This window comes from Commensalibacter melissae (genome assembly GCF_003691365.1).
Taxonomy (GTDB): Bacteria; Pseudomonadota; Alphaproteobacteria; order Acetobacterales; family Acetobacteraceae; genus Commensalibacter; species Commensalibacter melissae.
Genome location: NZ_CP033087.1, coordinates 839,216 through 896,886 on the forward strand (window position 1 = coordinate 839,216; position 57,671 = coordinate 896,886).

A 57,671-nucleotide genomic window follows, 5' to 3' on the forward strand; every position below is an offset into this window, starting at 1 on the left:
GCTGACTATAAAAGTTAATTTTCTATTAATCAATGAAAGAATAAAAATTTTTATAGTTATTTGAATGACTTATTTGGCTTTGTTATCAAGTTTGAGATATGGGATCATTTAGGATAAACGGATTAATTATTTAATAGTAAGAATGAATTTTAAAGTCCGAAAAATTACAATCTAGATATTGGGTAATTATGACCGATATAAATCGTTAAAGTTAATGAATATATTTATTTATACCATGAATTATATATATAAATCAGATGGTTATCTTTTGAGATTGGAGTGTATTCAGTAATTGATTTTAGTTTTTATTAGGTTAAATTATGAAATTTAGATTTATACAGACAATTTTTATGAGTATATAATTATAATCTTGTTATATCGCTTAATATATGTTGCGGGTTCTTAAATGAAACTTATCATCGATATGACGAAATCATTATTAAAAAACGAATGATAACATATCGTTAGCTGTATCTTAATTGAAAATCAATGACCAATATTAAGCTTCAGATGGATCAATTGTAAATTGTCCATTAATCAGGTTTGTTCCAGATAGACAATCTATGTTTACATCGGGACAGCAAATATTACAATTTGGTGGTGATATGGAAAAATTCCCATTGGTGCGAATATACATGATGTTAATGGATATTATGGGAAATTAGTAATTTTGCTTGATTAAATTACGACACCAAAAATTATGGAACATCAAATAATTAGGTCATTTTTCCGCTTCTTATTCTTTCACTGTACCATGTATGTTAGGTGAATTTAAAAGGTGATATAAATTATCATTATGTTTGTGTAGTGGCCAATCACTGGAAAAATTTATATTATCATATTTTTAACTAAAAGTAATAATGTTGAAACAAATGGTAATAAAGATGGTAAATAATCCTAATATTAGTAAATTGAAAATGAAGAAATTTTTTCTTTGAAGATGCGGTAAAACATTACTAAACATAATGTTTAGAATTATAGCCACCCTACGGGGTGGTTTTTTTATAATGTATTTATATATTCAAAAATCAATTATTTATTTTATTATATATATATTTAATGAATTAGTTTAAATATTAAAATAATATTTTTAAATGCAAAAAAATTATTAATTTTTAAAATTGAAAACCAATATGTAATGATATATAATAAATACATTTAAAAAGCCGAAAAATAGAATGAGAACAAAAGGTGCTTAAACAAGTTTTCAATTCTATTTTCCGGAAGCGAAATATATTATACGGAATGATATGAAGATATTCAATACTTAATTATTAAAAAATTAACTGTTTTTTTATATTTTAATTATAAAATTATTAAAAAGCATTGAAATTAAAATAAAAATTGAACTAATAAATTTTTGTTGATTTGTATAAAAATCAAAATGATTTTGATTTTGTTTTCAGCTACAGTTTTTTGGCAAATTGTTGCAATAGTTCATGATGCAATAGGGCAACTTGAACTGAACTTGCCAATTGTCGGGCTGAAACAGTATAAGAAGCATTGGAAACAACGGCGGCATAATCAGCGTGATAAAATTCTTTTGCCGATAAAACTTCTTGCACTGCTTTGTTGCCAACCGGTTTGGTATACAATTTGCATTGTAAAATTAATGTCTTGTTGTTTTTATAGGCAATGACATCGGCTCCCTGATCGCCACTAGCGTTTGTTACCTTAGCATCCCACCCAATCTGTTGCAGTAAATTTGCACAAAAGGCTTCATATTCCAGAGGTTTTAGATAATTGACGTTATTAACATTTTGTTTTTTTTCTAAATTTGTTTGTTCAACAATTGTATGAATATGTTTGACCAGTTGTTTTTTGATTGATGGTAACAAATCAACAAGATTTTTTTTTGTCAGACGCGGACGAATTCTAATCTTAATAAATCGTTGTATTTCTTTGAACCATCTATCTTCGATAATGGAGCCATAATCATCTTTATAACAAAGTTGTTCTTTTTTAAGTGTTAATATTTTCCGATGACGTTTTATTTCATTGATTGCCAATTTCATAGCTCTTTTTTTACGGTAAAAGCTTGTAAATTTCAGGAATGAATTTCTAAGTGTAAATTTCTTGTGGATAGTAAATATAGTTATAAAAACAATAATAGATATGCAAATACAATGATATGGATATGTAGATATTAATTTTTTAAAATTATTTAAAATAAAAAAAGTTGTATTATTTGTATAAGAATTTTTTTCCTCGGAAATAATTTTCAAAGCCGTATTGAATATCGATGTTGTTCCTTGTAAGGAAAGTTCAATAGTTTGATTTGGAAATGTAATGTATGCGTTTTTTTTTGTAATAATTTCTTTTGCAAATATATTGCTTTGATCCTTATTCAATGAGGTTTCATATATGAATGGATGTGTATTTTGCTTTTTTTTTAAATAGTAAGAGTGATGATCGGTTTTGAAAACAATTGAGGGTTGCTTATTAAATTGATTATCGAATTGAATAAGGGCTAGCTTGATCAATATGGGTTGATTGATCTTTAAATTGATAAAAAAATTAAATTTTTTTTCTTTTTTTTTAATAATTATTTGATTGTTGGTTACAGATTCTATTTGCCAATTATTGGTTGCAGCTTGTGATGCAAAAGGATAAAAAAGATAAAAACTGAAAAATAATAAGTTAAAAGCAAATTTAGGTAGCATAAACAAATGAATAGGGGTTTCGTGAGATATTTTTTTAATAATTTATGAGAAAATTGACAAAGATTTATATTATTTTATACAATTCAGTAGTGCCAAATATCATTTTACATGATTAGTTTATCATTTTTATGGTGCCCAAAAGAAGACTCGAACTTCCACAGCCTTGCGGCTACAGGTACCTGAAACCTGCGCGTCTACCAATTCCGCCATTTGGGCTCTTAAATATATTGATACTTCTTACTGATGTTCTTATAGTTGGTCAATGGAATTTTTGATTTTTTTAATTTTTCAAATGAGAATAAACACTATTCGATAAATTTGATTATGAAGCTGGGAAAGTTTAATGCGTAAAATAGCAACGATTATTGGTGGTAATGGATTAATTGAAAATTACCTTGTTGAGCGGTTGGTTAAGCAGGGATACGTGATAAGATTGGCAGTACCTTTTCCTGCACATACGAGAGAACAGAAAATATTTGGTAATGTTGGACAGGTTACCCCATTGTTTTGTTCATTTGATCAAGAAAATACTATTGTTCGATCCATTGAAGGTGCAAGTGTCGTTATTAATCTTGCAGAAGCTTTTGTTGGAAAAAGCAAGAGTAATCTTGAAAAAATAAATGTAAAAATCGCTGAAAAAATAGCAAAAATCGCAAGTGCAGCAGGTGTCAAAAATTTATTGCATTTTTCTGCTTTGGGTGCTGATTCCACAAGTCCTTCCTCTTATCTGGTCAGCAAGAAAAAGGGGGAGGAAACCGTATTGAAAACATATCCTTCTTCAACGATTGTAAGGATTGGAATCAGTTTTGGTCCAGAAGATCAGTTTTTGAATAAGTTAGGATTTTTATCAACTTTTTCCCCTATTATGCCAGTTTATAATGTTAATACACGTTTACAACCTGTCTATGCAGGGGACATTGCTGATGCTGTTATTAAGATTGTTGAAAGTGAAGAAAATCATGGGGAAATTTACGAGTTGGCGGGTCCAGAAATACTTACTAATCGTGAGTTGATTTCCAAGGTTTTAAAAATAGTTCATCGAAAAAATGATGTAAGCGGGTTATGTCCAGATTTTATAAAATTAATGGCTTATTTCCTGGAATATATGCCAGGTTCCTTAATGACCGCACGATTGGTTAATTTAATGAAATATGATTCTGTTGCTGGTCACAATGGTAAAAATTTTGAATCTCTAGGTATTGTTCCATCTTCAATTGAAATGATCGCTCCCGCTTATCTATATTGTTACAGGCCTGCTTGCGACTTTGAAGAATTAAAAAAATTACAAAAAGAAGCCTATATTTGAAAAAAAGTTATAAAAGGTCAGTAGTACTGTCTTTTTATTAAAAACGGAATAGGATAGAAAGTTTAGGTGTAATCTGCCTTAAATATTAAGGAATTTAATTATGCCTAACCTAATGCTTAAATTTGTTAATTTAGATCAGCAGCAGCCTGAAAAACGTAATGCTGTTGAACGCAAACATGATTTTAACGAGATTTACCGACGCTTTTCAGAGGAACAAGCCAGAATTCAGGCCAGTCGCTGTTCACAATGTGGTATTCCATTTTGTACAACGAAATGTCCATTATCAAATTATATTCCTGATTGGTTGAAACTTACGGCTGAAAATCGTTTGGCAGAAGCTTATGCACTTTCAACTGCAACCAACAGTTTTCCTGAAATTTGTGGGCGCATTTGTCCACAAGATCGTTTGTGTGAAGGCAGTTGCGTAATTGAGGCGGATTACAAAAGTGTTACAATTGGAGCGGTAGAAGCTTTTATAACCGATCATGCATTTGATCAGAATTGGGTCACACCTATTATGCCTTTGGAAGAACTATCGCAATCTGTGGGAATTATTGGTGCCGGACCTTGCGGTTTGGCTGCAGCGGTCGTTTTACGAAAAAAAGGATATCAAGTCCATGTATATGATCGCTATGATCGGGCTGGTGGTTTAATGGCTTATGGTATACCTACCTTTAAACTTGAAAAAAATATTGTAACTCGTCGTCAGGAATGGTTAGAGAAATCAAATGTGATTTTCCATTTCAATACAAGTGTCTCAGATAAAACAGCTGAGCATTCCATCGCTTTTGAGGATCTAAGAAATAAACATGATGCGGTATTGATTTCAACGGGAGTTTATAAAAAGAAAGAAGTAAGCCTTTTTGGTTCAAATCTTAATGGAATTGTGCAGGCACTGGATTATCTGATTGATTCTCAAACGCAAAATAACGATAAAAATGAAATGAATGCAAAGGGTAAAAGAGTTATCGTTATTGGCGGTGGTGATACTGCCATGGATTGCCTAAGAACTGCAATTCGTCAGGGGGCGACTTCAGTTCAATGTTTGTATCGTCGAGATAGGGCAAATATGCCTGGCTCCATGCGAGAGGTAAAAAATGCAGAAGAAGAAGGTGTGGAATTCATTTGGCAGGCAGCTCCAGACGCTTTTGTAGGTGAAGAAAAAGTGGAGGCAATTCGCGCATTAAGAACCGAATTGGGTTTGCCAGATGCTGGTGGTAGACAAAAAATCAGAATTATACCTAACAGTCATTTCACTCTGCAAGCGGATATGGTTATCAAAGCACTTGGATTTGATCCTGAACCATTGACCACCCTGTGGGATAACGACCAATTGGATACAAATGAATCTGGTACCATAAAATTGAATCATCATAGTCGTATGACTTCTTTACCTGGCGTTTTTGCAGGCGGCGATATTGTACGCGGGGCAAGTCTTGTTGTATGGGCTGTCAAGGATGGGCAGGATGTGGCGGAAAAAATTGCCCATTGGCTTGAACAACAAAATAATAAACAGAATGTTTCTGCTGCTTGAAAACAGATATCCAGAATTGAATGGATTCATTACGGTAGGTTAAGAAAATGAATAATTATTCCTTTGTTGAACAAAGAAAAAAGAATGAAGCGATCCTAAAAGATGTTTATTCCACCGAACAAGAACATGATGCTTGTGGTGTAGGATTTGTTGTGGCTCTTGATGGTCAAAAACGCCGAGATGTGGTTGAGGCCGGTTTGGCAGCTTTAAAAGCCTTATGGCATCGTGGCGCTGTTGATGCTGATGGGAAAACAGGAGATGGTGCCGGTATTCATGTTGAAATACCACAGGATTTTTTCTTGCAATCCATTCGTAGTGGTCATCATGCGGTAAAACAGGGGCGGCTGGCTGTAGGAATGATCTTTCTTCCTAAAAATGATTTGGCAAGTCAGGAGCGCTGTCGACAAATTATCGAAACCGAAATTATGGGGTTTGGCTATTCAATTTATGGTTGGCGTCAGGTGCCAATTGATACGAACTGTATCGGTGAAAAAGCGAATGCCACACGTCCTGATATTGAACAGATTCTTGTCATCAATACACATCACCATTCAGAGGATGTTTTTGAACGCAATCTTTATATTATTCGACGGAAAATAGAGAAAAAGGCTGTTGAAAGTCATGTTGATCTTTATATTTGTTCAATGTCCTGCCGTTCGATAATTTATAAGGGCATGTTTTTGGCGGAAAATCTGTCCGATTTTTATCCGGATCTGTTGGATGAACGATTTGTCAGCCGTTTTGTGATTTACCATCAACGTTATTCAACCAATACTTTTCCGACATGGAAACTTGCGCAGCCGTTTAGACGCATTGCCCACAATGGTGAGATAAATACATTATCAGGTAATATAAACTGGATGAAAAGTCACGAAACAAGACTTTCCCATCCGGATTTGGATGCTTATATGACAGATTTGAAACCGGTCATTCAATTCAATGGATCTGATACCGCGGCGTTGGACAATGTATTTGAGCTATTAACGTTTGCGGGTAGGGATGCCCCTACGGTAAAGGCCTTGATGATTCCACCGGCCCTGGGATTGCTGCAGGATATTACCCAAGATGTGAAAGATATGTACAGCTATTCCAACGCGGTAATGGAACCTTGGGATGGACCTGCCGCTTTATGTGGAACCGATGGTAAATGGATTATTGCCGGATTGGATAGAAACGGGTTACGTCCTTTACGTTATACGATAACAGCTAATGATTTGATGATTTTGGGATCAGAAACAGGAATGGTGCATATTCCTGAAGACCAAATTCTTGAAAAAGGCAGATTGGGACCAGGAGAAACAATAGGTTTTGATATGGATAATTGTCTTTTTTATCGCCCTGAAGATATAACACAGCTTCTAGTTAAACGTCATAATTACAGTGATTGGATTACGAATACGCAGCAGATTACTTCCATAGTAAAAGATCAGGATAATGAGCCTGTCTTATTCGCAGAGGATGAATTACGTAAAAGACAGCTTGCTGTTGGAATGAGTATTGAAGACCTTGAAACAGTATTGCAGCCTATGGTTGAAAATTCTGCGGAAGCGATTGGTTCAATGGGCGATGATACTCCCTTGGCGGTACTTAGTGAGCATTATAGAGGTTTATCGCATTATTTCCGTCAACGTTTCAGCCAGGTTACCAATCCACCGATTGATAGTCTACGAGAAACCCAAGTTATGACGTTGAGCACTCGTTTGGGAAATTTGGGTAATATCTTGGATCAGTCTTCCGAACAGTGTCAGTTATTACGTCTAAGCAGTCCGGTTTTGACGAGCAGTGAATTTATAGCATTGAAACAATATTGCGGTAAAACCGGGTGCAGTATTGATTGTAACTATAAGGTCAATGATGGTGAAAAAGGGCTTCGTCAAGCATTGGCAAGAATTTGCAGTGAAGCTGAAGAAGCTGTTCGATGTGGGTGTACACATATATTCCTTAGTGATGACAAGCAAGATAGGGATTATGCCAATATTCCAATGATTTTGGCAACGGCTGCCGTACATACTCATCTTGTTCGTCAATCCCTGAGAACCTTCACTTCTGTTAACGTGCAGGCGGCAGATTGTCTTGATGTGCACTCTATTGCGGTTTTAATCGGGGTTGGAGCTACGACAGTCAATGCTTGTCTTGCTCAGGAATGTATAGCGGATCGTCATAAAAAAGGGCTTTTTGGAAATATTACATTAAGACAGGCTGTTCAAAACTATTGTAAAGCCGTAGATAAAGGCTTGTTGAAAATTATGTCCAAGATGGGAATTTCTGTGGTTTCTTCTTATCGAGGTGGATATAATTTTGAAGCGATTGGCCTGTCCCGGGCATTGGTTGCTGAATTTTTTCCGGGAATGTCTTCCAGAATTTCAGGGATAGGTTTATCAGGAATTGCACAAAATATAAAAAAGTCCCATCAATTGGCTTGGGATCCCAATGTGAAATTGTTGCCGATCGGTGGGTTTTACAAATGGCGTCAACAAGGTGAGAAACATGCTTTAAGCAGTTCTGTCATTAAACTGATTCAGCAGGCTGTGGAAAAAGACAGTTGGCCATTGTACCAACAATATGTCCATGAAATTCACAGACAACCTCCAATGGCTCTAAGGGATTTATTCGATTTTCAATCGACAAATAAACCGGTCCCTGTTGAATCGGTTGAGAATATTACAAAATTGAGAAAAAGATTGATTTCCCCCGGAATTTCTCTCGGTGCGTTAAGTCCCGAAGCACATGAAACTCTTGCGATTGCCATGAACCGGATTGGAGCCCGTTCAGATTCCGGGGAGGGAGGAGAAGACGCGGTTCGGTACAAACCCCGTGAAAATGGGGATAATGCATCGTCGGCAATTAAACAGGTTGCATCTGGAAGATTTGGGGTAACCGCTGAGTATTTGAATAATTGTCGTGAAATTGAAATCAAGATTGCCCAAGGTGCAAAACCGGGTGAGGGTGGACAATTACCAGGATTTAAGGTTACGGAATTAATTGGTCGTCTTAGACATGCCGTCCCAGGAGTTACTTTAATTTCTCCGCCTCCTCATCATGATATATATTCGATCGAAGATTTGGCGCAACTTATTTATGACCTCAAACAAATTAATCCAGAGGCAACTGTGGGTGTTAAGCTGGTTGCGGCTTCAGGAATTGGAACAATTGCTGCCGGTGTAGCTAAAGCCAAGGCTGATACAATATTGATTTCAGGTCATAATGGCGGAACGGGCGCCTCTCCATTGACTTCCATTAAATATGGTGGAATTCCTTGGGAAATGGGGTTGGCGGAAGCGCATCAGGTGTTGATGTTAAATGGTTTGCGTGACCGGGTGGTTTTACGTGTTGATGGTGGTATCAAGACTGGTCGGGATGTTGTTATTGCTGCCATGCTAGGAGCGGAGGAATTCGGTATTGGTACACTCAGTCTTATAGCAATGGGTTGTATCATGGTTCGTCAATGTCATTCCAATACCTGCCCCGTTGGGGTTTGTACCCAGGATGAAAAATTGCGTGCAAACTTTGTTCAGGATGGGGCTGAACGTGTGATCAATCTGTTTTCTTTCATTGCTGAAGATGTAAGAAATATTCTCGCCACACTTGGATTTACATCTTTGACAGACATAATCGGGCGAACAGATCTGTTACGTCAGGTTTTACGTGGTGCATCTTATCTGGATGATTTGGATCTGAATCCATTATTGGCACGAGTGGATCCGGGGATGCATGCTGGTTATTGTGTTCGTGAAGGGCGTAATGAGGTGCCTGAAACATTGGATGCACAAATGATTGTTGATGCTCAGCCATTATTCGAACATGGTGAAAAAATGCAATTGCGATATAATGTTTATAATACATATCGAGCAATTGGAACAAAAATTTCATCAATGATAACCCGTCGGTTTGGTATGAAAGGATTGGCGCCGGATCATCTGACTGTTCGTCTTAATGGATCAGCAGGCCAATCGTTGGGTGCGTTTGCAGTTCAGGGCTTGAAGCTTGAGGTTTTTGGGGATTCCAATGATTATGTCGGGAAAGGGTTGTCAGGAGCCACCATTATTGTGCGTCCTGTACCAGAAACAAAACTTGTTTCAAATCATAATGTGATTGTTGGTAATACAGTCTTATATGGTGCAACAGCCGGATATCTGTTTGCGGCCGGAAAGGCAGGTGAGCGTTTTGCGGTTCGCAATTCGGGTGCCACGGCTGTGGTTGAGGGATGCGGTGCCAACGGATGTGAATATATGACTGGGGGAACAGTGATCATTCTGGGTGAAATAGGTCCTAATTTCGGGGCCGGTTTCACAGGTGGAATGGCCTTTGTCTACGATCCCCACCAACAGTTTGAACGTCGTGTCAATGCGTCAACTTTGCGATGGCAGCGTGTGATTGATAAAAAATGGGAAGACAGGGTCAAAAACCTTATTGAAAAGCATATTGAAGAAACAAAAAGCCGATATGCTGCGCATCTTTTACATGAATGGCAGAATACAATAAAACATTTCTGGCATATTGTTCCCACAGAATATGCTCGAGTTATAAATTTTGAATTTAATGAAGATATTTTAAAAGAAACTGCATAATTTAGAACGATATTACATCAAATTATGGATAGGCAATAGGATCAATTTCATAAAAATTTATCCTATTTTCAAAGATTTTATCATTTTATTTTAATGAAAATATGTTAATTATAATGCAGTAAAGCTTTCATAACGGTCTAAGATGAATTCTATATTTTTTTACGAGGAATTTTTTTAGTTATATTGACTTAAGTTGATATCCCATCCGTATTAGGCTTGATATATAAAATAATTCTAATTTTGTTTATAGCGGAGAGACATCAATATGCCAGTTACAGGCCTGGCCACTGTTTTATTAGCGACAGCTATATTATTGGTCATTGTAAGCGCCGTTCAGCCATTGGCAAAACGGCTGGAATTATCTGAAACTGTAATACTGGCTATTGTTGGGGTTGTTCTTGGTGGAACAGCTGATTTGATTTTACACAGCTCCCACATACATGTTTTTGATACAGCCGCTGAAATATTACTTGATTTTCCAATAAACAGCGAAGGTTTTTTGTTAATATTCCTGCCCATATTGGTTTTTCAGGCGGCATTGGCTATTGATGTGCGTCGTTTGGCCCATGAAATCGGCACGGTTCTTTTATTGGCCATTGTTGCGGTCATTGTCTCTACTGCCACTATAGGTCTGGCCTTATATCCCTTTTCGGGAATGCCTCTGACGGTTTGTCTGCTGGTTGGAGCGATCGTTGCAACGACGGATCCCTCTGCTGTTGCTGGCATATTCAGAGAAATTGGGGCGGCAACTCGTCTTACCCGTTTGGTTGAAGGCGAAGCTTTATTGAATGATGCTGCAGCAATTTCCATTTTTTCGACTTTGGTTGCCGCTATTATTGCGCATAAAGAGGTACATTTATTTAGTTCAGCTCTAGCAATTTTTCTTTCTTTTGTCGGGGCATTGATTGCAGGATTTTTCTTTGCACGTTGCGCTTTGTGGATGATTGTAAGTTTGGGTTCAAATACAGGTCGATCTGCGGAAATTACTTTAACGGTTGCCTTACCATATATTTCCTATATTGTCTGTGATGACTTGTTGCACTGTTCCGGTGTTGTGGCAGCGGCAGCGGCAGGATTGACCTTATCCGCTTATGGTCCCTCGACATTTAGGCCTCAAACATGGCGATTTTTGAATGAGTTATGGCAACAAATAATATTTTGGGCAGGATCGCTATTATTTGTGTTGGCTTCTATGCTTGTCCCCCGTTTATTGATTGGTATGACAAAATGGGATTTTATTCTTATTTTATTGGCGACAATTGCCGGGTTGCTGGCACGTGCAATGGTTATTTTTGGGATGTTGCCTTTACTTGCAGCTACAAAACTTTCGCCTCCAGTGCCGACGCCATTTAAAGCGACAATGGTATGGGGTGGATTAAGAGGTGCCATTACACTGGCCCTTGCATTGGCGGTAACGGAAAATGAATTGATACCAACACCGATTTCCCAGTTTGTAGGTATTGTTGCAACGGGCTTTGTATTGTTTACCTTATTGGTTAACGGAACAACATTAAGAGCGGTGGTAATTTATTTCCGGCTAAATGAACTTGCACCCATTGACCAGGCTGTGCGCCACCAGATTCTAGGAATTGGATTGGGTAATGTTAAGGACAAGGCTCGTCGCGTGGCAAATGAATTTGGATTTTCAAATGTCATTACCAATTATACGCTTGAAGAGATTGACCGTCGTATTAATGAGGAAAGAGAAGCAAATAGTTTTGATACAATGTTGACTGATCGTCAACGTATTTCACTGGCTTTGATTACAATAGCTGCACAAGAGCGGTCAATTTTACTGGATCTTTTCCGTATGCAGGGTTTGCCACGAAGAGTGATGGAAACTCTTTTGCGTTCAGCGGAAGCTACGTTGGATGGTGCATGGACCGAGGGAAGGTATGGATACGTAAAAGCGATGCAGAAAAGATTGCATCCTCCTTTTCGATTTCGTGTTGCGCAATATATACATCGAAAATTGCATATCGATCGTCCCTTGATGTACTGCATGATGGAACGGTTTGAAATATTGCTGGTATCCCGATTTGTATCGATTTCCTTAACACGTTTTATGAAAAGGCGTATAGAGCCGACATTGGGTGTGCGAATTGCCGAAATTGTTTCAGAAGTTCTGGATAGGCAAAATCGTATGTTGGATGATGCGCTGGAAATTATGCGCATTCATTACCAGGGATATATTGAAGCTCTTGAATCAAGGTTTTTGAAATTGGTCACTCTCAGATTAGAAAGTGATGAATATAACAGTCTTTGGGCTGAGTCTTTGGTTAGTGATGAGCTTTATTCCGAATTGGAAAAAAATGTTGAAAAGCGTTTTGAACGTTATAATCGCCGCCTAAAATTCAATCTCAAAAGTGGATTGGAAGAGCGCGTGAAGGAATTGCCATGTTTACGCGGTGTGCCACAGGCTGTTTTATATGATATAAGTATGTCTATGTCGGTCTATTTTGTATTTCCGAGTGAAAAAATCCTTCATCGTAAACAAAAGGTTAAAAATGTCTATTTTGTCAGTAGCGGATTATTTGAAACACATTCTGCAAGTAAAAGTCTAACATATGGGATTGGTGATATTCTTGGTGCATCAGAACTTGTTGCGGGTAAAAGAATTTATGCAAATTATCGTGCATTGAGGTTTGGATATTTATTGGTGATGCCAGCCGATGTATTTAAACGATTAATTCAAGATTATCCGATTGTGGCCTATAATCTTTCAAAAATTGACGAGGCAAAAGATCGCCCCAATTCCCAGGATGACGATTTCATGATGTTGGGATATACACGACGTATAGCCAATAAGGAAAAACAGTTGATGTTGGGGTATGAGTCCAAGGAAATCAATAATTTAAAAAATGAGGGTAACATTGAAAATAATAATAAACAAAATAAAAACTGATAATTTATTCTTTTTGATTTAAAAATAGAACAGCAATCAGAACCAGATATGATTTCCATCACAGTTAATAAAAAGAAAATAGAACTGGATGTTCCATTAGATATGCCATTAATTTGGGTTTTGCGGGATATTGTTGGATTAACGGGTACGAAATATGGATGTGGTATTGGTTTATGCGGATCATGCACCGTTCATCTAGATGGTAAAGCTGTAAGATCTTGCTCCATTCCTGTTGGTGATATCGGGAATAGGGAGATAGTTACTATCGAGGGGGTTGGGGAAGACTCAATATTTCAAAAATTATTGGCGGCCTGGAAAGAGACGGAACCAACGCAGTGTGGTTATTGTCAACCTGGTCAGATCATGACGGCTTTAGCCTTGTTAAAAGAAAATGATAAACCTGATAAAAACGAGATTATAGAAGCTATGACAGGTCATATCTGTCGATGTGGAACATATCAACGTATTTATAAAGCTATTCAAATTGCTGCAGGTATAATGGATGAAGCATAAAAAAATTTCCCGTCGTGTTTTTTTGGGAAAAACGGGTGCTTTGCTTTTTGGGTTCATGTTACCTGTAGGGGGCAAAGCACAAAATGATCAGTTAGAGAAAGATTCAGATTTTTCCGAGCGAAAAAACAAAAAACAACAATATTTAAATGCTTTCATAAAAATAAAAGCAAATAATGAAATCACTTTTTTCATACCCGATATTGAAATAGGGCAAGGGATTTTAACGGCTGCCTCAATGATTTTGGCCGAGGAATTGGATGTTGATTTAAAATCGGTTTCAATTGAAACCAAAATGATTGAAAATGAACAAATAAAAAATATGAAACCAAATGAGGATTTAAATCTGACCTATGGTTCAGGTTCTGTTGCAAAAGATTGGTTCCCTCTCAGACAGGGTGCGGCCGAATTACGAATGATGCTTTTACAAACAGCAGCTGCGGAATTGAATACAGATAAAAGACGATGTCATACTGAAAATGGATATGTTATTTGCCCTGATAATCAAACATTCTCGTACGGAATGTTAATTTCAAAAATTATGACACTTGATATTCCAGAATCTGTTCAATTTAAAAATAGATTAGATTATAAAATTATTGGCAAACCACAACCAAGGATTGATACGGATAAAAAAATTAAAGGTCAATCTGTTTATGGTATGGATATTAAACTTTCCGGGATGAAAACGGGTTATATTATCAGCTCCCCGATCGAAGGGGATCAAATCCATCAAATTGATGATAGACAGGCCAAAAATGTTCCTGGAATTCAGGATATTTTAAAAAATGAAAAGTCAATATGTATTATTGCTGATAATTGTTGGCGTGCCCTGAAAGCGGCTGAATGTCTCGTGGTAAAATGGCAGGGTGATGAAAATATTCAACTGAATACATCAATGATTTATGAGAATTTAAAAAAGGGTATATCAAAACCTTCCACTATGCTTTTTCATAATAAAAATGCTTCAGTATCAGTTGAAATGGAAAATGAAAAAAAACTGTTTCAATGGGATTTTTTTCAGCCTATGCTTTTGCATGCGGCATTGGAACCTATAAATTGCACAATATATTTTCATGACATTCAATGTGAGTTATGGATAGGTTCTCAAGCTCCATCAATGTTAAAGGAGCATATTGCTGAAAAATTTCATCTTTGTAAAGAAAATGTAATTCTTCATTATAATGAAATTGGCGGTAGTTTTGGTCGTAGATTGGACCAAAAATACATTCTTGATGCAGCTGAATTCGCACGACAGGTTTCATATCCGGTAAATTTTATATGGTCAAGGGAAGCCGACTTTCAAAATGATGCGTTACGTCCCCCATATTATGACCAGTTAAAGATAGGCGTAAATAACAAATTGGCGATTACCTCTGTTCATCATAAAATGATGACTTTTATTGACGATACAGACAAGAGGAATCCATCCAGTCCGAATTACCTTTTGGGGTTGGATACAATGCCTTATCATATTCATGACTATAAGTTTGAATATTCTGTATGTGACGCCCCGAAATTGAATTTCGGATCTGGACAGGGTAGAGAGGCAACTCGTAATGTTTTTGTATTGGAAAACATGATTAACAATCTGGCATTATATACACGTATGGATCCGATCGAATACCGTAAAACTTTGGGTCTTGATGATCGTGCAAAAGCAGTTGTTGATTTGTTATTGCAAAATGTCGAATGGAATAAATCTCAATCTGGAGACATTCGGCAAGGTTTCGCCATGGCACATGTATTTGGCAGTTATATCGCTCTAATTATAGAAGCTGAAATTACAACCAGTTCAGTCATTCTTATACATCGTGCTGATGTGGCGGTTGATTGTGGTTTGATTGTAAATCCAGAACAAGTTTGTGCGCAAATTGAGGGTTCAGTTGTTTTTGGATTAAGTGACGCCTTGTATGGTGAAGTGCAAATAGAAAACGGACAAATTAAACAGCGGAATTATAATCAATATCGAGTATTGAGAATGAATGATATGCCTAATATCAAGGTTCATATGGTTAACAGTAATGAATCGCCGTCAGGGGTAGGTGAATTGGGAACAATAGTGGCAGCACCAGCACTGAGCCATGCCTTGGGATTGATTCAGGGTAAATTTTTTCATTCATTGCCTTTGGCGAAGCAGGTATTTCAGCATAAATAAGAATTTTCATGATTAAATTCATCAATTCCTTAATTTTTTTTAAGAAAAATTATCGTTTATTCATAATTTTATGTATCAATTTTTCCAGCTCATCATTTGGCATATTGATCGGTCAGGCAACTGATGTGAAGAAGGACCAAATGGATAAAGGAGAGTATCTTTTTCACGCATCAGGTTGTGAAAGTTGTCATACAGCTGATCATGGACCAAGACTGGCAGGGGGAAAACCTTTTTATATATCCAAACAGGGAACTGTTTATTCTTCAAATATTACCTCAGATGTGAAAACAGGAATTCAGCGTTATACAGATGATGAATTTATAAGTGCATTACAAAAAGGAATTGGTCATAAAGGAAAATATTTGTATCCCATAATGCCCTATACTGCCTATCGTGCCATGAGTCGTGATGAAATATTGGCAATCAGACGTTATCTTGAAAAACAACCTGCAATTGAAAATAAAGTTCCTGATAAAGAAATGGCTTTTCCCTACAATATGCGGTGGGCCATTCGTTTTTGGCAGATCATAAATTATACAGGCAAGCATTTCGAGTATAACAATCAGAAATCACAATCATGGAACCGGGGAAAATATTTGACTGAAGGACCAGGTCATTGTTCATATTGTCATACTCCTGAAAATTGGTCCAATGGTCGCTTTGTTGTAAAAGATTATGCAGGGGGCGGTCATAAGGGATGGACAGCATATAATATCACCGCTGATGAGGATACGGGAATTGGTTCATGGAGTGACACTGATTTGGAAAAATATTTATCCCGGGGATATGTTTCAGGTCATGGAGCTGCATCCGGTCCCATGGCAGATGTTATAAATACGCAACTATCTTATTTAACACCCCAAGACATTCATGTAATTGTAATTTATCTACGTTCTTTACGTCCCATGGAAAAGCAACAAGGGGCAGCCAAGATATCTGTTGAAGAATTGGAGGTTACTGAACAAAGTCATAGTCATGGAAGCCATCTTTATTCTTCTGTTTGTTCAAATTGCCATCTGGAAAATGGTCAAGGAAGACAAGGGGAATATGAAAGCCTTTGGGGTTCGAGAACAGCAACGATAACGGGTGGAAATAATCTTGTTAAGGTTATTTTAGAAGGATCCACCCTCAAAGATCCTAAGCTGGGTAATTATATGATGCCTTCTTTCAAGGATGTTTTCAATGATCAGGATATTGCAGATATTGCCAATTATGTTATTTCCCATTTCGGGGGAAGAAACGGGCATGTAACCGCTGAACAGGTTAGAAAAGAAAGGGCACTGTTAAATAAAGAATAAATAGTGTAAATTAAAATATTATTCATTTTTATTCATTAATTCTAATATCTCTTTAGCTGCTTCATAAGAGGGTGGTTGATGATGTGGTGCTTTTAAAGCGTTTAGAATTTGAATAAAAGCTTCTTTTTGTTTTTGAACCATATTTTTATCATCTAAAAATTCGATAACCTTCTCAGCCAATTTTACGGGATTACAGTTTTCTTGCAAGAGTTCAGGTACAACCTCTTTTTGGGCTAGAAGATTAACCATTGCTACAAAAGGAACCTGAATCATGTGTCTGGCAATCATTGCCGTGATGGGATGAACCCTATAGGTTACGATCATGGGTATATGGGCCAATGCAAGTTCCAAGGTTGTGGTTCCGGATTTTGTCAGGGCGATTTGTGCTGCTGCATAGGCATTATATTTATCCTTTTTTTCATGAATAACCAGTGGTTTTACAGGCCAGTCTTCAATGATTCTTTCAACATAATGTCTGGCGAGCGGAGAGGTGGGTAACACGGCAATGAGTTCTGGTTTTGTTTGTTTTAATAAAATTAAAGTTTTTTTGAATACGGGCATAAGCTTCGGCAATTCTGACCGACGACTGCCAGGCATTAAAAGTAAAATCGGTTGAAGTGGATCTATATGATGTTCAGAGCGAAAATCATCGGCATTTGCATGATGCATTTCTGTCTCGATAATGGGATTGCCAACAAATTGGGCTTTAATTCCATGTTTTAAAAAAAAATTTTCTTCGAAAGGAAAGAGGCAAAGAAGTTTTTCCCATAGTCCCGGAAATTTTTTTACTCTATTTTCATGCCATGCCCAAACCTGGGGCGCAACATAATGAACTCTGGGAATTGATAAAGATTGGACTTTTTTTAATAATCGTAAAGAAAAACCGGGACTATCAATTGTTACAATGATATCAGGATGAATTGTTTCAATATGTTTGACAGCTTGGTTAAGGCGTTTTGACAAGGTCCATATTTTGGGAAGGACTTCAACCAATCCCATCACGGCAAGATCCTGCATGGGAAAAAGGATTTTCATTTCCTGTTCTTGCATTCTTGGCCCCCCAACACCTAAAAACTGCAGATCGGGGTTAAAATGACGCAAAGCTTTAATTAGTTTTGCTCCCAATTCATCACCACTGGTTTCACCAGCCAAGATCCATATTATTGGCGGATTTTCTGATTTGTTCATTATTTATGTTTATTTTGATATAATTTTTCAGGATTAATCAGGGGACGGCTTATTTCATTGATAGATCCGTTTTGCCACGCATTATAGAAGCAACTTTTACGACCGGTATGGCATGCCACGCCTTTCTGATCGACAAAAAGCAGCAGTGTGTCGCCATCACAATCAAAAAGGAAATTCACCAATTTTTGTGTCTGACCTGAAGTCTCACCTTTATGCCATAATTTTTTACGGCTGCGAGAATAATAACAGACCTGACCAGTGGAAATAGTTTCAATAATTGCTTCCTGATTCATCCATGCCATCATTAAAACTTCCTTACTATCATATTGTTGGGCAATAGCTGGAACCAAACCATCCTGATTGAATTTTATCTTGGCCAATAATTCATTGAAATTGGAACTGTGCATTATAATTTTTTTTCGTTGTTAAAACCATATTGTTAGAATACAGTTTGTTCATTGAGAATATCCATCTTAATTATCATTTAATTAATTAAATAATAAATAGTTTAGAACTAAACTGTTTTAAATTGCCAACTTATATATTATTTAATTTGGATTGAAAGAATAAGGGTTTGCATGACGGTATCTTCAATCAGGAAAATTCTGTTTATCACCTCTACCCGATTGGGAGACGCCGTAATTTCAACCGGAATACTTGATTATTTGTTACAAACCTATCCACAAGCAAAGTTTACAATTGCTTGCGGACCAGTGGCTGCTGGTCTTTTCGATGCAATGCCAAGGCGTGACAAGACATTGGTAATGAATAAATACCGTTTTGATTTTCATTGGTTATTATTATGGTCACAATGTGTGATGCAATCCTGGGATTTGGTGATTGACCTTCGTGGTTCAGGAATAGGCTATTTTTTAAGAACAAAAAAAAAATGCATTGTACATGGTGGAAGGATTAAGGAACATCGCGTTCATTATTTGGCCAGGTCATTATCATTGCCCTATACACCTTTACCAGTAGTATGGATTGATGAAAAAAATAAAAAAACGGCTGCAGAAAAATTGCCTGCCGATCATTATATTGCCTTGGCACCAACCGCAAATTGGATTGGCAAGATTTGGCCAATCGAACGGTTTATTCAAGTGGCAAAAAAACTTTTAGTTTTTAATAAGGATTATGAATTCGTTCTTTTTTATGGGCCAGGAAGTCAAGAATTTAATCTTGTGGATCCATTGAAAAGGAGCAGTTTGCCAGTTATAGATAGTGGTGGTCAAAATACTTTAACAGAAGTTGCCGCTTTATTATCACGTTGTAAAGGTTTTATAGGTAATGATTCAGGTTTGATGCATTTGGCCGCCGCTTGTCAAATTCCTGTACTTGGTTTGTTTGGACCAAGTAAATTGTCAGAATATGAGCCAGCCGGGAATTATGCCCAAGGATTGTCAGCGTCAGGTGGAAATGGAATGGCAAATATGGAAAACCTAACTGTTGATGAAGTTTATAATGCTTTTCAGAATCTTTTGGAAACCTATAATAAACAAGATAGACAAAATGATTAAAATGTAATTTAGGAATAAGTTTTGTAAATATGAGCAATCCATCAAATTTCCGTATTGCACACATTATGGCGGGAGCGGTTAATGGTGGGGCAGAATTGTTTTTCGAGCGATTATGTATTGCCCAGCATCTTCAAAAATTGTCTGTATTACCTATTATACGGAAAAATTCCGATCGTAAACGGAAATTTACCGAAGTTGGTTTATTCTCCCATGAATTACGATTCGGTGGGTTGTTGGATCTTTCAACGAAGTATGAACTAAAAAGAATTCTAAAGGATTTTTCACCAAGAGTAGCGGTGGCTTGGATGAATAGGGCGGCCTCTTTTATGCCAAGGGGTGATTGGATAAACGTGGGACGTTTAGGCGGGTTTTATGATTTAAAATATTACAGGCAATGTGATCATCTGGTTGGTAATACCAAAGGAATTGTAGAATGGATCAAAAACCAAGGATGGCCGGAAAATTGTGTTCATCATGTTCCCAATTTTGCAAGAACATTTCCCGATGCATGTGCAAGGCGTCCCTCTTATATTCCCAATAACGCACCGTTTTTACTGGCGTTGGGTAGACTGCATGTTAATAAAGGATTTGATATCCTTATAAAGGCGATGCCTAATCTTGCAAATACCCATTTGCTTATAGCTGGGGAAGGTGAGGAGCGTCAGAAGCTTGAAAATTTGGCAAGATTCTTAAAGGTTCAAGATCGTGTCCATATGCCGGGTTGGATTGGGGATATATCAGGTATTATCCAGGCTTGCGATATTCTGGTTTGCTCCTCTCGTCATGAACCTTTGGGTAATATAGTTCTAGAAGGTTTTTCCGCAACTAAACCGGTAGTCGCGTTGGCTGCGCAAGGACCTGTTGAATTGATAGACAATGGGAAAAATGGTCTCCTAACCCCTCTGGAAGATGAAACAGCCTTATCAAAGGCTATCGCGTCCTTGACAAATGATGCGGCATTATCTCAAAGAATTGCAATTGCAGGACGTCAAAAATTCGAAAGGGAATTTAGTCAGGCGACTGTTTTACAAAAATGGTATGAATTTTTAACGAGAATTGAGAAAATCTGATGTGCGGAATAGCAGGAATTGCCTTGAAAGATGGCCACAGCATTTCTGAACATCAAAAAAAGATCTTATTGGAGGCTTTGCATCACCGGGGTCCTGATGGAAACGGATCATGGGAAAATAGTCATGTTGTTTTGTTGCATTCGCGTCTTTCCATTATTGATATAGAAGGGGGAAAACAACCTCTATCCAATGACAGTCAACAAGTTTTGATTGCAAATGGTGAAATATATAACAGTCCCGAATTACGCCATCTTTTTAAGAATTATATTTTTAAAACGGGAAGCGATTGTGAGGTAATCCTTCCCTTATGGCAGAAATTTCATGCCGATTATGTGAATTCCCTACGTGGCATGTATGGAGTTGCCATGGTTGACATAGACGAAAAAACGCTTGTTTTGAGCCGTGATCCCTTTGGTATAAAACCTTTATACTATGCTAGTGTAGAACAGGGTGTTGTATTTGCTTCTGAAGCGCAAGCAATTATCAAGGCAGGTTTTGTTAGGCATGATGATATAAATCAGTCTGCAGTCGATACATTGTTGCAATTGCAATTCATACCGGGCTATAAAACAATCTATAATAATATTTATCGGATTTTACCTGGTGAAACCCTGATAATCCGAAATGGTGAAATTATTCATCGGCAAACACAGTCTTGTTTTCCAAAAACAAGGTCTATGATTACAGATGAGAAAAAAGCTTTAAATCAGCTTGATAGTCTTTTGGAAGATTCGATTCGTATTCATGAACGTTCTGATGTGCCATTCGGACTTTTTCTATCAAGTGGTATCGATAGCTCAATTATATTGAAAATGATGCAGCGTCTGGGACGAATTAATCGTCTTCATGCCTGGACAGCCCGTTTTGAGATAAATAATGATTCTGGCTATGTTAAGGATGAAGCATTGCAGGCGGCATTATTGGCAAAGGAAATAGGTATTCAACATCATTGCGTCACCATAAATCAGCAGGATGTTTTCAGACATTTACCTAAAATTATTGCATGTATGGATGATCCTGTTGCCGATTATGCAATTATCCCAACATGGTTTCTTGCAAATGAGGCCAGATCCATAGTTAAGGTTATTTTATCTGGTGAGGGTGGTGATGAATTATTTGCAGGTTATGGACGATATCGTAAAGCGGCAAAATCTGTTTGGCTAGGCGGTAAAAGACTTTATCGCAAGGGTATTTTTGAACGAGACAATTTTTTCCTTCATTCCGTTTCCAGCGAATGGCAAGATTATTTCAGATTACAATATAAATTGCAGGATAAAAATGATTCACGCCTGAAAATTGCTCAAAAAATTGATATGAATGATTGGTTACCCAATGATCTTTTAATCAAGCTTGATCGTTGTCTCATGGCTCATTCTATTGAGGGAAGAGTCCCATTTCTGGATAAAAAAATTGCAGCATTCGCCTTCAATCTTGAAGATCATTTGAAAATAAGAAATGGCCAAGGGAAATGGATATTACGCAAATGGCTTGAGTGGCAATTTCCACTAGCACAACCTTTTGTCAAAAAATCTGGATTTAGTGTTCCAATTGGTTTGTGGATCGAACAGCACGCCAATGAATTGGCCCAGGCGGTTTTTTGTCAGACAGATATTGGTAACAAAATTTCCTTATCAAATGTGAGATCTTTATTTGAAAAGGCATCTGGACGCAAGGAACGATTTATGGCTTGGAATATTCTATTTTATGCAATATGGCATCAGGTGCATATTGTTGGGAAAAATCCGCTGGGAAATGTTTTAGAAGTTTTAATGGATTGATAAAGGATTTTGCTTGTGCATTACGATCTGATAATTAAAAATGGTAATTGTGTTTTATCATGGGGACAATATGAAACCGGTATTGGTGTAATCAAAGGGCGTATTCAATCCCTGTCTGTTCAATCAAGTGATGCTGCCGAAAAGATTATTGATGCGAAGGGTCTTTATGTTCTTCCAGGTTTGATGGATTGTCATGTGCATTTTCGCGAACCGGGAAATGATATGGTTGAAACAATTGAAACCGGGACAAGAGCGGCAGCGATGGGTGGATTGACCACTGTTTTTGATATGCCCAATACAAATCCTCCCACAGCGGATAAGGAAATGATCATATGGAAACAAGAAAGGGCAAGGGAGACAAGCTGGGTTAATTTTGGATTTTACGTTGGTGCCACAAGGGAAAATACGCAAAAACTATCCAATCTCGAAACGATGAGAGGGGTGTGTGGTATCAAGGTTTACGCCGGCTCTTCAACCGGTTCCTTAATGGTGGAAGATGATGAAAGTCTTGAAAATATCATGCGGTATGGTCATCGTCGAGTATGTTATCATGCCGAGGATGAATATCGTTTACAGACTAGGAAAAAGTTATTTTGTGAGGGTATGCCTTACGAAAATCATCGTTTGTGGCGTGATGAGGAATGTGCATTTCTTGGAACACGACGTATCATAAAATTAGCCCGTAAAACAGGTCGACCCGCGCATATCTTGCATACAACGACACAGGAAGAACTTGAATGGTTGGTTGATTATAAAGATATCGCAACCGTTGAAGTGCTAGGAAATCATCTAACCCAAATCGCACCGGAATGTTATGAACGGTTAGGAGGTTTGGCGGTAATGAATCCTCCTATCCGTGATAAAAGACACTATGATGCGTGCTGGAGAGCGATTGAGAATGGTGTGGTTGATATCGTTTCCTCGGATCATGCGCCCCATGATCCAGAAGCCAAGGCAAAACCATGGCTATGCTGTCCATCAGGAATGCTGGGTGTACAGACTCTCGTGCCACTCATGTTGAATCATGTAAATGAGGGACGATTATCGCTTGGTCGTTTGGTCGATTTAATGGCATCTAATCCGGCAAGAATATATGGCATGCCTACAAAAGGACGAATTCAGGTCGGATATGATGCGGATTTCACCCTGGTTGATATGAAAACTAATCGTCGTATCACCAATGACTGGATTGTTTCACCGGCAGGTTGGACACCTTATGATCAAATGGAAGTGAAAGGATGGCCTGTTGCAACAATCGTAAAAGGTAAAATCGTGATGCAGGATAATGAAATTTGTGGGAAACCTGACGGAGATTTGGTAGATTTTCTACCATGAGTCTGCATCATATCTAACTTTATCATCGAAAGGAAATATCCGATGAAAAAATTCATTTTGACCGCTATGATTGGATTTTCTCCAATACCCGGCGTGGCTGCTTTTGCACAGGATTGGACTGCATCCTGTGGCAATGAACCCAAGTCACCAGTGATAAACGTAAGCAATGTTACCAAATACAATGCCAGTGTTGAGCAGTTTAATAATTATAACAAGGCTGTTCATGTGTATTATGCATGTATTTCAAAACAGGCGCATGCAAAACAGGTTGCCATTAGCCAAAAAGCTAAAAATGAAATGGAATCGATCCAAAAAGTTAGCGCTGAAATGAATGCTAGAATTACTGCCAATCTTACTAAAATGCGTGCCACGATTGTCGATGGAAGTAAAAAATTAAAAAGTGCAACAGGTGGAAAATAAAAAAAACTGCCAAATTCAAGTCATAATAAACGCACAAAGGAGAAACTGTAAGTGTCAGAAGACCTGTTTAAAGAAATAGATGAAGAATTACGGACAGAAAAACTGCATTATTTCATGAGACGTTATGCTAAATTGGCAATAGTTGTTATTATTGCTGTTCTGGCCGTATTTGGTCTTTTACAGTTTAATCATTGGCAAAAGCATAAGAAAATTGTAAATGCATCAAATTCTTATATGCAGGTCATGCAAAAAACAGCACAGTTATCTCCTCAATCCAAAGATGATAAGATGGTTGACCAGATCATTGGTGAATTTAACCATATATCCAATCATTCTCCCCAATCTATACGGGCATTGGCACAATTAAAACAAGCATCATTACTACTGGATCAGGGAAAGCTTAAAGAGGCATCCGCAATTTGGGAAGCTTTAAGATTTGATAAAACTGCATCGCCTGATTTTCGTAATCTGGCTAATTTATTGTGGATTGAAAACCATCTTGATAATGTAGATCCAGGTGAATTACATAATCGTATCAGAGAATTGTTGGATCACAAGACTCCCTGGTATGCTTTGGCACGAGAGTGTGAGGCGATTTTGGATCTTAAAACTGGTAAAGTTATAGAGGCGAAACAGGTTTTTGGACGTTTATCTACGGATATGAATGCCAGTCCAGAACTACGGAAAAGGGCAAATGTGATGTTGCAGGTTATTGCAGCGAATAAAAGGGTTTAACGATGCAAGATATTCTACCTATAAAAAAGAAATTTTCACGTCGATCGATTCTTGCGACAACCGCAACTGGAATGGCCTTGGCAGCTTGCGGGCATAAGGATAATAAACCTGTTATTATTGGTAAACGAATAGACGTTTTTAGTACTGGTGCCGGACTGATGGTCGATCATAGTGACAAAACTTCAATCACTATTCCATCACCAGTTATTGACGAGAAATGGATGCTTGAGGGAAGAACGGCTGACCATGCCTCAATTCACAGTGCGGTGGGTGGCGTGCGTAGAATGTGGAGTTGCAGTATCGGATCAGGAAATTCCGAACCAAGCCCTTTATCCTATATTGCGCTGGGATCAAAAGGCCAGGGCATCATCAATACAACTCCGGTTATAGATGGCAATCATTTTTTCACAATGGATGCTGTGGGTAAGGTAACTGCGTTTGATTGGCAATCACGTAAGTTGCTATGGCGGCTAAATCCCAAAAAGAAAAAGTCAAGATCAAGTAATTTGGGAGGTGGTATTGGATTAACCGAGGATGCTTTATATATTGTGGATGGCGTGGCCGAAACTTTGAGGGTGGATCGAGAAACAGGAAAGGTTGTATGGCGTGTGGATGTTGGTACACCTGGTCGTTCCGCACCAACAATTGTAAACCAGTTATTGTTTTTTGGCACAATTGATGGACGGTTATTTTGTTTGGATACAAAAACGGGAAATCAGTTATGGTCCTATAGTACAGGCAGTGTTCAAACAAAATTATTTGGTCAACCAGCACCAGCCTATTCAGAAGGCATTCTTGTCGCAGGCTTTGGATCAGGAGATTTGATTGCGTTGCGGGCAAATACCGGGGAGCAGATTTGGACTGATACGCTGGGTCGAAATGGTCGTAATGCTTTTGTGGATTTTGCGGCAATCAGTGCGCTTCCTGTAATTGCTGATGGTACGGTATATGCTATAAGTATCGGTTCAATCTTGGTGGCACTGGATTTAAGGTCTGGTCGACGTATTTGGGAACGTGAAGTTTCAGGTCAAAATTCAATGGTTGTTATTGGCGATTGGTTATTTGTTCTTTCCCTTGATCAGCAACTGGCTTGTCTCGACCGTGTAACGGGTCGGGTTCGTTGGGTCACTCAACTGAGACGTTTCAAGAATATGGAAAAATATAAAGATCCCATTGCTTGGTATGGTCCTGTATTGGCAGGCGGACAACTTATCTGTATCAGTGATTTTAACGATATTGGACTGGTAACCTTCAGTCCGGCATCAGGTAAAATAACCAATATTGTTAAAACAGGTATAACTCCCGCTCTAGCTCCGGTGGTTGTAAATGAGCGTTTGCTGATCCTGGGGCAAGATGGTAAATTAACTGCTTTTGGTTAGGAAATAAAATACGTGACATTGGCTAAACACAAATTGCCTGTTATTGTGATCGCGGGTCGTCCTAATGTCGGTAAATCGACATTATTCAATCGGCTGGCGGGAAGACGCTTTGCGATTGTAAGCGATCAGCCGGGGGTGACACGAGATCGGAAATCAGTTGACATTCTTCTAAACGATCGCCCCGTTACTTTAATTGATACGGCTGGATGGGAAGAGGATGATCCCGAAACTGTTCATGGTCGTATGCGTATATCCTCCGAACGGGCGGTTGATATGGCAGATGTGATTCTTTTTTGTGTTGATGCCAGAATGGGTATAACACCTGTTGATGAACATTTTGCTCAATGGTTGAGAAAACAGGGGCGTAAAATTCTTTTGGTTGTGAATAAGGCCGAAGGTCATTCCGGAAATGTAGCCGCCTTGGAAATGTATAAATTTGGTTTGGGGGAACCCATTCCTGTTTCTGCAGAGCATGGTGAAGGTATCATGGATCTTGTAGACCGGATTGAGGCGGTGCTTCCAATTGAACAGTTCCAGGATAATTCGGCATTAAATATATCATTGGAAAACTCTGAAGATAAACCATTGAGATTGGCAATTGTGGGACGTCCCAATGCCGGCAAATCAACTTTGATCAATCAATTGATAGGGGAGCAGCGTGTAATTACCGGGCCGGAAGCTGGATTAACGCGGGATTCAATTTCAGTATCCTTTCATGATGAAAAAGGGGAAATTGAATTGGTTGATACCGCCGGATTGAGGAGAAAAGCCAGAATTGATGAGACACTTGAAAAAATGTCTGTCTCTGCCAGTATTGAAGCCCTTAAAATGGCCGAAGTGGTTGTTTTGGTTATTGATGCTGAATTGGGCATTCATGAACAGGATTTACAAATTGCCCGTCTAATTGAAAGAGAAGGACGCTGTTGCGTTATTGCGCTTAATAAGTGGGATATTTTAAAGGATAGGGTGGCTACCCGCCAGACTATAAGAGATAGAATTGAGATGTCGCTTTCACAAATGCATGGCATTCCTATCATTGCTTTTTCAGCTCTTACAGGTCGAGGGGTTCATAAATTAATACCCGCGGTTCGAAAAGCCTATGATGTTTGGAACAAACGTATTCCGACAGGGGAATTGAACCGTTGGTTTGAAGAGGCTATTTTGAGGCATGCCCCTCCCATGATTGATGGACGCAGATTAAAATTACGTTACATCACGCAAGCCAAGGCCCGACCACCAACCTTCATATTATTTGGAACTAGAACTTCAAAACTTCCCCTGGATTATCAGAGATATTTGATGAACGGTTTGCGTGAAATTTTTGATATGCCTGGAACGCCAATCCGTTTACAATTCAGAGATAGCAAGAATCCATATATTCATGAAAAACAATGAAACTTAAAAAACACATTTTTAAAATTATTTTGTCATAAATATAAAAAATCTTCATACTTTTGCCTAAAATTTTGATAAAATTGAACTAAGTGATAAAAGAGTCCAAACCTTTTATTGCTTTTCAATAAAGAAAGGATGGCTTTTTATGTTTAATAAGAAAATGTTAACCTCTTTGGTTGTTGCCGGCGGTCTAAGCCTTGGCAGTATGGTATCTGCAATGGCGCAACCTGTTGGAATGGCACCTCCACCTCCACCCCCCGGTGGCATATTTGGACCTGCGGTTGGTCCTTTGGGATACATGTTCGAAAATCTTAATCTTAGCGCCGAACAACAGGCAAAAGCCAAGGTAATCGTCGATAGTGCTCGATTAAAGGAAGAAACCACTCGTCAGCAAGTTGAGGCTGTACATAGAGATATGGCAAATGCTTTATTGGCACCTGGTAAAGTAACAAAAGGAAATCTTGATCCATTTGTGGATAAATTGGAAAAACTTCACAGAGAAACTGCTGAAAATCATACCAAGACATTGCTTGCTCTTCGTAACATTTTGACGCCAGACCAGTTGGTTCAGTTAAAAGCGCGTATTATCAAGATGAAGGATATTCATGGTCAAATGCAGTTATTGCGTGGACAGATGCGTCAAACAGCAACAAATGGAACCGCAGCACCAATGGTTGCGCCTAACCAAGCTCAATAATAATCAATAATTAGCTGAAGCTTTTTATAAGAAGCATGGTGACAGATAGAATTGAACAACATGCTTCTTATTAAACAATTATTCAATTGACAACCAATTAAAAATCAGGTTAATTCTATTTCCTAGATTAAGAAACGTTACCTCACGAAGGCTCGTGCAGTAACGCGTTATTTATTGTGTAAATGTAAGGAAAAAACGTGTTTAACCGTTTATCTGGTAAACTTTCTGGCGTATTTGACGGACTTTCGAAACGGGGGGCATTGTCTCAGGAAGACGTTAATGAGGCCATGCGTGAGATCCGTTTGGCAATGCTTGATGCCGACGTTGCTTTGCCTGTCGTCAAGGAATTTGTTAAAAAGGTTCAGGAAAAATCTGTTGGTCAGGAAGTCTTGCACAATATTTCACCTGGTCAGGCAATTGCCAAAATTGTAAATGATGCATTGATTGATGCATTGGGTGGATCAGGTGCTGTACCTCTTGCATTGAATGCTGCGCCACCTATTCCTTATTTGATGGTGGGTTTGCAAGGATCTGGTAAAACCACGACTTCGGCAAAGATTGCATATTTCCTAAATCGTCGTGAACGCAAGAAAATATTGCTTGCCAGTTTGGATACCTATCGTCCTGCCGCCCAATTGCAATTGCAGCAATTGGCCAATCAGATACGCATAACTGCATTACCAATTATCGAGGGACAAAATCCATTGCAAATTGCCAAGCGGGCCATGGAGATCGGTCGTTTAGAGGGATATGATATTGTTATCCTGGATACAGCTGGACGTTTGGCGATTGATGATGTTTTGATGCAGGAGGTTCAAAATATCAGAGATGCGGTTCAGCCTGTTGAAACCCTTCTTGTCGTTGATGCTATGACAGGGCAAGATGCGGTTAACACAGCCAAGCATTTCAATGAGAAAGTTGGGATTACGGGTGTTGTTATGACCCGTATGGATGGGGATGCACGAGGTGGTGCCGCATTATCAATGCGGGCAATTACTGGTGCCCCAATCAAGCTGGTTGGTATGGGTGAAAAGGTTGATGCGTTACAGGAATTCTATCCCGAACGTGTCGCCAGCCGTATTCTGGGATTGGGAGATATAGCGGGGCTGGTTGAAAAAGCTTCTGAAACTCTCGATACAGAGGAAAATGAACGTCTTGCCAAGAAGATGCTCAAGGGAAAATTTGATTTGAATGATTATTCGACTCAAATTTCACAGATAAATAAAATGGGATCAATTTCCAACATTATGGACATGATCCCAGGTATGGGAAAAGTTAAAGAAAAACTTGGCAATAAAGAGATAGACACCTCGATTCTTAAACGTCATCAGGCCATTATTTCATCAATGACTAAGGCCGAACGTAAAAAGCCTGATATTATTAAGGCATCTCGTAAAAAAAGGATTGCGGCAGGATCGGGGACAACAGTTCAGGAAGTCAATCGGTTGTTAAAACAATATGATCAGATGGCTTCCATGATGAAGCGGTTTAACAAGCTGGGCGTTAAAGGTTTAATGCGACAGGGGTTATCTGCTCTTTTACCTAAAGGAATGACGCCTCCACCTGGTGGTGGGATGATGCGTTAGTTTCTTTCATTAATGGCTAGAATCTGGAGAAAAAGAATCAATGAGCCTTAAAATCCGTTTATCCCGTTCAGGGTCAAAAAAACGTCCATACTATCACATAGTTATTGCTGATAGCCGTTCACCTCGGGATGGACGTTTTATTGAAAAAGTGGGTTCTTATAACCCCATGCTTCCTTCCGATCATGCTGAAAGAGTTCGTTTGTTTAATGAACGGATTAGTTATTGGTTGACAAAAGGGGCACAGGCAACCGATCGTGTTGCACGTTTTTTGGCAAATGCTGGTTTGGCGGAAAAATTTGTCTATAACGAACAGCCTCAGAAGTCTGCGCCGAAGAAAAAGGCCCAGGAACGTGCTGAAGCCGCAGCTAAGAAAAAAGAAGAAGCTGAAGCTAAGGCTTAATTGTTGATTATTGAATAAGGTTGCCCCTTTGATGAAAAAACAGTTGGTTCATGTTGCAACGATCGGGAAACCCCATGGCGTTAACGGGCTGGTAAGGGTTTATTCGTATCTGGAAAAGGCAACAGATCTACAAAATTACAAGGAACTGATTGATAATCATGGGGAGCGCTGGTCTTTAATCTGGAAAAATGAACCAATTGCCATCCTTTATGATGGAAATAAAAATCCTGTTGATTCCAGAACAAATGCCGAACATCTGACAAACCGTAAGTTATACGTAACAAGAGATTCTTTTTCAGATTTGGAAGAAGAGGAATTCTATTTGGTAGATTTAATTGGTTTGCAGGCTCGTGTTCAGAAAATCAATCAGCAAAAGGATGCGTTTGGTATCATTGATCATGTCCATGATTATGGTGCGGGTACCAGTCTTGAAATCAAACTGGATTCCAAAGAAATCATTATTGTTCCTTTTACAAAGCAATGTGTACCGGTAATTGATCTTGAAGCGGGATGGGTAAAAATCTGTTTACCTCATTTTATTGAGGTTTTACCTAATGAAGGTAATAAGGGAAATGTGCTGGCAGATTGAATTGTTGACTTTATTTCCTGAGATGTTTCCCGGCTTTTTGGAATTTTCCCTGGCGGGCAAAGCATTAAAAGAGGAAAAATGGACTTTGAAAACGCATGATTTGCGTCAGTTTGGTCATGGCAAACATAAGGCTGTTGATGATACGCCGTTTGGTGGTGGGGCAGGAATGGTTATTCGAGTGGATATACTTGATGCTGCCTTACAGGCTACTTTACCGCAGGATGATCGTCCAGTTGTTTATTTTTCGCCGCGAGGACGTGTATTGCAACAAAAAGATATTCTGCGGTTTGTATCAGGAAGTGGTTTATATTGTATTTGTGGTCGCTATGAGGGGATTGATAATCGGATATTTCAAAAATATTCAATAGAGGAAATTTCTATTGGAGACTACATTCTTTCTGGTGGTGAGCCTGCCGCACTTGTTTTAATGGACGCCTGCATACGTCTGTTACCTGGTGTTATGGGATCTGATGCCAGTGGGGAAGAAGAAAGTTTTTCTAAAGGTCTTTTGGAATATCCGCATTATACGAAACCTGCCAAGTGGCAGGGATATGACGTGCCCGAGATTTTACTTTCAGGACATCATGGGGCAATTGCTGCATGGCGTCAAGAACAGGCTGAAATGGTGACCAGAATGCGCAGACCAGATTTGTGGGACAGTTACCAGCGTAACAGTAACCTTAAAAATAATGATTGAATTTATATATTGTTAAAGGAAAAGATTGATGGATATTATTCAAAAATATGAGGTTGACGAAATTGCTCGTTTAACAGCAGATCGTGCCATTCCTGAATTTTTCCCTGGGGATACAATACGAGTTGATGTTCGTGTTGTTGAAGGGGAGCGTAAACGTGTTCAGGCTTATGAGGGTGTCGTAATTGCACGTTCAAATAAGGGACTAAATAGTAATTTTACCGTTCGTAAAATTTCAAATGGTGAAGGAGTGGAACGTGTGTTTCCTCTTTATTCTCCAACAATTTCTGCAATTACGGTTGTCCGTCATGGTCATGTTCGTCGCGCAAAACTATATTATTTGCGTGGTCGTAGCGGTAAGTCAGCCCGAATTGCAGAACGTAATCGCGATGTTAATAAAAAAACAGAATCTGTTTAACAGGTTGAACTGATTTTTTATTTTATATTCTGATAATTTATAAAAATTATCAGAATAAATCATTTTAGTTTCTTGATATTTTGGATATATAAACTTATTGAATATAAAATTTTAAAAGGATAAAAAAATGAAAGCTCGTACTTTGTTTGATAAGTTGTGGGATAGTCACGTGGTAAAACAACTTCCAAATGGTACGGCACTCCTTTATATTGACCGTCACTTAATTCATGAGGTTACTAGCCCGCAGGCATTTGAAGGGTTACGGTTGGCTGGACGTAAAATTCACAGTCCGGAAGCGATGATGGCAGTTATTGATCACAATGTTCCCACAACAGATCGGGATAAACCGATGGAGGAAGGAGAAAGTCGTCATCAGATAGAAGTTTTAGAGAAAAATGTTAGGGAATTCGGTGTTCCATTCATTCCATTAAACTCTGCCCGTCAGGGGATCGTCCATGTTGTTGGACCCGAGGAAGGGATAACATTACCAGGTATGACTATTGTTTGCGGTGACAGTCATACTTCTACCCATGGTGCATTTGGTTCGCTTGCTTTTGGTATCGGAACTTCGGAAGTTGAACATGTGATGGCAACCCAAACCTTGCTACAGAAACCAGCCAAGAATTTTAAGATTAATATCGAAGGTAAATTAAAACCAGGTGTAAGTGCGAAAGATATTATTCTTGCTGTTATAGGAAGAATTGGTACAGCTGGTGGAACAGAACATGTAATAGAATTTACTGGTTCAGCGGTCAGAAATCTTGATATGGCGGGGCGGATGACCTTGTGCAACATGGCTATTGAAGCTGGTGCCAGAGCCGGGATCATAGCACCTGATGAAGTTACTTTTGAATATATTAAGGGGCGTTCATTTGCACCAAAAGGGAAAAATTTTGATGACGCTGTAGCTTACTGGAAAAGTTTGGCTTCTGATGATGGGGCGCATTATGATAAAGTTGTAGATATAGACGTTAATAATCTTGATCCTATGGTAACATGGGGAACAAGTCCAGAAGATGTGATATCTATTAAAGATAAAGTGCCAGATCCAGAAAAATTGAAGGATGAATCTCAACGTAAAAGAAAAAAACGTATGTTGAACTATATGGATCTGAAAGTTGGTCAACCGATTGCCGGTACAAAAATTGATGCTGTTTTTATAGGTTCTTGTACAAATAGTCGTATAGAAGATTTTCGGGCTGCGGCATATATTCTTAAAGGGCATAAAATTGCAGATCATGTCTGGGCATTGGCTGTACCAGGGTCTGGATTAATTAAGAAACAAGCTGAATCCGAAGGATTGGATAAAATATTCAAAGAGGCAGGTTTTGAATGGCGTGAAGCTGGTTGTTCCATGTGTTTGGCAATGAATCCAGATCGTTTGGAACCAGGACAAAGGTGTGCTTCCACTTCTAACCGTAATTTTGAAGGTCGTCAAGGTCCTGGCAGTAGAACACATTTAGTATCTCCAGCCATGGCTGCCGCTGCTGCAATCAAAGGTGAATTAACGGATGTAAGGGATATGATATAATGGAAAAATTTGACAGTTTGACAGCAATTGCGGCTCCATTACCTGAAGAAAATATTGATACTGATAAAATAATACCGGCTCGTTTTCTCAAAACGACCAAAAGAAGTGGTTTGGGTAAATTCGCTTTTTATTCTTGGCGTTATGATGATAATGGAAATGAACGAAAAGATTTTATACTTAATCGTGATCCATATCGTCAGGCGAAAATTTTAATCAGTTATGAAAATTTTGGTTGTGGTTCGTCCAGGGAACATGCGCCATGGGCTTTGCTTGATTTTGGAATACGATGTGTAATTGCACCTTCCTTTGCGGATATTTTTTTTAATAATGCATTTAAAAACGGAATATTGCCGATAAAGGTGCCTAGGGAAATTTGTGAACAATTGGTTGAGGATACCAAAATGGGAGCAAATGCTCGTATAACGATTGATTTGGTACATCAAGAAATTATACGACCTGATGGTGAAAAAATTAAATTTGAAATTGACCCATTACGCCGTCAATTGCTTTTGGAAGGTTTGGATGATATTGGTCAAACCATGCAACATGTTGAATCAATTAGAAATTTTGAAAACAACAGAAAGGAAAAGCAACCCTGGTTTCCTAAGATAATAATTGATGAACATAATATATAATTAATTCTATTCATAAATGGTTCATTTATTTAACTGAGCCATTTTTCATATGTAATTAATTTCAAAAATAGGCATTAGTCTTTAGATTGAATTATTTTTATTATTGCGAGAATTTTTATGACAAAAGAAAAAAAAATTTTGGTATTGCCAGGGGACGGGATTGGTCCAGAAATCATGGAACAGGCTGTAAAAGTACTTGAATGGGCAGATAAAAACTCGACGTTATCTTTCAAGCTTGAATATGAAGTGGTTGGAGGTGCATCCATAGATCAAAATGGAATACCATTAACTCAAAAGGTTATTGAAAAAGCAAAAAAAGCTGATGCGGTTCTTTTTGGAGCTGTTGGTGGACCGAAATGGAATAATATTGATTTTAATAATCGACCTGAATTAGGGATTATTGGTTTACGTAAAGAACTTGGTTTATTTGCCAATTTACGTTCAGCGATTGTTTTTGATTCTCTGATTGAGGCCAGTTCAGTTAAACCTGAGATTATTAAGGGTTTGGATTTAATGATTGTTCGCGAAAGCACAGGAGGCGTTTATTTTGGTTCTCCCAGAGGAATTGAAACATTACCTGATGGAACTCGTAAGGGAATCAATACAGAAGTTTATACAAGTAAAGAAATCGAAAGAATTGCCCGTGTAGCTTTTGAGTTGGCTCGTCAACGTCAAAATCATGTTTGTTCTGTTGATAAATGTAATGTGATGGAAAGCGGTCTTTTATGGAAGGAAGTGGTGACAGATGTTCACCAAAAAGAGTATCCAGATGTCAATTTATCTCATATGTTAGCAGATAATTGTGCAATGCAATTGGTCCGTCAACCCTCACAATTTGATGTTATTCTGACCAGCAATCTTTTTGGGGATATTTTGTCAGATTTGGCTGCAATGCTGACGGGAAGTTTGGGTATGTTGCCTTCAGCTACACTGGGGGAGAAACAGTCAAATGGGGTTATTCCAGCATTGTATGAACCAATTCATGGCAGTGCTCCAGACATAGCTGGACAAGGAAAAGCCAACCCCTTGGCACAAATTCTTTCTTTGGCGATGATGTTGAAATATTCATTTAATGAACAACAAAATTCACGGAAAATCGTAAATGCATGTAAATTGGTTTTAAACCAAAATTATCGTACACCGGATATTATGAGTATGGGAAAAAAAGAGGTAAACACGCAAGAGATGGGAAAACTTATTTTTGATCATTTAAATGGAAAAAATTAAAAATATTGAATATAAAGTTTTTAACATAACTTTTGAAAAATTATTATTCATTGGATGAATAAGATCAATTACAACGATATGTAAGGTTATATTCAGCATAGGAAATGCTGGTAATCAACATTATCAATATAATATTTTGGGCAAATTTAATTCGTATCTAATATTATTTGCTCAATTTAGATTAATGGATTTTTGGTGATAAGAACTGATATTGTAAAATGTAAATTTATTTTAGAATATATCTTATAAAAGAAATATCATTTAATTTCTTTTATAAGAATAAAACTTTTGCGGTTTAAAAACCTTCACGTTCCAAACGTTTACGTTCCATTTTACGTGCACGTCTTACAGCTTCTGCAGCCTCTCGGGCACGTCGTTCAGAGGGTTTTTCATAATGGCGACGAAGTTTCATTTCACGGAAAATTCCCTCGCGTTGCATTTTCTTTTTTAAAGCTTTCAAAGCTTGATCAACGTTATTGTCTCTAACCAAAACCTGCACTTGGCCATCATCTCCTGTTAAAGTTAAAAGTTAAATAGTAAGGTATATAGTGTATATCAATGTTTATAATTGTTATAAGTTTACCGCAAACATACTCTATTTTATTTAAAAAGAAAATAGATTATTATTATCTCACGGTTTTCAACTTATATAAAGTTTTTTATTTGTCTCGTTCTATAAATTTTGATTTACCTTTATACAAAGCTGGTGAAGAGTTATTATTTCTGCATGAGGATAAAATTCGATTTATGCAGGATATATTTTTTTTTATCCATCATGAAGCCATGTCTATCGTTGAACCAATATTAGATGAATATAGAATTGGGTTGGCTCATTTTCGATTGATGCAATTTATCTGTCATTATCCTGGGATTTCGGTAGGTGAGCTATGTTCAATGCTTGGAATTACAAAACAAAGTTTGAATCGCGTATTAAGAGAGACGCTTGAACAAGATTTTGTCTATTTTCAGCAAACTCCAACAGATCGCAGGAAAAAAGTGTTATTCTTGACAAAAAAAGGGAAAAAACTAGAGGAGGAACTTTTTAGTCTTCAACGCAAACAATTTGTTCGCGCTTTTAGAGAGGTTTCCAATAATACATATATAGAAGGATTCCAGCGTATATTATATGGTATGATCAGTAAAAAATCCAAAAAAATGCTAGAAAATCTTACCATTCGTAAAATCAAAGATAAAAATAATGTCGGAAAATAACAAATCACCAAACGAAAAAGATATTTTACATATTTTAGTTATCGATGATGATCCGCGTTTACGCCGGTTGTTACAGCGTTATTTAAGTGAAAATGGTTTCCGGATCAGTGGAGCGGAATCGGCATATGAGGCACGTCAAATGTTAAAGTTTTTGCAACCTGATGCATTGGTACTGGATGTTACAATGCCAGGTGAGGATGGTTTGCAATTGACACATTCCCTTCGGGAGGAAGGCAAGGATATGCCGATTATCCTTTTGACAGCCAGGGGAGAACCGGAAGATCGCATAGCTGGATTGGAAGCTGGTGCAGATGATTATTTAGGAAAACCTTTCGAACCCAAAGAGTTGTTGCTTCGGCTGAAAATTCAGTTTCGCCGATTGACGCAGCCCATTGCAGCGGAAAATATACGTTTAATTCGTCTTGGAAATATGGAGTTTGACCCTGTTCGAAATTTGTTATGCGATAAAAATGGCATTATTCATTTAACAGGAGGGGAGATAGCCTTGTTAAGGGTATTGGCGGCGCAACCTAATGAGATTTTATCCCGTGAGGAAATCGTTCAAAAAATTGGAATGGAGGAAATTGGTGAGCGTGCCGTTGATGTCCAAGTAACAAGGTTACGAAGACGTATTGAGACGGACCCTCGACAACCGCAATTTTTACATACCGTAAGGGGTAAAGGGTATGTTTTAAAACCTGGATATTAAAAAATTAATTAATAACAGAAAATATAATTGTGAAAAATTCATATACGAATTTAAAAATTCCAAATTATTTTATAAATCGTAAATTTATTGTTGAACGCACTGTACGACGAATTTTGCCGCGCTCTTTATTTAGTCGTTCACTTTTGATGATTTTAATTCCATTGATTGTTACGCAAACAATTTCACTGGAATTGTTTTATGGTAATTATCTTAGTACTGTTTCTCGTCGTTTGACAGATACTGTTGGCAGTGAGGTTGAGTTCATCGTCAATCAGTTTAACCAAACTAATTCGAGAATAAAATACAATCAGATCATTGAAGATGCACAAAAATATTTTCAATACTCGATTACCTGGCGCAAAGGTCAAATATTTCTTGAGAACTCAAGAAAAAAATCGAATATTATCGGGCCTGTTGATGAGCTTCTCAATCAAACCCTGACGGATCGACTTGATGAACGGTTTGTTGTTGACTGGTTCAGTGTAAAAGATCAGGTCAAGATATCCATAGAATTAAAACAAAGTGTAGTGGACATTCTAATACCCAAAAAAAAATTAACGGCTGGTAGTGTTTGGCTTTTTATTTTCTGGATTGTGGGAAGTGCCTTGGTTTTGTTTATAATGACTTCTGTTTTTGCATGGATACAGTTCAGGGCCATTCGAAGATTATCTAGATCTGTTGAAAAATTTGGTAAAGGGATTGATCCAGGTAATTTACATCCTGATGGTTCAAGAGAGCTAAGAAATGCAGCAATTGCCTTTAATGTCATGCGTGAAAGAATTTTAAGATATGTCAAACAACGTACTGTTATATTGGCAAGTGTTTCCCATGATTTGAGAACGCCTTTGACCCGATTAAGGCTCAGTTTAGCCATGCTCCCTCAAAAAGGAATGTTTAATGCTGAGGAACAGGTTCAGGATATCTTGGAAATGATTACCGACATTGAGGAAATGGAACAAATGATTTCTGCTTATCTTTCCTTTGCAAGGGGTGAAGGAACGGAAGAACCGGTTTTAACAGATGTTTCTCAGTTAATTAAAGATTGTGTTGCAGCAGCATCTCGGGCTGATACACGATTTTTGTCAGTTGAAATTGATCATGACCTGCCAGATTTGATTATTAGACCTCATAGCATACGCCGAGTTTTTTCCAATATTTTAGATAATGCTAAAAGATATGGGGGGGATGTAAAACTAAGGGTTCATATGAAAGGAAAAGGAATACAGTTTATCATCGATGATGACGGTCCAGGAATAGAAATCGAAAGAAGGGAAAGTGTATTTACACCATTTGAGACAGGTAATAGACAAAAAGGGACCGGATTGGGACTGTCTATTGCGAAAAATATAATTCAGGGACATGGTGGTGATATAAAATTAGAAACCAGCCCATTGGGAGGGCTGAGAGTAATGATATTTATACCCAGATAGTTTTATGGCAATGTATTTCCTGAGCTGCCAGGTCCACCCGTTGTAAGTGGATTGCTTGAGAAAGGACCACCGTTACTGTTCGGTCCGAAGGTACTTCCAAGTCCCATTGCACTTAGTGGAGAGTATTTGCCAATATTTCCTAATAATTGCTGGAAAAAATTAGTTTTTGTTCCAGGAGTTGGAGTTATCTCTGATACCATGCTGACATTTTTAGCGTCTCTTTTACCCAATTCTTTAATTTTTGTTAATGTCCCACTTTCATTAAAATATAAGGAGAGCACTTTTTGCTTTTTTATTCCTGGATAGGAAAGCGGGACAAGATGAGTCATCATCGATATGTAAATCCAGTTATTATTATTAAATGTCGCGTAGGTTGTAGGAGATCCCAAAATGTCGATAACATCTGATTTACTGGTACTGCCAACTTTTAATGCAGAAAGGTCATTTTTTTCAATTATTGTTCCTCTTGGCATTGGAGGGGGGGAGAGAACTGAGCAGGCGGAAAATAATAGGCTGCAAGAAATTAAGGAACCTAAAATAATATTCTTGCTTGTTTTTTGCTTAAATTGAGGACAGGATTTATCTTTAAGAAGGGATACAAGAGGTTTTTTGTTGAAGCTGGAAGGCATAATGAATACATGATCCTCAAGTTAAACGAAAAATTAATCTTATAATTAAAGAGGTATTGTAGTTTAAATTAAACTGCAACAAAAAAAAACATTAGAAAGAAAAAAATGAATAGCTGTTGCGAGTTTTCAAAAAAAATATTTATCAATCAAATACAAAAAAAAGAATTCAGGATTACCATTGAAGCGGATAAATCAGAAAGAAAGGCTTTGGCTGAGCGGTTTTCAATTCCTGAAATTCTTTCTTTGTCATGTTTTTATAAATTGGCTTATTTTCATGGTGGTCATATAAGGGCGCAGGGAATACTAAAAAGCAGCATAATACAAAATTGTGTTGTTTCCCTAGAGGATTTTCCGGTTGATATCGAAGATGGATTTGAGTTGATTTTTATACCTTTGTCTCAAGTTTCAAGTGAACTGGAGGAGCTGGATGATCCAGATGTCATTCCTTATGATAATGACTATATTGACATTGGAGAGGTGACTGCACAGCAACTGGCATTATTACTGGATCCTTATCCTCATAAGCCTAATGTTGAAAAAAAACTGATAATTAAAGAGAAAGATTTGGAAATACAAGGGATAAAACGTAAAAAGGACAGTCCATTTAAAATTTTAGAAAAATTGAAAAAGGGTTAAAAAATTGTTTTTTCATAATATATTTGTATATTAATATTCTTGTTATTTTAATCAATTAAAGTATATTGTTTTTCAAAAGTGTTAGGTAAATCTTGACACGCTTTTTCAAGCTTGCTTAAAAGCTGATATTCTGTTAGACAGGTTGCTTCAATTTGAATGTTCAATCATGTCGAATGAAATTGGTTATATTGGTTAAATTATTAAATAAATTAGGATAGGAGGGATCCCATGGCTGTTCCAAAGAAGAAAACGTCACCATCACGTCGTGGAATGCGTCGTAGTCATCATGCTTTACGCACTGAGGCTTATGGTGAATGTGCAAATTGTGGTGAACTGAAACGTCCACATCATGTGTGTAGCCACTGTGGCTATTATGATGGTCGTGAAGTCGTCGCTGCCGGAGATGCTTTGAAGACCGCAGTATATCAATAAGACTGGAAAGCGTATTATAAATACCGATAACAACATTTTGGTGTTAAGTTTAATGGTTTTTATAAATTGTAACTGTATTTATGACTGCAGAATCAGATATTCAAACGAAGCCTCAATATGATCTTGCGATTGATGCAATGGGGGGGGATCATGCCCCTGAAATTGTTATCAAGGGTCTTGAGATTACAGCCGTTAGACATCCAGAAGCAAAAATACTGTTAATCGGAGATAAAGAAAAATTGTCTCCGTTACTGAAAACATATTCCAAGGCAGCCAAAATATGCGATGTTCAGCATACAGACGTGGCTGTTCCAATGGAAATGAAACCTACTTCCGCTTTGAAACTACGAAATTCATCGATGCGTCTTGCCATGCAAAGTGTTGCATCGCAACAAGCCAAAGGGGTTGTTTCTGCCGGAAACAGTGGTGCAATGTTAGCACTGGCACAGGTTATCGTTAAAACGATGCCTGGTATCGCACGCCCGGCAATGGCTGCGATTACTCCAACAGCTAAGGGTGATATTGTAATGCTGGATCTGGGGGCGAATGTTTCCTGTGACAGTCGAAACTTGGTTGATTTTGCCATAATGGGTAACGCTTTTGCAAAAGCTGTGCTTGGTTTGCCTAAACCCACAATTGGACTTTTAAATGTTGGTTCAGAAGAATTGAAGGGTGATGATCGTCTTAGAAATGCAGCCGAAGTGTTGCGGAATAGTCCTTTGTCCGGACAATTTTATGGGTTTGTAGAGGGACATGATATAACGGCAGGTACAACAGATGTTGTTGTTACAGATGGATTCACTGGAAATATTGCCTTAAAAACAGGTGAGGGTGCCCTCAAACTCGTTTTTCACCTTTTAAAACAAGTTTACAGTTCTGGCTTGCGGGGAAGGTTGGGTTATCTGTTTGTTCGACCCGGATTGGAACGTATGCGCGAGTGGCTGGATCCCAAACGTTATAATGGGGCAATTTTCGTAGGTCTAAACGGGGTTGTTGTGAAATCTCATGGAGGTACGGATGAAGAAGGTTTTGCATATGCCGTGGATGTTGCGATGGATATGATCAGGCACGGATTTTATGAAGAAATCCTTACGGGTTTGTCACAGGTAAATCCACAGTAGTAGCGGTTATATTAAATTAAAGGGTTTCTATAGGAATGATTTATCGTTCACAACTTGTTGGATTTGGTGGATATTTACCTAAGCGTATCTTAACAAATGATGATTTGACATTGATGGTAGATACTTCTGATGAGTGGATTCGTGAACGTACAGGTATTCGCGAACGTCATATTGTCTCGGAAGGTGAGACGTGTGTTTCGATGGCTGTAGAGGCAGCAAGGCAGGCAATTGACTATGCAGGGATGAGTGTGCAGGATATTGATGCAATTGTTGTCGCGACTTGTACACCTGACAAAATATTTCCAAGCACTGCGGTTGAAATTCAAAAAGCGCTTGGAATAAAAAAGGCTTTTGGATTTGATGTTTCATCTGCCTGTGCTGGATTTGTATTCGGATTATCAGTTGCAGACAATTTTATCCGTTGTGGACAGGCAAAAAATGTACTGCTGATAGGTAGTGAGGTTTATTCTCGTATTCTGGATTGGAAGGATAGAAGGACCTGCGTTTTGTTTGGTGATGGTGCGGGTGCTGTTGTTTTAAGTGCTGTTAACACGGAGACCGAGAGGGGAATTCTTGGATGCTATCTTCATACGGATGGTCAATATGCGGATTTATTATATGTGGAAGGCACACCAGCAAAATTTCAAGATCAATGCTTTTTACGTATGAAAGGACAGGAAGTTTTTCGTCATGCAATAACAAAACTATCCGAGGTTATTGAAGAAGCGCTAAATGATCACAATCTAATATATCGTGATATTGATTGGTTGGTTCCACATCAAGCAAATTTGCGGATTATTTCACGTATGGGTGCAAAAATCAAATTACCCCCTGAAAGGGTGATTGTAACTGTTGATCGGCATGCCAATACGTCTGCGGCATCCATACCGTTGGCCTTGAATGAAGCAGTGAGAGATAATCGTATGAAAAAAGGTGATTTAATCGTAATTGAAGCAATAGGAGGCGGTTTAAGTTGGGGGTCTGCATTGGTAAGATTGTAAATATATTTTTAAAAAATTAATTTAAAAATAATAAAGAATTTATTTGGTAACACTATTGAATGAATGGTGTTAGACTTGTCATTTCAGTAACGGATTGTAATTATTTTAGACTATGCAAACTTTAACTCGTGCAGGATTAATTGAAAAACTTTATAGTCATATTGGCTTGTCCCGTAGTGAATCAGCTCAATTGCTAGAAACGGTTTTGGAAAAAATCGTTGTAACCCTGGAAAAGGGTGATTCGGTTAAAATCAGTGGATTTGGCACTTTTTCTGTCCGAAGAAAAGGAAACAGAATTGGACGTAATCCTAAAACAGGTGTCGAGGTTGAAATTGAACCCAGATATGTTTTGAGTTTTCGCTCCAGTCAGAAATTGAAAAAAAATGTTAATGAGGGTATGATTAAAAAATCTTCTTGAAAGGATAAATAATGACCCAAGGTAACTCTGTTCAAATTATTAGTCAATCGAATGAAAAAGTAGATTCTGATTCAGAAGATAATGGGGTTACCAAAAAGGAACCTGGAGCTTTCCGTACTATTAGTGAAGTGGCTGATGAAATTCATGTACCCCAACATGTTCTGCGTTTTTGGGAAACGCGTTTCCCTCAGGTACAACCGATAAAACGAAGTGGTGGTCGTCGTTATTATCGTGTTGAAGATATAACGCTTCTAAAGTATATATCTGAACTTTTATATATCCAAGGATATACGATAAAAGGTGTTCAGCGTCTTTTACAAGAAGAATTATTGAATAATAAAGTTTCGGATAATGAACAATTAAATTTTAAATCGGAATCTGATATATCGATAACAAATGAATCTCAATCCCCAAATGATGATCTGACAAATATAGATGAAAATAATCAGCAAGATTTATGTAAGGAATTGGAAAAATTGAAAAATGAAAAATCAATGCTGATTGATTCTTTAAAAAATGTTTTGATTGAGTTGCAAGAATTGAGAAAAATAATAGCTGAGGCTTAATTTTATATTGATCCAAATAAAATTGACTGCTATATGGCTGTATAGATTTAACGGGCAGTAGCGCAGTCTGGTAGCGCATCAGTCTGGGGGACTGGGGGTCGTGGGTTCGAATCCCGCCTGCCCGATATTCGTTAATATTTTCTTTTTTCAGCTGTCCAATTGTTCCATAACATAATTATGGCGGCCATTATTGCTGGACCGATAAATAAACCAATCATACCCCAAGATTCCAGCCCTCCCAAGATACCGATTAATACCCATATAAATGGTAATTTTGTTGAGCCACCAATCAAAGCTGGTCTGATAAAATGATCTGCAATAAAAATAATGATGCAGCCAATAATCAGTATAGTTAAAGCGATCAAATAGGAAACTTGAAAAAAAGCGATAAACGCAACTATACCAATGGCAATCAGGGGGCAAAAGGGGATCATTGCAGCCAAGGCTGTCAATATACCCAACAATGCCGCATGCGGTATATGCAGAAAATAGTATAAGGTTCCGAGAATGATACCCTGTCCTAGCCCGACCAGAACTAGTCCCGAAACTGTTCCATGAACTGATGAGATCATTTGTTGAGCAATTGTTTCCCCTTGTTTGCCAAACAATCGTCTCGAACCTGATTTGCATTGATGAATAATTGATTCTCCATCTTTAAAAATAAAAAATAAGGTTAAAATTGAAAAGAAAAACAGTAAACCTCTATGAAGGATTTGTGATCCTATTTTTTGTGTAACATATACTCCATGACTTAGATGCAAATTGGAAATTAGTGTCGAGGCAGAAGATGGATCTTCAAGGTTTTCTTTCCACCAGTGAATGATATTATTGTTTATAACTGGGATTTTATTAAGCCACTCGGGTGGTGGTAAACCCTCACGACTAATTTTTATGACCCAACTTATGCCTGTTTGCAAATCTTTTGTCGCTTCAAGTGCTATAAAACCCAGGGGAAGAAGAAAAACCAGGGTAATAAAACAGGAAAAAATAAAGGGTAGTATAAAATTAAATCGTTCATAGGGCCATTTTTGCTTGACAGTTTTGTAAAATGGCCAGCATGCTATGGCAAAGATAATTCCCCAAATCAGGGAAAACAAAAAGGCTTTAATGGTATATAGACCAAATAGTATCAATACGATACTTAAACAACTGTGAGCAATAGTTTGATTATGGATTTGCTCTGCCAGTGACAATTGACGCGAAATTTTTCTATTGATTATATGATCATCTTGGGACACGTTAATTATTCCCCAATATCCGTTATAATTCTTTTTTGATAATGGAAATGGCGAAGGCCTGAATGAAGGCGGCCTCTTTTAAGGCTGTATATCGACCTGCAGCTCCCCCGTGCCCTGAATCCATATTTATTTTCAAAAGCAAGGGATTGGACGATATATTGTGATCTCTTAGTTTTGCAATCCATTTTGATGGTTCCCAATAGGTAACACGGGGATCAGTCAGGCCTCCCATTGCAAGTATGGCAGGATAGTCTTGTTCTTTTATATTATCATAAGGTGAATAACTGGCTATATATTGATATGCTTTTGAATCTTTGAGAGGATTGCCCCATTCTGGCCATTCTGGAGGTGTGAGTGGTAAAGTAATGTCTGACATTGTGTTTAATATGTCTACAAAAGGAACAACGGCAATGATTGCCGCAAAAAGATCAGGGCGTTCATTGGCTATATATCCCATTACCATACCGCCTGCTGATCTTCCGTCAGCAACGATTTTTTTTGGCTGTGTATAATTTTGTTCAACAAGATAATCGGCACAGCAAATAAAATCGGTAAAAGTGTTTATTTTGTTGAAGCGACGCCCCTCCATAAACCAATTCCAACCTTTTTCTGATCCGCCACGAATATGAGCTATGGCATAAATCCACCCTTGTTCGATATAATTCAGTGCTGTTATCGAAAAAACAGGGTCAATGGCATATCCATATGATCCGTAACCATAAAGAAGAGTTGGGTTTTTACCGTTTAATTCAATATCTTTACGATAGGTCAAGGTCATGGGAATTTTTTCACCGTCGTTTGCAATAGCCCATATCCTTTTTGATTCGTAAAGGCTTGAATTATAACCGCAAGGAATTTTCTGCTGTTTAATGATTTCTTTTTTACCAGTTGGAATATGAAAACGATTCCAGCAACGTGGAGTTGTAGGGGACTGATAACTGTATCGTAACCATTCTGTATCATATTCAAGCGTTTCATCCAGGGAAAGAAGGTATGCATCTTCATCACCTGAGATAATTTCATTTTCATCGTTTGTATTGGTGATGATTATTTTTGCATTAACCTCATGACGTTCCAATCTTATAAAATAATTTTTAAACGCCTTGAATTCCATTAGGTAAATATCAGGATTATGATTAATCCAATTTTGCCAATTTTTTCTTTCTATTTTATCCTGTATAAAATTATTCGGTATGGGCAATCGCATGAGTTTAAAATTGTATGCATTATCTTCATTTGTATAGATTATAAAATGATTGTTCCAATCTGTTATTTTGTAAAAAACACCTGTTCGTCTTTTTTTAAAACATATTGCTGCATGTGTGGGGTGTTGTCCCGATATGATCCAGACCTCGCTGGTATCATGATTATTGGCTGTTATATAAATCCATTGGTTGGAAAGACTACGCTCAATATTAATAAAAAAGCCTGAATTTTTCTCTTTATAAACTAGAGTATCTTGAGAAGTGGCTATATGATGTCTGTAAACTGCGGTAGGTCTGCCTTGATCATCGCGATAGACCCAAAATATATACTGACTGCATGGTGAAAAACAGTAAGATCCAGAACAGGGTGAAATGGATTGTGGTAATATATCTCCTGTCTCCAGATTTTTAATTTTTAAATACCAAATTTCTGAGCCTTGGGTATCTTCAATATAGGCAAAGTATTTATGGTTAGGGCTATGTGAAACCGAGCCTATTTTATAATAGTCAATAGTACTTGCCTGAATATTTGGATCAATAAGCAATTGTTCTTCAAAATCATGAATTGATTTTCGATAAAAACACTTATGCTCTTTTCCCTCTTCAAATCGTGAATAATATATCCAGCTACCGTCAGGAAGTTCAGGGCTGCTTTCTTTATCAGCCAATTTTGATTTCAAGGAAAGAAAAAGCTTGTTTTGCAACGGTTTAGTCTGCTGCATTATTTTATTAGCATAATTATTTTCCTGTTCAAGATATTGTTTTATCTCTTTTTTTAGTTTTGAAGGATTGGACAAGACTTCCTGCCAATTATCATCTTTTAACCAGGCATAAGGATCATTTCTTGTAAATCCCAGTTGTTTTATGATTTTCTCTTTTTTAGGTGCTTTTGGCGGAAGAATTGATGACATAAGCTAGAACATTTCCCCATTTTTAAATAATTTGCATAAGAGATAAGACTATCATATTTTATCTGGATTAATGAAATAATTAATTATTAGAAAATTGATAATTTCAGATTGATAATGTAAATTCTGTATATTTTTATAAATAGTTTTGAAGGTGGTATGAATGTCAGAAAAAAGAGTTTTAATCGTTGGTGCCGGTTTTTCCGGAGCTGTGATTGGCCGTATTCTTGCAGAAAATGACTGGAATGTGCATATTATTGATGAACGATCCCATACTGCTGGAAACTCATACTCCGAACGGGACAAAGATACAGGAGTCATGGTACATATTTACGGTCCCCATATATTTCATACAGATAATGAAGACGTATGGAATTTTGTAAATAAATATTCAGAAATGATGCCCTATGTCAATCGTGTGAAGACCACAGTTAAGGGACAGGTTTTTTCATTACCGATTAATCTGCACACGATTAACCAATTTTTCCAGAAAGCATTATCTCCTGATCAAGCAAAAGAACTTATTGCCGAAAAAGGTGATAAGTCAATTAAAGAGCCTGAGACATTTGAAGAACAGGCTTTGAAATTTGTTGGTAAGGAATTATATGAAGCTTTTTTCAAGGGTTATACCCTTAAGCAATGGGGACTGCATCCCTCTGAATTGCCAGCATCTATCTTAAAGCGTTTACCTGTTCGTTTCAATTATGACGATAACTATTTCAGTCACAAATTTCAGGGAATGCCAAAAAAGGGTTATACAGATTTGGTCGATAATATTCTTGATCATCCTGGAATTAAAATTTCTTTGAATACAGTTTTTGATAAGGAAAAAGCAAAAAATTATAAACATGTATTTTATAGTGGTCCATTGGATGGTTATTTCCGTCATCAATATGGTCGTTTAGCATATCGCACCCTGGATTTCGAAAGATTCACATATCAGGGTGATTTCCAGGGAACGGCTGTAATGAATTATGGAGAGGAAAGCGTTCCATATACCCGTATAACAGAGCATAAATATTTTGCTCATTGGGAAAATCATGAAGGCTCGGTTTGTTATAGAGAGTATAGCCGTTTATGTACAGAAAAAGATTTGCCTTACTATCCAATACGTCTTGTAGGTGAAATGAATCAGTTGGATCAATATATAGAATTGGCCGAAAAGGAACCTGATATTACATTTGTTGGACGACTGGGAACCTATCGTTATCTTGATATGGATGTAACCATTGCAGAAGCAATGAAAACAGCAAGATTATTTTTGAAATGCATTGAAAATAATGAAAAAATGCCAGTATTTACAGTCAGTATGAAGTAATTCATATTCATATTGCCTAAATCTATCTAAAAAATAATCGCTATTTCAATGTTAAATCGACTTGCTTTAATTTTAGCGATTATAAATTATTCTAATCAAAAATATTTATGGTCAATGGCAATAGTTTATCAAATTTTTTTATAATAATTCGTAATTTACGATATCTTTCGTTATTTATAAAATTTATGTAAAATTGTTTAGATTCATAATTTTTTAGAATTTAAAAAATTTTGAAGAATTCGTAACAGCTTTTGTTTGATTTTTTAAAATGCTCTATATAGGTTCTTTTGAAGACATACATTAACTATATAGTTTTAAAATCGATGAGTGATTCAATAAAATCAAAACAAAATCAATATGTTTTAACACTTTCTTGCCCTGATAAACCAGGTATTGTTTCCGCAATTTCTACAGGATTATTTGAAGCTCAAGCCAATATTGTTGAGTCGCAGCAGCATGATGCTCTTTCGGGTTATTTTTTTATGCGTGTTGTGTTCACCCTAGAGAGCAATAAAAAAAATTATCAATGGTTATATTCCAGATTGGAGGCTATTGCTGCCCAATTTAAAATGACATGGTTCTTGCATGATCGGGAACGTAAAAAACGTGTGTTGTTGATGGTATCAAGATTTGATCATTGTCTGGTTGATCTTTTATATCGATGGAGAATAGGGGAACTGGCAATCGAACCCAGTGCAATTGTTGCAAATTATCCATATGAAGATTATGGTCATATTGATATGCAAGATGTACCATTTTATTATCTTCCTATTCTTAAGGATACCAAAAGGGAACAAGAAACGAAATTGTGGGATATTATTAAGGAAACCCGGACAGAGCTTGTTGTTCTTGCGCGCTATATGCAAATTCTGTCTCCTGAAATGGTAAAAAAATTGGCGGGTCAATGTATAAATATACATCATTCCTTTTTACCCGGCTTTAAGGGTGCAAAAGCCTATCATCAGGCTTATGAACGAGGGGTTAAATTGATTGGTGCAACAGCACATTATGTAACCGAGGATCTTGATGAAGGTCCAATTATAGAACAGGACGTTGAACGGGTCAGTCACAATGACACCCCTCATGACCTTATCCGTAAAGGAAGGGATATTGAAAGACGAGTTCTGGCAAAAGCCGTGCGTTATCATATTGAAGACCGTGTTCTTTTAAATGGTCACAAAACCGTTGTATTTTCGGATTGATCAGGGAAATAATTTCCCTCTCAATCCAGTTTTTATGCGATGGGCATACTGAGAATTCTTTGCGATGATGCCCATGCGGATAAAAAGATCGATTAATACAAGATTGACATTAAATTTGAAATCATCTGTTTCGCACACTTGATGGTAAACATCTTCTAATTTTTTTAATTGGAAAGATTCAACCTCTCCATCATTGGGAACCGGTTGAAAATTCTCCGGCAACCATAGATCATAGCAATATAACACATCTCGCCTTAACCCTTCAGGTCTGATCATGCTATAAGTAATCAGTGATTTATATTCCGCATTTATCATGAAGGCGTTCGGAATGCTTGCTTCTTCACGTGCTTCTTTTTCTAGAGTGTTGTTATGGGTAAATCCTGCTGGTATACCTCCCGCGACGATATGATCCAGTTTTTCAGGATCAAGCCGTTTATACTTTGCCCGTTTCGCGATCCACAAATAAATTTGATTTCTTTTCTTAACCAAACCATTGAGATGAACTCCAGTTCCAATCAGTCCAAGATCAGGAATAACGGCACGATCAATTTTTCCAACCGGCTTAGCATATGGTGAGGGATAGACATCAAAAAGTTCATTCATGGAGCGAACCACATTATTTTCAATTAGTTGATTACCCAGCATCTCGATTGAATATTGTGCTGGTAAAGTACAAATATTATTTTCTTCCATAACAACATGATGTTTTTGGAGAGTATCCATAAATGAAGGTCGAACCCATCCTATGATTTGATTATGCGCCTTGAAAGGTAAAAAATCTTTTTGTAACTTGGCGGTGTTACATTTTTTTATATGACGAAATAAATTTTTAAATTCAATATGTTGCATTAAAAATCTCTTATATTGCTTTAATAGTTTTTTTATTTCAAAGTTATCTATTTTTGTATTTTTTCATTTTTGGGGTAAACACTTCATGTATATTGATAAAACAATTACAATCTTTTGAAAATAACATGTCACGATATTCCAAATTTTCCTATGTCGACAAAGAAAGCACTCGTTCAGGATGGTCAACTTTACTAGAGCTCTTGACCTATTTGTGGCCTCGTCAGCATATGACGTTGAAAATTCGCTTTATCTTTGCGATGTTTTTGATGATTGTTGCCAAAATCATAGCCTTGGGCGTTCCTTATCTTTATAGCAAGATTGTGGATTATTTTTCCCAAAATAATCATGAAATAATTTATGTACCGATTTATCTTATTGTTGGATATGGATTGGTTAGGATTTTTTCCAGCTTATGTTCGGAATTGAAAGACACGGTTTTTGCGCCATTGCGATTTCGGGTGATGCGTATAATAACCCTACAATGCTTCGAGCATGTTCAAAGACTTTCACTAAAATTTCATTTAAATCGACGAACTGGAGCAATTACACGGGCTATTGAGCGGGGTGGTGAGGGAATTGAAACAATTTTGAGAGTGGGTATATTCAGTATCGTTCCAACAGTGATTGAAACCTTGATGGTTCTCGGTGTGATTGCTCATTTGTATAATGGATATTATACACTTGTTGTCTGTCTTGCAATATTAGCCTATTTTTTCTTTACGATTTGGTTTACATCTCGGCGTATCAAGATTCGTCGAAAAATGAATGAAATTAATAATGAAGCCAATAATCGTGCCTTGGACAGTTTGCTGAATTATGAAACTGTTAAATATTTTTGTAATGAAACCCATGAAATAAGACGATATGATGAAGCATTGGCACATTATGAAAAAGCTTCCATTAAAACACAAATAACGCTCAATATCCTGAATTTTGGTCAATCTTTCATTATAGCCATTGCATTGACATTTATTATGTTAATGGCAGCACGTGACATTGTCAGTTATCATTTTACTGTCGGAAAATTTGTCTTGATTAACACCTATTTGATGCAGCTTTATCAGCCCTTGAATTTTCTTGGCAGTATCTATTCTAATTTGCGAAAATCAATTGTTGATTTGGAAAATATGTTTTCTCTTTTGGCACAGCCAATGGATATCAATAATCAAGAATGCGCCAAATCACTTCCAACAGAATTGGTGAATGCGGGGCCTGCCAAAATTGAATTTAAAGATGTTTTTTTTGGTTATGATCCCTCTCGGGAAATTTTGCATCATGTAAGCTTCCTGGCGGAACCAGCCCAGCAGATTGCCATTGTTGGACCAACAGGGGCTGGGAAATCAACAATTAGCCGTTTGCTGTTCCGTTTTTATGATGTTACAACTGGTGCTGTATTAATCGATAATGAGGATATACGGTCTTATAAACAGGATGATTTGAGAAAGGCCATTGGAGTTGTGCCTCAAGATACGGTTTTGTTTAATGATTCAATCGGTTACAATATTGCTTATGGTAAATTAGGAAGCTCACAAGCAGAAATTGAAAAAGCAGCAAGGCTGGCTCAAATCCATGATTTTATTGTTGGTTTGCCCGAGGGATATCATACTCAGGTGGGAGAAAGAGGCCTAAAACTTTCCGGTGGCGAAAAACAAAGGATAGCTATTGCAAGAACGATATTGAAAAATCCAAGGATTTTAATCCTGGATGAGGCAACAAGCGCGTTGGATAGTCAGACAGAAAAAGAAATACAGCAGGCTCTTTTCCAGGTTTCTCAGGGTAGAACCGTGATTACAATAGCTCATCGTTTATCAACAATTATTCATTCGGACATGATTTTGGTTATGATGGATGGGAAAATATGCGAACAGGGAACTCATGAATTCCTGCTTGCAAAAAATGGTTTTTATGCCAATATGTGGTCTATACAGAGTCAACATTCTGATAAATAGGTTAGAAATAGTGAAAATTTTTAATTTTGAGGTTTAAAATTTGGATTTTTACTTGACTATTTTGTGAATTTTAGTCATAGGGCTAAACTAAGTATTTTTTATTTGCCAAACATTAAGTCTTGGCTTTCACAATCCGAGGATGAAAACAAATGTCTCGCCGTTGCCAAATCACAGGCAAAGGTGTGTTGACAGGAAATAATGTCAGTCACGCCAATAACAAAAACCGTCGCCGTTTCCTGCCTAATCTGCAGGATTATTCCTTAAGGTCCGATATTTTGGGTCAACAAATACATTTACGCGTCACAACGCATGGTCTCCGTACCATTGAACATAATGGCGGTTTAGACAATTTCCTGCTAAATACACCGAATCGTAAGCTTACAGAAGAGGCTTTAGTGATTAAACGCCGTATTCTTCAGGCTCAGGAAAAAAAATCAGCAGTAGCTGCTTAAATTTTTAAAAAATTGATTATCTAGTAATTAAATAACTTCCTTGATTTAATCTTAAGGGAGTTATTTTGAGTTAAAAAAGGAAATTATTCTTTTAATCTTATGATTTGATGAATATATTTTCTGAATATTTTTCTATCGTTTGTGGAGGTTTTACTTTTGTCCGACCATTCTGATCTTTCTAAAATCCGTAATATAGGTATTACCGCGCATATCGATGCGGGTAAAACAACGACAACTGAACGTATTCTATATTATACAGGTGTCTCCCATAAGATTGGTGAGGTCCACGAAGGGAACACCACTACTGACTATATGGCGCAGGAACGTGAAAGAGGGATTACCATTACTTCCGCTGCCGTCACCTGTGAATGGAACAAGCATCGTATCAATATTATTGATACTCCGGGCCATATTGACTTTAACATTGAAGTTAACCGTTCATTGCGCGTGCTTGATGGTGCGGTTTTCATTATCGAGGGTGTTGCTGGAGTCCAACCTCAGTCTGAAACGAATTGGCGTTTGGCTGACCGTTACAATGTCCCTCGCATTATTTTCATTAACAAGTTGGATCGTACAGGTGCAAATTTTGAATATGCTTTCAGCACTTTAAAAGATAAGCTGGATATTGTCGCTATCCCTCTACAGCTTCCGATTGGTGCGGAAGAAAATTTAAAGGGTGTTATCGACCTTGTTAATATGAATGCCATTGTATGGGAAGGTGATGATCTTGGTGCCAAATACAATATTGTTGAAATCCCTGCTGAATTAAAGGAAAAAGCAGAAGAGGCACGTCAAAATCTTCTGGACACCGTTTTGGCTGTTGATGATGCGGCTATGGAAGAATATTTTGAAAAAGGTGATGTTTCTGTCGAGGTTTTAAAGAAATGTATTAAAAAAGGTACCATTTCTGGAGAATTTCGTCCGGTTCTTTGCGGTTCTTCTTTCAAGAACAAAGGTGTTCAGCCTTTGTTGGATGCAATTGTTGATTACCTTCCTGCTCCTGACGATGTGGAAGGAATTCGTATTGCACCTCCTGAAGATGAAGAGGTTGATGAAAATAAATTACCAATCATTCCCGTTGATCCAAATGGCAAATTTGCCGGTTTGGCTTTCAAAATCATCAATGATAAATATGGTTCTCTAACTTTCGTGCGTGTTTATCGTGGTATCTTACGTTCTGGTGACACGGTTTTGAACACAACCCATGGTCATAAAGAGCGTATTGGACGTATTTTCCAAATGCACGCTGATAAACGTATAGAAATCAAAGAAGTGCATGCTGGTGATATTGCCGCTTTTGTTGGATTGAAGGATACGAAAACAGGGGATACTTTGGCAGATCCGGCAGATCCGGTTGTTTTGGAGCGCATGCAATTTCCAGTACCTGTTATCGATATTTCTGTCGAACCAAAAACCAAGGAAGCGGTTGAAAAAATGACCCTTGCGCTTCAGAAATTGGCGGCAGAAGATCCATCTCTACAGTTAAAGACGGATCAGGAAACGGGGCAAACAATTCTTTCAGGTATGGGTGAGTTGCATCTTGATATCATCATTGACCGTTTACGTCGTGAATATGGTGTTGATGCGAATATTGGCGCACCACAGGTTGCATATCGTGAAACCATTACTCAGTCTCATACAGAAACCTACACCCATAAAAAACAGTCTGGTGGTGCGGGTCAGTTTGCTGAAGTCAAAATTATTTTCGAACCTACCGAACGAAATGAAGGAATCATATTCGAAAATAAAATTGTTGGCGGTGCGGTTCCCAAGGAATATATCCCAGCTGTTGACAAGGGTATCAGAAACCAGGCATCTACCGGTGTATTAGCAGGATTTCCAACTGTAGACTTTAAATTTACGCTTGTTGATGGTAAATATCATGACGTTGACTCTTCTGCATTGGCGTTCGAGATTGCCGGTAAAGCCTGTTTCCGTGAAGGAATGAAAAAAGCTGGTCCTGTCATTCTTGAACCTATCATGGATGTCGAAATCACTACACCTAATGATCATGTTGGTGATGTTGTTGGTGACTTGAACCGTCGTCGCGGAATGATTCAAAGTCAAGAAACTTCTGGAAGCACTGTCATGGTTCGCGCTTTTGTTCCATTGAAAGAAATGTTTGGCTATATTTCTGATCTTCGTTCAATGACCAAAGGTCGTGCGTCCTTTACAATGCAATTCCATCATTATGATCCAGTTCCCCGTAATGTTGCGGATGAAATTATTAGTCAATCTGCCTAATTTTAAATAACAATTTGATACGATTTAAAGCAGCCTTTTTTGTATAAAAGGCTGTTTTTTTGTGAAAATGTATGTGATTAAATAAATATCTTTGGTTTTATTTGTGTAATTTAAAAAATTATATCATAATTAATTTTTATCAAAAAATTTTGAAATTTTATGAGATTTATTAAAATAAATTTATCTTTTTTTAAATTAAGACATCAAAACTAGTGAAAATAAAGTTCAATTAGAACAGTAGACTTATTTTAATACGTTAAGGGTTGCAGGCGACAAGTCAATAAGGTGATTTATGGAAACCTCGTGTTACTATTATTACTTATTTTTCTAAAGTTTAAAATTATATTAATAAAGCTTTGGAGGCAAAGAACGTCAAGAGCGTTACCCTTTTGCCGTTATTGATGAAAATACAGGGAAAGTTTTGGGTACAACTAGTTTTTTTTGAAATTGCCCCTGATCTGCGACGTTTGGAAATTGGCTATACATGGTATGCAAAATCTTTTCAAAGAACTCATGTAAACACAAATTGTAAATATTTATTGCTAGAATATGCTTTTGAAAAATTGCAAGCCAACACCGTCGTTTTACGAACTGATATTTTTAATTTCAAAAGTCAAAGAGCAATTTAACGGCTTAGTGCAAAAAAAGATGTAATTCTACGTGCTCATATTCTTAGACAGGATGATACTTTGCGCGATACCATTATTTACACCATAATTTCAAGTGAATGGACAAACGTCAAAGTATATATATCCGCTTTGTTAAATAAATTATATTAATGAATATTCACATATTAGAAGTATTTTAAATCAGATAAAAATAAGTGAGAGGCAATATTGATATGAGAATTAAATATTGCCTCATGTCAAATAATATTTTTAATAACTGGTATTCCCTTTATGTTCCATAATTTTTTTATAAATAAAAAGAATGATAACAGCTCCTACAATTGAAAATAATATTCCAGCTTTTTCTCCATCACGATAGAAATGAAGAAGTTCACCCAACCAAGTTGCCAAAGCGGAACCGGCAATTCCTAAAAGAACGGTGATAATAAATCCGCCCGGCTGTTTTCCAGGCATAAGTAATTTTGCAATACCACCAATAATAAATCCAACAATAATAGCGCCAATTAAAGAAAACATAAGTTACTCCCTTGAACAAAACTATCTTGTTGTATAGTGTAAACGATTTTTTACTAAAACAATAGATTTATTATTTTCTTTTATTTATCCGAATGCATGTAATCGATGAATGAGGGCAATTGAAATTTCCCTGACCAAATCGAAATTATATTGCATGGGTTTAAATATTTGACGGTCATCCATTGCATATGCACCTTCATTTCTTGGACCTTTTGGTTCATAAAAATATAGATCGGATACATGTTCAGATGCTTGTGGAAAGATATAATTGACGAGCATATGCAAAACCGAGGGTATTTCCAAACACAAGATTTTAATATCCAAATGTTCTCTGTTATAACCGTTAAATGGAGAGAAATATGGAATCTTGGTTGATAACATCCAGATTTTTTCAATTAATGCCAATCGGATAGCATGTAACAGGATTTCCTTATCATCCATAATTGGCGTATTTTTCCAAATTGACAGAAGAATAATATGATCTTTCTGTATGCGATGAAAAGTTGCCTGGGTACTCGACCAGCAATCCAGCCGTTGCAATCCGTTTGCCAGCGCCATATAGGATTCCTGTATCACAGGATTTTCTTCAGTTGCAGCCCGATCTAGCCAGATGCCGGGATCAAGCATATAGATTCCAGCTCTCAAGACAGATGCATCGGAGTGCTTAAGGGCATGAAAGGCAAAATCGAGGGATTGCCTGAACCGTTTGCTGTTTGTCAACATTTCTTCAAATGTATCGGGGTTGGCCGACATTGCGGTTCCCAAACCTTGAAGTACATTAGCACACCAGCCCAATTGTTGTAGAATTGCATTGTTAGGAATAGCACGCAATTCCCTAGGATGTTTTATATAACTTCTTCCCGCTGCGGTATCATTTTGGCGAACTGCCGGTCTTGACCCCGTTTGATCGATGAGGGAGGGACCAAATGTGCTTAACAAGGTTCCATATCCCTTATCATTAATCAATTCATTCATGGATGCATTGATCGCTGAAAAAAAATCTGCATTAAAATCTTTTTCATCATAGATGGGATCATGGTCAACCTTATCAAAATCGTATATATGCTCTGCTATGATACTGATTGTGGCATTGGCCAACAATTGTGTGCCAAAAAGTAAATATCCGTCTCCACCTTGAAAAGACGTTTCTTGTCTGCTTCGTATACCAAGTTTATGAAAATATTGCTCAGTAATTTTTGGGGATAGATATTCCAGACGATCTTGCATGCTGAATGGATGACCACCACGACCGATACTTTCGCCATGTGTATCGAATAAAATAAGTTGAATATTTGATAATTGATATTTAGCCAAAAGTTTTGCAATTTTCTTGCGTAATTTTTCAATCTGATATGTGGCTGCAATTTGACCAATAAATCTGCCGGAATCAGAATATCCAAATTGCAGGCATAACTTGCCTGTTTTTTTCAAGTAATTACGCCAATGCGGTGATCTCAGGGCTTGTTCAATA

The 57,671-nt window shown here is 37.5% G+C and carries 48 protein-coding genes, 2 tRNA genes and 1 pseudogene (1 of these 51 cut by a window edge); 40 read left to right on the forward strand and 11 right to left on the reverse strand.

The window, feature by feature from the left end:
- Positions 1-1,406: 1,406 nt before the first annotated feature.
- Both D9V35_RS09335 and D9V35_RS03870 read right to left on the reverse strand, forming a co-directional pair.
- Entirely contained in the window at positions 1,407-2,009 is a 603-nt protein-coding gene (locus tag D9V35_RS09335) for a restriction endonuclease (RefSeq protein ID WP_162988569.1), read from the reverse strand.
- Positions 2,010-2,792: 783 nt separating this feature from the next.
- Positions 2,793-2,879, reverse strand: a tRNA-Leu gene (locus tag D9V35_RS03870).
- 127 nt (positions 2,880-3,006) lie between these two features.
- Here D9V35_RS03870 and D9V35_RS03875 point away from each other — a divergent pair.
- The 7 genes from D9V35_RS03875 to D9V35_RS03905 all read left to right on the forward strand — a co-directional run bounded on the left by D9V35_RS03875 (position 3,007) and on the right by D9V35_RS03905 (position 16,942).
- Positions 3,007-3,969, forward strand: a complete 963-nt coding sequence (locus tag D9V35_RS03875; protein ID WP_122123445.1) for a complex I NDUFA9 subunit family protein — start codon at positions 3,007-3,009, stop codon at positions 3,967-3,969.
- Positions 3,970-4,069: 100 nt separating this feature from the next.
- Positions 4,070-5,503, forward strand: coding sequence for an NAD(P)-dependent oxidoreductase (locus tag D9V35_RS03880; protein WP_122123446.1), 1,434 nt, complete (start codon positions 4,070-4,072; stop codon positions 5,501-5,503).
- Positions 5,504-5,550: 47 nt separating this feature from the next.
- Positions 5,551-10,071: a glutamate synthase large subunit gene (gene gltB / locus D9V35_RS03885; RefSeq protein ID WP_122123447.1), complete on the forward strand. Its 4,521-nt coding sequence runs from the start codon at positions 5,551-5,553 to the stop codon at positions 10,069-10,071.
- Positions 10,072-10,336: 265 nt separating this feature from the next.
- The gene (locus tag D9V35_RS03890) at positions 10,337-12,976 is read left to right on the forward strand and encodes a cation:proton antiporter (protein ID WP_122123448.1); all 2,640 of its coding nucleotides are present in this window, start codon (positions 10,337-10,339) and stop codon (positions 12,974-12,976) included.
- Positions 12,977-13,024: 48 nt separating this feature from the next.
- Positions 13,025-13,489, forward strand: coding sequence for a (2Fe-2S)-binding protein (locus D9V35_RS03895; RefSeq protein ID WP_122123449.1), 465 nt, complete (start codon positions 13,025-13,027; stop codon positions 13,487-13,489).
- The gene (locus D9V35_RS03900) at positions 13,479-15,644 is read left to right on the forward strand and encodes a xanthine dehydrogenase family protein molybdopterin-binding subunit (RefSeq protein WP_122123450.1); all 2,166 of its coding nucleotides are present in this window, start codon (positions 13,479-13,481) and stop codon (positions 15,642-15,644) included. Before D9V35_RS03895 ends, D9V35_RS03900 begins: the two co-directional genes overlap by 11 nt.
- A 125-nt stretch (positions 15,645-15,769) precedes the next feature.
- A complete protein-coding gene (locus D9V35_RS03905; RefSeq protein WP_162988570.1) occupies positions 15,770-16,942 on the forward strand; it encodes a c-type cytochrome in 1,173 nt (390 codons plus the stop codon).
- A gap of 18 nt (positions 16,943-16,960) precedes the next feature.
- Here the strand turns inward: D9V35_RS03905 and lpxB are convergent, their stop codons facing one another.
- Together lpxB and hisI are read right to left on the reverse strand one after the other, a co-directional pair.
- Positions 16,961-18,130 (reverse strand): lipid-A-disaccharide synthase, encoded by a 1,170-nt coding sequence (gene lpxB / locus D9V35_RS03910; protein ID WP_122123452.1) that lies wholly within the window; start codon positions 18,128-18,130, stop codon positions 16,961-16,963.
- Entirely contained in the window at positions 18,130-18,537 is a 408-nt protein-coding gene (gene hisI / locus D9V35_RS03915; protein ID WP_122123453.1) for a phosphoribosyl-AMP cyclohydrolase, read from the reverse strand. Before hisI ends, lpxB begins: the two co-directional genes overlap by 1 nt.
- A gap of 171 nt (positions 18,538-18,708) precedes the next feature.
- Here hisI and D9V35_RS03920 point away from each other — a divergent pair, with 171 nt between their 5' ends.
- The 17 genes from D9V35_RS03920 (at position 18,709) to leuB (ending at position 35,536) form a co-directional block, all read left to right on the forward strand.
- Positions 18,709-19,647 (forward strand): glycosyltransferase family 9 protein, encoded by a 939-nt coding sequence (locus tag D9V35_RS03920; protein ID WP_122123454.1) that lies wholly within the window; start codon positions 18,709-18,711, stop codon positions 19,645-19,647.
- 29 nt (positions 19,648-19,676) lie between these two features.
- A complete protein-coding gene (locus D9V35_RS03925) occupies positions 19,677-20,717 on the forward strand; it encodes a glycosyltransferase (protein WP_122123455.1) in 1,041 nt (346 codons plus the stop codon).
- Positions 20,717-22,495, forward strand: a complete 1,779-nt coding sequence (gene asnB / locus D9V35_RS03930; RefSeq protein WP_122123456.1) for an asparagine synthase (glutamine-hydrolyzing) — start codon at positions 20,717-20,719, stop codon at positions 22,493-22,495. Before D9V35_RS03925 ends, asnB begins: the two co-directional genes overlap by 1 nt.
- Before the next feature lie 15 nt (positions 22,496-22,510).
- Positions 22,511-23,830 carry a dihydroorotase gene (locus D9V35_RS03935; protein WP_122123457.1) on the forward strand — a complete coding sequence of 440 codons (1,320 nt, stop codon included), beginning with the start codon at positions 22,511-22,513 and terminating at the stop codon, positions 23,828-23,830.
- Between the two features lie 42 nt (positions 23,831-23,872).
- The gene (locus D9V35_RS03940; RefSeq protein WP_122123458.1) at positions 23,873-24,250 is read left to right on the forward strand and encodes a hypothetical protein; all 378 of its coding nucleotides are present in this window, start codon (positions 23,873-23,875) and stop codon (positions 24,248-24,250) included.
- A gap of 51 nt (positions 24,251-24,301) precedes the next feature.
- Positions 24,302-24,985: a DUF2659 family protein gene (locus D9V35_RS03945; RefSeq protein WP_122123459.1), complete on the forward strand. Its 684-nt coding sequence runs from the start codon at positions 24,302-24,304 to the stop codon at positions 24,983-24,985.
- A 2-nt stretch (positions 24,986-24,987) separates the two neighbouring features.
- Positions 24,988-26,364: an outer membrane protein assembly factor BamB family protein gene (locus tag D9V35_RS03950; protein WP_122123460.1), complete on the forward strand. Its 1,377-nt coding sequence runs from the start codon at positions 24,988-24,990 to the stop codon at positions 26,362-26,364.
- Between the two features lie 12 nt (positions 26,365-26,376).
- On the forward strand, positions 26,377-27,759 hold the full coding sequence (gene der, locus D9V35_RS03955) for a ribosome biogenesis GTPase Der (RefSeq protein WP_205910325.1): 1,383 nt from the start codon (positions 26,377-26,379) through the stop codon (positions 27,757-27,759).
- A 145-nt stretch (positions 27,760-27,904) separates the two neighbouring features.
- On the forward strand, positions 27,905-28,456 hold the full coding sequence (locus D9V35_RS03960) for a Spy/CpxP family protein refolding chaperone (protein ID WP_110438901.1): 552 nt from the start codon (positions 27,905-27,907) through the stop codon (positions 28,454-28,456).
- A gap of 197 nt (positions 28,457-28,653) precedes the next feature.
- Entirely contained in the window at positions 28,654-30,042 is a 1,389-nt protein-coding gene (gene ffh, locus D9V35_RS03965) for a signal recognition particle protein (RefSeq protein WP_122123462.1), read from the forward strand.
- Between the two features lie 40 nt (positions 30,043-30,082).
- Positions 30,083-30,442: a 30S ribosomal protein S16 gene (gene rpsP / locus D9V35_RS03970; RefSeq protein WP_122123463.1), complete on the forward strand. Its 360-nt coding sequence runs from the start codon at positions 30,083-30,085 to the stop codon at positions 30,440-30,442.
- A 31-nt stretch (positions 30,443-30,473) separates the two neighbouring features.
- A complete protein-coding gene (rimM, locus tag D9V35_RS03975; RefSeq protein WP_122123464.1) occupies positions 30,474-31,031 on the forward strand; it encodes a ribosome maturation factor RimM in 558 nt (185 codons plus the stop codon).
- Positions 31,015-31,728 carry a tRNA (guanosine(37)-N1)-methyltransferase TrmD gene (trmD, locus tag D9V35_RS03980; protein WP_122123465.1) on the forward strand — a complete coding sequence of 238 codons (714 nt, stop codon included), beginning with the start codon at positions 31,015-31,017 and terminating at the stop codon, positions 31,726-31,728. Before rimM ends, trmD begins: the two co-directional genes overlap by 17 nt.
- A 28-nt stretch (positions 31,729-31,756) precedes the next feature.
- The gene (rplS, locus tag D9V35_RS03985; protein ID WP_122123466.1) at positions 31,757-32,143 is read left to right on the forward strand and encodes a 50S ribosomal protein L19; all 387 of its coding nucleotides are present in this window, start codon (positions 31,757-31,759) and stop codon (positions 32,141-32,143) included.
- A gap of 127 nt (positions 32,144-32,270) precedes the next feature.
- Positions 32,271-33,674, forward strand: a complete 1,404-nt coding sequence (gene leuC, locus D9V35_RS03990) for a 3-isopropylmalate dehydratase large subunit (protein ID WP_122123467.1) — start codon at positions 32,271-32,273, stop codon at positions 33,672-33,674.
- Complete coding sequence (gene leuD / locus D9V35_RS03995) at positions 33,674-34,309, forward strand: 3-isopropylmalate dehydratase small subunit (protein WP_122123468.1); 636 nt, start codon at positions 33,674-33,676, stop codon at positions 34,307-34,309. Before leuC ends, leuD begins: the two co-directional genes overlap by 1 nt.
- A gap of 117 nt (positions 34,310-34,426) precedes the next feature.
- Positions 34,427-35,536, forward strand: coding sequence for a 3-isopropylmalate dehydrogenase (gene leuB, locus D9V35_RS04000; protein ID WP_122123469.1), 1,110 nt, complete (start codon positions 34,427-34,429; stop codon positions 35,534-35,536).
- 295 nt (positions 35,537-35,831) lie between these two features.
- Here leuB and rpsU read toward each other — a convergent pair whose 3' ends face one another.
- Positions 35,832-36,035, reverse strand: coding sequence for a 30S ribosomal protein S21 (gene rpsU / locus D9V35_RS04005; protein ID WP_084440514.1), 204 nt, complete (start codon positions 36,033-36,035; stop codon positions 35,832-35,834).
- Between the two features lie 164 nt (positions 36,036-36,199).
- Here rpsU and D9V35_RS04010 point away from each other — a divergent pair, with 164 nt between their 5' ends.
- From D9V35_RS04010 to D9V35_RS04020, 3 genes are read left to right on the forward strand one after another with little or no spacing between them, the layout of a single operon-like run.
- A complete protein-coding gene (locus tag D9V35_RS04010; RefSeq protein ID WP_162988571.1) occupies positions 36,200-36,748 on the forward strand; it encodes a MarR family winged helix-turn-helix transcriptional regulator in 549 nt (182 codons plus the stop codon).
- Entirely contained in the window at positions 36,735-37,457 is a 723-nt protein-coding gene (locus D9V35_RS04015; protein WP_110438910.1) for a response regulator transcription factor, read from the forward strand. Before D9V35_RS04010 ends, D9V35_RS04015 begins: the two co-directional genes overlap by 14 nt.
- 29 nt (positions 37,458-37,486) lie before the next feature.
- Positions 37,487-38,887 carry an ATP-binding protein gene (locus D9V35_RS04020; RefSeq protein WP_122123471.1) on the forward strand — a complete coding sequence of 467 codons (1,401 nt, stop codon included), beginning with the start codon at positions 37,487-37,489 and terminating at the stop codon, positions 38,885-38,887.
- A 2-nt stretch (positions 38,888-38,889) separates the two neighbouring features.
- On the opposite strand, the gene D9V35_RS04025 is transcribed toward D9V35_RS04020, so the two are convergent.
- Positions 38,890-39,516 (reverse strand): outer membrane protein assembly factor BamE, encoded by a 627-nt coding sequence (locus D9V35_RS04025; RefSeq protein WP_122123472.1) that lies wholly within the window; start codon positions 39,514-39,516, stop codon positions 38,890-38,892.
- Positions 39,517-39,621: 105 nt separating this feature from the next.
- On the opposite strand from D9V35_RS04025, the gene D9V35_RS04030 reads away from it, so the two are divergent.
- The 7 genes and pseudogenes from D9V35_RS04030 to D9V35_RS04060 all read left to right on the forward strand — a co-directional run bounded on the left by D9V35_RS04030 (position 39,622) and on the right by D9V35_RS04060 (position 43,815).
- The gene (locus D9V35_RS04030; protein WP_122123473.1) at positions 39,622-40,152 is read left to right on the forward strand and encodes a YceD family protein; all 531 of its coding nucleotides are present in this window, start codon (positions 39,622-39,624) and stop codon (positions 40,150-40,152) included.
- 228 nt (positions 40,153-40,380) lie between these two features.
- Positions 40,381-40,584, forward strand: a complete 204-nt coding sequence (rpmF, locus tag D9V35_RS04035; protein ID WP_110438914.1) for a 50S ribosomal protein L32 — start codon at positions 40,381-40,383, stop codon at positions 40,582-40,584.
- An 80-nt stretch (positions 40,585-40,664) separates the two neighbouring features.
- A complete protein-coding gene (plsX, locus tag D9V35_RS04040) occupies positions 40,665-41,705 on the forward strand; it encodes a phosphate acyltransferase PlsX (protein WP_122123474.1) in 1,041 nt (346 codons plus the stop codon).
- 35 nt (positions 41,706-41,740) lie between these two features.
- Positions 41,741-42,706 (forward strand): beta-ketoacyl-ACP synthase III, encoded by a 966-nt coding sequence (locus tag D9V35_RS04045; protein ID WP_122123475.1) that lies wholly within the window; start codon positions 41,741-41,743, stop codon positions 42,704-42,706.
- A 112-nt stretch (positions 42,707-42,818) separates the two neighbouring features.
- Positions 42,819-43,124, forward strand: a complete 306-nt coding sequence (locus tag D9V35_RS04050) for an integration host factor subunit alpha (protein WP_122123476.1) — start codon at positions 42,819-42,821, stop codon at positions 43,122-43,124.
- A 95-nt stretch (positions 43,125-43,219) separates the two neighbouring features.
- Positions 43,220-43,444 (forward strand): annotated as a pseudogene (locus D9V35_RS09565) (MerR family transcriptional regulator); the annotation flags it as partial.
- A gap of 297 nt (positions 43,445-43,741) precedes the next feature.
- A tRNA-Pro gene (locus D9V35_RS04060) sits at positions 43,742-43,815 on the forward strand.
- A gap of 6 nt (positions 43,816-43,821) precedes the next feature.
- On the opposite strand, the gene D9V35_RS04065 is transcribed toward D9V35_RS04060, so the two are convergent.
- Both D9V35_RS04065 and D9V35_RS04070 read right to left on the reverse strand, forming a co-directional pair.
- Positions 43,822-44,928, reverse strand: a complete 1,107-nt coding sequence (locus tag D9V35_RS04065; RefSeq protein ID WP_240993403.1) for an AI-2E family transporter — start codon at positions 44,926-44,928, stop codon at positions 43,822-43,824.
- 22 nt (positions 44,929-44,950) lie between these two features.
- Entirely contained in the window at positions 44,951-47,044 is a 2,094-nt protein-coding gene (locus D9V35_RS04070; protein WP_122123478.1) for a S9 family peptidase, read from the reverse strand.
- Between the two features lie 160 nt (positions 47,045-47,204).
- On the opposite strand from D9V35_RS04070, the gene glf reads away from it, so the two are divergent.
- Together glf and purU are read left to right on the forward strand one after the other, a co-directional pair.
- On the forward strand, positions 47,205-48,359 hold the full coding sequence (glf, locus tag D9V35_RS04075) for a UDP-galactopyranose mutase (RefSeq protein WP_122123479.1): 1,155 nt from the start codon (positions 47,205-47,207) through the stop codon (positions 48,357-48,359).
- A 323-nt stretch (positions 48,360-48,682) separates the two neighbouring features.
- The gene (purU, locus tag D9V35_RS04080; protein WP_122123480.1) at positions 48,683-49,561 is read left to right on the forward strand and encodes a formyltetrahydrofolate deformylase; all 879 of its coding nucleotides are present in this window, start codon (positions 48,683-48,685) and stop codon (positions 49,559-49,561) included.
- On the opposite strand, the gene D9V35_RS04085 is transcribed toward purU, so the two are convergent.
- The gene (locus tag D9V35_RS04085) at positions 49,562-50,410 is read right to left on the reverse strand and encodes an NUDIX hydrolase (protein ID WP_122123481.1); all 849 of its coding nucleotides are present in this window, start codon (positions 50,408-50,410) and stop codon (positions 49,562-49,564) included.
- 125 nt (positions 50,411-50,535) lie between these two features.
- Here D9V35_RS04085 and D9V35_RS04090 point away from each other — a divergent pair, with 125 nt between their 5' ends.
- From D9V35_RS04090 to D9V35_RS09425, 4 genes are all read left to right on the forward strand, one after another.
- Positions 50,536-52,359 carry an ABCB family ABC transporter ATP-binding protein/permease gene (locus D9V35_RS04090; RefSeq protein WP_122123482.1) on the forward strand — a complete coding sequence of 608 codons (1,824 nt, stop codon included), beginning with the start codon at positions 50,536-50,538 and terminating at the stop codon, positions 52,357-52,359.
- 149 nt (positions 52,360-52,508) lie between these two features.
- Positions 52,509-52,811, forward strand: coding sequence for a 50S ribosomal protein L28 (gene rpmB, locus D9V35_RS04095; RefSeq protein ID WP_110438924.1), 303 nt, complete (start codon positions 52,509-52,511; stop codon positions 52,809-52,811).
- Positions 52,812-52,967: 156 nt separating this feature from the next.
- The gene (fusA, locus tag D9V35_RS04100) at positions 52,968-55,055 is read left to right on the forward strand and encodes an elongation factor G (RefSeq protein ID WP_122124265.1); all 2,088 of its coding nucleotides are present in this window, start codon (positions 52,968-52,970) and stop codon (positions 55,053-55,055) included.
- A 401-nt stretch (positions 55,056-55,456) separates the two neighbouring features.
- Positions 55,457-55,684, forward strand: a complete 228-nt coding sequence (locus D9V35_RS09425) for a GNAT family N-acetyltransferase (RefSeq protein WP_205910326.1) — start codon at positions 55,457-55,459, stop codon at positions 55,682-55,684.
- A 249-nt stretch (positions 55,685-55,933) separates the two neighbouring features.
- On the opposite strand, the gene D9V35_RS04110 is transcribed toward D9V35_RS09425, so the two are convergent.
- Together D9V35_RS04110 and D9V35_RS04115 are read right to left on the reverse strand one after the other, a co-directional pair.
- Positions 55,934-56,200, reverse strand: coding sequence for a GlsB/YeaQ/YmgE family stress response membrane protein (locus tag D9V35_RS04110; RefSeq protein WP_110438926.1), 267 nt, complete (start codon positions 56,198-56,200; stop codon positions 55,934-55,936).
- 84 nt (positions 56,201-56,284) lie between these two features.
- On the reverse strand, positions 56,285-57,671 hold the end of the coding sequence (locus D9V35_RS04115) for a phosphoenolpyruvate carboxylase (protein WP_122123483.1). It continues 1,439 nt past the right edge of the window; 1,387 of the gene's 2,826 nt are visible here — the last part of the coding sequence; its start codon lies beyond the right edge, outside the window; it ends in the stop codon at positions 56,285-56,287.

Bases quoted from the DNA above. Each gene is read 5' to 3' on its own strand.
- rpmB (WP_110438924.1), top strand. From the start codon at position 52,509: ATGTCTCGCCGTTGCCAAATCACAGGCAAAGGTGTGTTGACAGGAAAT.
- D9V35_RS04030 (WP_122123473.1), top strand. From the start codon at position 39,622: ATGAATAGCTGTTGCGAGTTTTCAAAAAAAATATTTATCAATCAAATA.
- D9V35_RS03960 (WP_110438901.1), top strand. From the start codon at position 27,905: ATGTTTAATAAGAAAATGTTAACCTCTTTGGTTGTTGCCGGCGGTCTA.
- D9V35_RS03880 (WP_122123446.1), top strand. From the start codon at position 4,070: ATGCCTAACCTAATGCTTAAATTTGTTAATTTAGATCAGCAGCAGCCT.
- D9V35_RS04085 (WP_122123481.1), bottom strand. From the start codon at position 50,410: ATGCAACATATTGAATTTAAAAATTTATTTCGTCATATAAAAAAATGT.
- leuB (WP_122123469.1), top strand. From the start codon at position 34,427: ATGACAAAAGAAAAAAAAATTTTGGTATTGCCAGGGGACGGGATTGGT.
- D9V35_RS04025 (WP_122123472.1), bottom strand. From the start codon at position 39,516: ATGCCTTCCAGCTTCAACAAAAAACCTCTTGTATCCCTTCTTAAAGAT.
- hisI (WP_122123453.1), bottom strand. From the start codon at position 18,537: ATGCACAGTTCCAATTTCAATGAATTATTGGCCAAGATAAAATTCAAT.
- D9V35_RS04045 (WP_122123475.1), top strand. From the start codon at position 41,741: ATGATTTATCGTTCACAACTTGTTGGATTTGGTGGATATTTACCTAAG.
- D9V35_RS03890 (WP_122123448.1), top strand. From the start codon at position 10,337: ATGCCAGTTACAGGCCTGGCCACTGTTTTATTAGCGACAGCTATATTA.
- D9V35_RS04090 (WP_122123482.1), top strand. From the start codon at position 50,536: ATGTCACGATATTCCAAATTTTCCTATGTCGACAAAGAAAGCACTCGT.
- gltB (WP_122123447.1), top strand. From the start codon at position 5,551: ATGAATAATTATTCCTTTGTTGAACAAAGAAAAAAGAATGAAGCGATC.
- plsX (WP_122123474.1), top strand. From the start codon at position 40,665: ATGACTGCAGAATCAGATATTCAAACGAAGCCTCAATATGATCTTGCG.
- D9V35_RS04110 (WP_110438926.1), bottom strand. From the start codon at position 56,200: ATGTTTTCTTTAATTGGCGCTATTATTGTTGGATTTATTATTGGTGGT.
- D9V35_RS03950 (WP_122123460.1), top strand. From the start codon at position 24,988: ATGCAAGATATTCTACCTATAAAAAAGAAATTTTCACGTCGATCGATT.
- D9V35_RS09425 (WP_205910326.1), top strand. From the start codon at position 55,457: ATGAAAATACAGGGAAAGTTTTGGGTACAACTAGTTTTTTTTGAAATT.
- lpxB (WP_122123452.1), bottom strand. From the start codon at position 18,130: ATGAACAAATCAGAAAATCCGCCAATAATATGGATCTTGGCTGGTGAA.
- D9V35_RS03875 (WP_122123445.1), top strand. From the start codon at position 3,007: ATGCGTAAAATAGCAACGATTATTGGTGGTAATGGATTAATTGAAAAT.
- rplS (WP_122123466.1), top strand. From the start codon at position 31,757: ATGGATATTATTCAAAAATATGAGGTTGACGAAATTGCTCGTTTAACA.
- D9V35_RS03940 (WP_122123458.1), top strand. From the start codon at position 23,873: ATGAAAAAATTCATTTTGACCGCTATGATTGGATTTTCTCCAATACCC.
- rpmF (WP_110438914.1), top strand. From the start codon at position 40,381: ATGGCTGTTCCAAAGAAGAAAACGTCACCATCACGTCGTGGAATGCGT.
- D9V35_RS03900 (WP_122123450.1), top strand. From the start codon at position 13,479: ATGAAGCATAAAAAAATTTCCCGTCGTGTTTTTTTGGGAAAAACGGGT.
- purU (WP_122123480.1), top strand. From the start codon at position 48,683: ATGAGTGATTCAATAAAATCAAAACAAAATCAATATGTTTTAACACTT.
- D9V35_RS03895 (WP_122123449.1), top strand. From the start codon at position 13,025: ATGATTTCCATCACAGTTAATAAAAAGAAAATAGAACTGGATGTTCCA.
- trmD (WP_122123465.1), top strand. From the start codon at position 31,015: ATGTGCTGGCAGATTGAATTGTTGACTTTATTTCCTGAGATGTTTCCC.
- D9V35_RS04015 (WP_110438910.1), top strand. From the start codon at position 36,735: ATGTCGGAAAATAACAAATCACCAAACGAAAAAGATATTTTACATATT.
- D9V35_RS04070 (WP_122123478.1), bottom strand. From the start codon at position 47,044: ATGTCATCAATTCTTCCGCCAAAAGCACCTAAAAAAGAGAAAATCATA.
- D9V35_RS03925 (WP_122123455.1), top strand. From the start codon at position 19,677: ATGAGCAATCCATCAAATTTCCGTATTGCACACATTATGGCGGGAGCG.
- asnB (WP_122123456.1), top strand. From the start codon at position 20,717: ATGTGCGGAATAGCAGGAATTGCCTTGAAAGATGGCCACAGCATTTCT.
- D9V35_RS04050 (WP_122123476.1), top strand. From the start codon at position 42,819: ATGCAAACTTTAACTCGTGCAGGATTAATTGAAAAACTTTATAGTCAT.
- D9V35_RS03920 (WP_122123454.1), top strand. From the start codon at position 18,709: ATGACGGTATCTTCAATCAGGAAAATTCTGTTTATCACCTCTACCCGA.
- rimM (WP_122123464.1), top strand. From the start codon at position 30,474: ATGAAAAAACAGTTGGTTCATGTTGCAACGATCGGGAAACCCCATGGC.
- glf (WP_122123479.1), top strand. From the start codon at position 47,205: ATGTCAGAAAAAAGAGTTTTAATCGTTGGTGCCGGTTTTTCCGGAGCT.
- rpsP (WP_122123463.1), top strand. From the start codon at position 30,083: ATGAGCCTTAAAATCCGTTTATCCCGTTCAGGGTCAAAAAAACGTCCA.
- leuC (WP_122123467.1), top strand. From the start codon at position 32,271: ATGAAAGCTCGTACTTTGTTTGATAAGTTGTGGGATAGTCACGTGGTA.
- leuD (WP_122123468.1), top strand. From the start codon at position 33,674: ATGGAAAAATTTGACAGTTTGACAGCAATTGCGGCTCCATTACCTGAA.